A 57,126-nucleotide genomic window follows, 5' to 3' on the forward strand; every position below is an offset into this window, starting at 1 on the left:
ACGCCACGGTGAAAGCCGTCAACGCCAAGGCCGGCGATCCCGTCGCCGCCGACCAGGTGCTGGTGGAGTTCGGATGAGCTTTCTCCGGTGAGGCCTTGGCGGCTTCCGAGGCTTTCGCCTGAGGGTGTGACGCCTGTGCGACTTCCGCATCGGGCCGGCTGCGCCTAGGTTCCGCTCGAAGAGAGTCGCGGAGCCTTGGCGAGCATGAACGGTCGGATCGATTGGGCGGAGCTGTTCCTGTCCTCCACGGGCAGGTTGGCGCGCACGCCGTTCCTGATCGTCTCGGCCGTGCTGATCGGCGTGGCGGTGCTGTACGAGGCCATCGCCGGCGACGTGCTGCGGCTGCTGACCGGCTGGCTGGTCTATTCGGCCCTGCTGTATTCGGGCGCCTGCGTGCTTTCCAAGCGACTGCACGATCGCGGCCGGTCGGGCTGGTGGGCGGCCCTGGTGCTGGCGGCCATGGTCGCCGTCTGGCCGACCCCGCAGCACTTCCTCGACTTCGCCTTCGCCATTGTCCTGGTCTGGGCGATCATCGAGCTGGGCGTCATGGGCGGCGAGCAGGGCGCCAACCGCTACGGCCAGCCGCCCCTGAAAGCGCCCGCGATCTAGATCGGCGCTTCGGCGTCCTCCACCGCGCCGAACACCTTGCGGAAGCTGGCCTTGAGGGCCTCGTCGGCCTCGTCGAGGGTGACGGGCAGGCCAAGGTCCACCAGGCTGGTGACGCCATGCTCTGTCTGGCCGCAGGGCACGATGCCCGAGAAGTGCGACAGGTCGGGCTCCACGTTCAGGCTGATCCCGTGGAAGCTGACCCAGCGGCGCAGCTTGACGCCGATGGCGGCGATCTTGTCCTCGCGCGACCAGCCGGGACCCTTGCGCTCGACCCAGACGCCCACGCGGCCCTCGCGCATCTCGCCGACGACGTTGAAAGCGCCCAGGGCGTCGATGATCCAGGCTTCCAGCGCCGCGACGAAGGCCCGCACGTCGCGCCCGCGCTGGGTGAGGTCGAGCATGACGTAGGCCACGCGCTGGCCGGGGCCGTGATAGGTGAACTGGCCGCCGCGCGCGCTCTCGAAGACGGGGAAGCGCTCGGGCTCCAGCAGGTCGGAGGTCTTGGCCGAAACGCCGGCGGTGTAGAGCGGCGGATGCTCCAGAAGCCAGATCAGTTCGCCCGCCGAGCCGTCGGCGATGGCGGCCGCGCGGGCCTCCATGGCGGCGACAGCTGCCGGGTAGGGCACGTAACCGGTCGAAACTGCCCACCCCGCCGCCAGGCCGTCGGGGCGCGACAAATCGGGAAGGTCTTTATCTTCAAGGTTTAACGGGCGATCAAGCATGCGGCCTTAGTCTTGCATGAGCCGAGGCGCGGGCTTTTCCGCCATCGGCAATTTCAGGTCCAGGGGCCTTAGTTCGTGAGCCAGGTCAACGCCGTCAATGTCGAGATCTCGGTTCTGCTCGGCCGGTCGATCCTGCCGATGCAGCAACTGCTGCGCATGGGCCGCGGCGCGGTGATCCCGCTGGACGCCAAGACCAACGACGAGGTCTGGATCCTGGCCAACAATCACCCGATCGCCCGCGGTGAAATCCAGATCAACGACGATCGCATCGCCATCCAGGTGACCGGCCCGGCCGACGTCTACGATTACATGGCGGGCGGCGCCTAAGGGACGTTGCCGGGGCGCGGCGTCGAAGCCAAGCTGCGCGCCATGGTCACGCTTCGATCCGTACTCGCCTGCGCCGTCGTCTTCGCCGCCGCCTCGGCCCATGCCGCGCCGGACCATGCGGGCCGGTACGACAATCTTCGCTATATCGACGAAGCCGACGACTATGTCGGCGCCCGGCTCACGGTGAAGACCGGGCCGCGGCCGACCGTGGACTTCGAGCTCTGCGAAGGCTGGTGCAACGGATCCCAGGTCTTCCCGGCGAAGATCGAGGGCGATCGGCTCTCGTTCACCTATGTCATCCAGAGCGTCGACCAGAATGGCCGGCCCTCGCCCCACAGCCTGCCGGTCACCGGGCGGTTCGTGAAGGGCGGCCTGATCCTCAAGATCGGCGACGGCGAGCCCGAAAAACTGCGCAAGCTCGCGGCTATCCCCAGATAAACCCGGCGTCGGCGTGGCAATGGCGCGCAAGTCGTAACTCTCCTCTTCCCAAAGCCGATTCAGTTTGCTACCTGCCGCGCCTCACCACGAGCGGTCGTGGCGGAATTGGTAGACGCGCAGCGTTGAGGTCGCTGTGGGGCAACCCGTGGAAGTTCGAGTCTTCTCGACCGCACCAGGTGAACTTGCGTAGAGCGCGGCAGGCATCGGTTTCCGAATCGCCTTCCGCGCTCTAACCATTTTTCGGCCAAGGTTTCCGGGCAACCGCCCGACGAGCTTAGGCTTTCAATCATTCGGATCACGCACGCGCACTTCAGGAGGTCCCCATGACCCGGGAAACAGCCGACCTGAGCGAAGACGCGCGCCACGCCCTCTCCATTCCCGAGCCCGAAGTCGTCGAGGATCTCGAGGACCTGGCGCTCGGCGACGATTACGCCCTCAATCCCGACTATGTGGAGATGGTGGTCGACGCGGCCGATCGCGGCGACACCGCGCGCCTGTCCGAGCTGGTCGGGGCGCTGGACCCCGCCGACGTCGCCGACCTGATGGGCTTCCTGTCGGCCGCCTATCGCGAGGAGGTCATCCCGGTCCTCGATCCCCAGGCCCTGGGCGAGATCATCGCCGAGCTGGAGGACAATATCCGCGAGGAGGTGCTGGAGGCGACCCCGTCGGTCACCCTGGCCCGCGCGCTGGAGGAGCTGGACACCGACGACGCCGCCGACGTCATCGACGATCTGGATGACACCAAGCGCTTCCAGGTGTTGGCGGCCATGGGCGAGACCGACCGGGCGGCCATCGAGACGACGCTGTCCTACGAGGACGAGACCGCCGGCCGCTTGATGCAGCGCGAGTTCCTGGCCGCGCCGCAGTTCTGGACCGTGGGCCACACGATCGAGCACGTGCGCCAGTCGGGCGAGAGCCTGCCGGAGCTGTTCTTCGACGTCTATGTGGTCGATCCGTCGTTCACGCCGGTCGGCGCCCTGCCGATCAGCCTGCTGCTGACCAGCAAGCTGGAGACCCCCCTGGCCGAGATCATGGAGCCGGTGACCGAGATCACCGTCGACATGGACCAGGAGGAGGTGGCCTACATCTTCGACAAGTATCACCTGATCAGCGCCCCGGTCGTGGAGGCCGGCGGGCGGCTGGTGGGCCAGATCACCGTCGACGACATCGTCGGCGTCATCCGCGAAGAGGCGCAGGAGGACATCCTCGCCCTGGCCAACGTGTCGGACGTCGGCCGCGACGCCAGCGTGGTGGAGATCGTGCGCTCGCGCCTGCCTTGGCTGCTGCTGAACCTGCTGACGGCGACGATCTCGGTTTCCGGCATCGCGCTCTTCCAGGAAGAGATCTCCAAGCTGGTGGCCCTGGCCGTGCTGATGCCGATCGTCTCGTCGCTGGGCGGCAACGCCGGCACCCAGACGCTGGCGGTCGCCGTGCGGGCGCTGTCGAGCAAGGAGCTGACGGCGGCCAACGCCTCGCGGATCATCACCCGCGAGCTCCTGGTGGGCGTCATGAACGGCCTGACCCTGGCGATCGTCATGGGGGCGGCGGTCTATGTCTTCTATGACAATCCGAAGCTGTCGCTGACCGTGGCCCTGGCCCTGGTCGCCAACATCTTCACCGCCGCCGTCGGCGGCATCCTCGCGCCGCTGGCGCTGGAGAAGATGGGCCGGGATCCGGCGGTGTCGTCGTCGATCTTCGTGACGTTCCTGACCGACTTCGCGGGCTTCTTCTCGGTGCTGCTGATCGCGGCGCTGCTGTTCAACTGATCCCCGGCCAAATTTCCTTACCTGAACCTTAAGAAACGGCGCCGGTCTTGCGCGGGACCGGGCGAGGGCATCCGCCTGCGTTTCAAATTGGGTCAACTCGCGATGAAGCCGCGTCATCAGGTCTCCCGCGCCGCCGTCGATCTCATCAAGAGGTTCGAAGGCTATCGGCAGAAAGCCGCCCAGCTGCCCGACGGGCGCTGGACGATCGGCTACGGGCATACCCTGACCGCCCGGGGGGGCGCGACCGTCTCGGAACAGGACGCCGAGGCCCTGCTGCTCTACGACCTGATCACCGTGGCCCATGCGGTGAACGAAAACAGCTATGCGCCGCTGAACCAGAACCAGTTCGACGCCCTGACCTGCTTCGCGTTCAACATCGGCACCGAGAACTTCGTCCGTTCGGGCGTGCTGCGCCGGATCAACGAGGGCTCGCTGCTGCAGGCCGCCTGCGCCATGGAGATGTGGCGCAAGGCCGACTTCGAGGGCGAACGGATCGTCATCGACGCCCTGGTGCGCCGCCGCGCCGCCGAGAAGACCCTGTTCCTGACCCCGCCGGACGGCCACTGGGTGCCCGCGCCCAGTCCCGTGCTGCGGCCCAAGGTCGATTACGACGCGACCTGCGCCATTCCCAAGCAGACCCCGGCCGCCGTCTCGACGCGCCTGGAGGGCGACAAGGCCGTGGCCGAGCGCGCCGCGGGCTCGATCGTCACGCCGCTGACTCCGGTCGTCCCGGAAGAGGACGGTCCCAGCGCCACCGAACTGGCCGCCGCCGGCGTCAGCGCCCGCCTGGAGAAGATCCTGGCCGACGAGCCCGCCCGTCCGGTGGTCAAGCCGGTCGAGGACCTGGTCGTGCCCGAGCCGCCGCCGGCGCCCGTCGCGGCCGCCGAGCCGGCCCCGGTGCTGCACGCGCCCGTCGAGGCCGCGCCGACCCTGGAGCCGTTCCGCCTGACGCCGGAAGAGCCGGTCCCGGCCCAGGCGCCGCTGTTCGTGCCCGATCCGCCCGCGCCGCCGCCCGCCGCGCCGGAGCCGACCCTGTTCGAGCAGTCCGCGCCCTCGCGCTCGCCGTTCAATCTGGGCGGCTTCTCGACCAGCGGCGCCGAGGTCGACATCCAGACCCTGGACGTGCCGCTGAACCCGCCCGAGCAGCCGGTGTTCGGCGGCGCCAGCCTGCTGGTCAGCCTGGGCCTGCTGGGCCTGGCCCTGTTCGGCGGCGGGGTGCTGTGGAACCTGTCGGTCGCCTCGGATCCGGGCCTGACCCCGATCCGCATGTTCGGCTGGGGCGCCAGCGTGATCGGCGTGATCTGCTTCGCGGTCTCGGCCTATCTGCTGCTGCGCAAGCTGGGCGGGCCGGACATCGAGGACGACGGCGAGTAGGGCTGCGAGCGAACGCCGTTTCGAAAAGACCGGGTTGAACCCCGGATCAATCTGAAAAAGAGCATGAACGCCCGCCGGTCTCGTTGATCGGCGGGCGTTTGTGCTATGCGTTGCCGTATGACGCTGCAAACCGCACCCTCGATGGACTTCGCCCTGGGCGAGACGGCCGACGCGATTCGCGAGACCACGGCCCGCTTCGCCGCCGACAAGATCGCGCCGCTGGCGGCCCGGATCGACGAGACCAACGCCTTCCCCCGCGAGCTGTGGGTCCCGATGGGCGACCTTGGCCTGCACGGGATCACGGTCGAGGAAGAGTTCGGCGGCCTGGGCCTGGGCTATCTCGATCACGTGGTGGCGATGGAGGAGATCTCCCGCGCCTCGGCCTCGGTGGGCCTGTCGTACGGCGCGCACTCGAACCTCTGCGTCAACCAGATCCGCCGCTGGGCGAGCCCGGAGCAGAAGCAGCGCTATCTGCCGAAACTGATCAGCGGCGAGCATGTGGGCTCCCTGGCGATGAGCGAGGCCGGCGCGGGCTCCGACGTCGTCTCGATGAAGCTGCGCGCCGAACAGGTCGGCGACCGCTACGTGCTGAACGGGACCAAGTTCTGGATCACCAACGCGCCGCACGCCGATACGCTGGTGGTCTACGCCAAGACCGGCGAGGGCAGCCGGGGGATCACCGCCTTCATCGTCGAGAAGGGCATGAAGGGCTTTTCCGTCTCCAAGAAGCTGGACAAGATGGGCATGCGCGGCAGCGACACCGCGGAACTCGTCTTCGAGGACTGCGAGATCCCCGAGGAGAACGTCATGGGCCCGGTGGGCGGCGGCGTCGGAGTGCTGATGAGCGGCCTCGACTACGAGCGCGCCGTGCTCAGCGCCGGCCCCCTGGGCATCATGCAGGCCTGCCTCGACTACGTTCTGCCGTACGTCCGCGAGCGCAAGCAGTTCGGCCAGGCGATCGGCTCGTTCCAGCTGATGCAGGGCAAGGTCGCCGACATGTACGTGGCCCTGAACTCGGCCCGGGCCTACGTCTATGCGGTCGCTCGGGCGTGCGACGCTGGCAAGACCACCCGCTTCGACGCGGCCGGCGCGATCCTGATGGCGTCCGAGAACGCCGTGAAGGTGTCGCTGGAGGCCATCCAGGCGCTGGGCGGGGCCGGCTACACCAAGGAGTGGCCGGTTGAGCGCCTGCTGCGCGACGCCAAGCTCTACGATATCGGCGCGGGCACGAACGAGATCCGCCGGTTCCTGATCGGCCGGGAGCTGGTGGGGGCCTAATTTTACCCCTCTCTCTTTGAGAGAGGGAGGGGCCCGCGCCAAAGGCGTGGGAGGGTGAGAGGTTACAAACCGTCCGGACGAAGCGCGGTCGGATGGTCCCTGTTCGTCTGGGCGCGGGTAGCTCGGTCTTCTCCTTTACAGCCCCTACGCAAGGGTTCGAGGTTCGCCTGCCAGCGGTGAAACCTCTCACCCTCCCACCGCTTCGCGGCGGGCCCCTCCCTCTCTCTATGAGAGAGGGATTATTTAGGCCGGCTCGTAGGTCAGCCGGATCACGTCGTCGTCGATGCGGTCTGTCGCCACGAGGCGCAGGCGGGGGCGGGCGGCGGCGAAGTAGGGCGTGCCGGCGCCCAGCACGACGGGGTGCAGGTAGATCCGGTAGGCGTCGATCAGGCCAAGGTCGGTGAGGCTGCGCGCCAGGTTCGGGCCGCCAACCTCGATCTCGCCGTCGACCCGGGCCTTGAGGTCGGCGATCGCGGTCGCCAGGTCGCCCTGGATCAGCGTTGCGTTGGGGCCGACCGAGGTCAGGGTGCGGGAGGCGACCCATTTGTGCTGGGCGCGCCAGGCCTGGGCGAACTCGCGTTCGGGCGCGCCCCAGTCGGGCTGCTCCTCGTCCCAGTAGGCCATGATCTCGTAGAGGCGGCGGCCGTAGACGCTGCCCGCCTGCTCGCGGGCCTGGTCGATGAAGTGGCGGAAGAGCACGGGGCCGGGCGCGAACCCCGTGTGGTCGACATAGCCGTCGAGCGACTGGTTCATGCCGAAGACGAGCCTGGCCATGCCGCGGATCTCCCTGCCGAGGGCTGCTGACGCACCCAGTCTAGCGCGGCCGCGCAGGCGGGCACCAGTTGGGGCGAGGCGGTGATTTCTCGCGCGGCCAGAACGGCGCGAGCAGGCCTTCGCGACGCGGATCGCCGCCGGTGTTCCAGATCATTTTCTCGATGAACCACGGCAGGATCGAGTGGATCTTGTCCAGCACGCTGTCCGGCATCTGCCTGAGGGTGATCTTGCTCTCTTCGGGTATGCCGTGCTCGACGCGCCAGGCGGCGACCTCCATCCGGATAGCGTGGAGGACGTCATCAATCTCGCGCCGCCGCTCCGCGGGCAGCTGGAAGAACGGGGTGTGGACGAAACTGCTCCGCTCGCGGCGGGGCTGGGCTCTCGACCTGGGCCTGGCCATGGATCTGCTCCTGACATGCGTCGACGGCCGCGGACCGGAACGGCGCGCGGGGCGGGGAGGGGGCGGAGCGCCCGGGCGACGCCCGGAGGTGCTGTTGTGTGTACCGTTTCGACGAAGCCTAGACGCTCCGCGCGGTCGTTTGGCTGCCGGCTTCCCGGGCGGCGGCGCTCTTAACGCCTTACCAGGACCGCCTTCGAGGTTTCCCTGTCGGACGGCGACGAGGAGAGGGGTGCTCTGTAATCCTCGCCCAAGCCGACGGCGGGCGGGCCTGGCCAGCGCCAGGTCCCCGGACGCGACGGATCTTCCCAATCCGCCCCAGTCCCGCTCGATCGCATCCCGAAGCCGCGAAGGTCGCTGGCCGCGCGCCCTCCCCATCGCCTCGAGACCTGGTGATTATGCGCCGGCCTGAGCGGCGTCGGATGGAGGGACGTCGGGCGTAGGGATTTCAAGGGGTTGTGAGCGGGAGAGGCGGGGGTACCGCTCTCTCCATCCGTAAAATCCCCGCGAAAGCGGGGACCCAGGCTTTTTCTGAAACCCCCGGCGCTCGACGATAAAACACCTGGGTCCCCGCTTTCGCGGGGATTTTACGGGGGAGAGAACCTCAAGCCGCCGCGGCGGCCTTGGGCAGGGCGTCCTCTCCCGCCCGCCAGCCGGCGTAGGCGACGACGCAGCCGGCGATGGCGGCGGCCAGGGCGAAGGGCAGGGGCGGCAGGTCGGCGGCGCGGACGAAGAGGGCGCGCCAGGCCGGCAGCGGGCCGGCGAACTGGAAGAGCACGGCGCCGAGCGCGGTCAGCAGGGCGGCGAGCACGAAGGGGCGGCCGTCACGTCCGGCGCGGACGGCGACGACCAGGGCGATGGCGGCGGTGACCGCGTTGGCCAGCTGGAAGCCGACGCCCAGCTTCCAGAAGTCCTGCGGGCCGGCGATGGCCAGGGGCGGCAGGATCGGCGCCAGGCGGCCCAGGATCGGCGGCAGCAGGAAGATGCTGGTGGCCAGCATGTAGCCGGCGTGGGGGCCGATCGTGCGCCTGCGGGCGAGGGCCTGGTGGTAGAACCAGGCGAAGCCGGCGACGGCGACGATGTCGAGCCAGGCCAGGCGCGCGGCGTAGAGGTCGTAGAACGGCGAGACGTTGGCGACCAGGCGGCGGGCCATGCCCAGGAAGATCCCCGAGCCGCCAGCCAGGAACAACGGGAAGAGGGCCAGGCTGCAGAAGCCGAGGGTGCGGTGCGTGGCGCGGTTTCCGCCATGGATCAGGGCGCTCTGGGCGACCAGCAGGGCGAGCCACAGCGTAGCGGTGATCCCGTGGGCGTGAAGGTCGATCGAGGCCGTGGAGACCTGCGACAGGTAGGTCGGCCAGAAGGCCAGCACCGCCAGCGGGAAGATCGCCAGGACGTAGAAGTGCGCGCGCCGATACGGCATCGAAAGCCCCCTTCCGAACCTGCAGGCGAGGCTATTCGGAAACCAGCGTTCTGCCAATCGGGCGTTTATTCCCGAGCGTATGTGGTCGCGGCTTGGCGGTTGTTGGCCGCTAATGCGGACGCTTGAGGCGCAGGTCCATGCCCAGCGTCGGGCCGATGCCGCCGGGATGCTCGCCGAACGGATGGGACGCGTGGCGGCGATGGGCCGCCGCTTCGAGCCGCGAGCGCAGGTCGTCGTCCAGGGGGAGGATGTCTTCGGCATCCTCGTCGTCCTCTGGAATGGACGCCGTCAGGACATGGTCCAGCGCGGCCAGGAAGGCGGTGTCCTCCAGCGTTCCCTCGATCGGAGGATGGTCGAGATAGCCGAGGACGACTTCAAGCGACTCTTCGAAGGCCGGCATGGCGCATCCTTTCGCGTGAGGTTCGCATCGGGTTGGGCGCGTATAGGGCGCCTATTGAAGAGCGTGCGAACACGGCGATGGTTCAGCCGTTTTTCCATAAAATAGATAAAGACAATGGCGGCGTTTCAGAAAATTCTCGTTCGTGTTTTGTAGGTGAATATTTTCAAATGTCTTATATCTAAGGTGAAGCTATATAATATTTGCAGAATAATTTCTGCGCAGCATTGAATATTGTGTGGCGCATAACCATATGGGGCTGTCGGGAAGAGCGTGTCTCATCCCAAGGAACCCCACACAATGCGTATTCAAACTCTGGTCGCCGGCGCCTGCGCCGCGGCCTTGATCCCCACCGTCGCGCTCGCTCAACAGACCTGCGAGCAGCGGCAGAGCAGTCGCGTGGCCGGAACGGTCGCCGGCGCCGGTCTCGGCGCGGTGGCGGGCGCGGCCGTGGCGGGCCGCGACGATCGCGGCAAGGGCGCGGTGATCGGCGGCGTCGCCGGCGCGCTGATCGGCAACCAGATGGCCAAGGGCGGAGCGGACTGCGCCCGGGCCTACGGCTATTACGACAATCAAGGCGCGTGGCACGCCAACGCCGTCGCTCGCGGCCAGGCCGCCGGCTATTTCGACCGCAGCGGCGAATGGGTCGCGGGCGCCCCGCGCGGCTATTACGCCGAGAACGGGCGATGGGTGCAGGCGAGCGCCGACGCCGAGGCCGCGGGCTACTACGCCGACGGCCTGTGGGCGCCCGCCTCGGCCCAAGGCTATTACGGCCGGGGCGGCCAGTGGGTCGATGCGACGGCCTCGGGCTATTACGACCGCTCCGGGCGTTGGATTTCAGGCCCCGCGACGGGCCGCTACGACGCCGATGGGCGCTGGATGGCCGGTCAGGCGAGCGGACGGCGTGACGCCAGCGGCGCCTGGATCGCCGATCCTCAACCCGGCTACTACGACAGGGGGCGCTGGGTGCGCGGCGAGACGGTCGGCTACTACGACGCTCGCGGCGCCTGGATCTCGACGGACGGGCGCGCCCGGCGCGTCGACTATCCCGCCGGCCAATATCCCAGCGGCCGGTATTCCATGGATGGACGCCCGCTGAGCATCGATGACCGCCAGGCCCAACTGGCCGAACGCATCAACCGCGGCGCCTATAGCGGCCGTCTGAGCCGGGGCGAGGCGCGCCAGGCGACGCGGACCCTGGCCGCGATCGAGCGACAGGAACAGTCGCTGCGCACCCGCCAGGGCGCGTTGGGTCCCAAGGGCCGGGCGATCATCACCGCGCGGCTGGATCGGCTTAGCGACAGCATCAGCGGCGACGTTCGCGACGACCGCTAGGCCTTCGGGTCGTCAGGCCGGGCGTCCCGCCAAGACGGCGCGGGCGCCCGGCCGCATCAAGAAAGGCCCTTCATGACCTTCCTGTTCATCACCGCCGCCGCCTGCGTGGCGACGGCGTTCGCCTTGCTGCTGGCCTTCCGTCTGTTCGCCGGGCCGCGCCCCGTCGCCGTTCGCATCCGGACCAAAAAATAGGGCCGCCCCGGTTTCCCGGAGCGGCCCGTCACGCCGAAACGTGAGTTCGCCTATTTTAATGTTGGCGCGTGGCAGGCGCCGAAACCGCTTACACTTTCGGCTGCCACGCTTCTCAGTACTTGTACGAGGCGCCGACGAAGAAGCGGCGGCCCGAGTAGTTGCTGTTGATCAGGCGGGTGTCGCCGGCCCAGCTGGATTCGTCTTCCTTGGTCAGGTTCTTGCCCTCGACGAAGAGCGACAGGCCCTGCGGGCCCGGACGCCAGGTGAACTTGCCGTCGAGATAGCCCGTGGCGTCCTTGAACACCGGCTGGCCGAGGGTGTCGGAGGCGGTGAGCAGGTAGCCCGAGCGGTAGTTGTAGGCGAGGCGGGCGCTGATCGGGCCCTTCTCGTACCACAGGGTGGCGTTGTAGCTGCTCTTCGACAGGCCAGGATAGGGCAGGGCCGAGCCGTCGACGCCGCTGAAGACGCCCACGTCGGAGGCCTTCTGGTAGGTGTAGTTGACGTCGGCGCCGAGGCCCGACAGCAGGCCCGGCAGCCAGGTGAAGGCGGTCTTGGCCGTCAGTTCGACGCCCGAGATCTTGGCGCCGTCGCCGTTCACGTAGGTGTTGTAGAAGTACAGGGTGCCGTCGCCGAACACGTCCTGCTGGCCCAGGTTCGAGCGCGAGGACAGGTAGAACGAACGGATGTCCTTGTAGAAGAAGCCGGCCGACAGCTGGGTGTCGCTGTCGGGGTACCATTCGAACGACAGGTCGTACTGGTTGGCGCGATAGGGCTTCAGCGCCGGGTTGCCGGCGTCGCAGCTGTCGGGACCGTCGTCGGAGGTGCCGTCGTTGGTGTAGTTGATGGTGCAGGTCATGCTGGGCATCAGGTAGTTGACCAGCGGGCGGGCCATCAGTTGGGCGAAGCCGAAGCGCGCGCTCAGACGGTTGTCGATCAGCCAGCCCTGGATGTTGAAGCTGGGCAGATAGACCGTGTAGTCCTTGGTCATCGACGTCAGGGTGTTGGCCACCACGGCGGTCGAGGCCACGCCGTTGACCAGGCGGGTCTCGCGACGGGTGTACTGGCCGGCGGCCGTCGTCTGGGTGTGGACGCGGCGGACGCCGAAGTTGCCGATGATGTCGCGGCCCAGCAGCGGGAAGCCGTAGTCCAGACGGATGTACTGGGCGTCGCTCTTCTCGGTGACGGCGTACGGGATCTGGTTGTACGTCTTACCGTCGTTGCCGGTGGTCGTGTACAGGTTGTCCAGGTTGAAGTGCGACGTATCCAGGTACTGGGAGATCGCCTTGAACGACGGATACTTCCAGCTGTTCGGCAGGCCCGAGCCCCCGTAGTAGAAGTTGTCCGGCAGGTCGACCATGGCCTGGGCGAACAGGGCGTTCGAGAAGGCGCGCGACCAGGTCTCGGTCGAGTTCCAGTAGGTGGTCTGGTAGGCGTTGCCCAGGATCGCGGCGGTCTGGTCTGCGGCCTGGCCGTTGACCACGGTGGCGGTCGAGTTGACCGAGTTGGCGTAGATCACCGTGTCGTCGAGCGCGCTGGCCAGGTTGGCGCCGCCGCTGACGATGAAGCCGCCGTAGCCGTAGCCGCCCGTCTCGGCGTTCGAATAGCGGCCGCCGAACTTGACGCTCTTCAGGAACGGCAGGTCGGCGCGGTATTCGAAGTCGATCTTGTACTGGTCCTCGGAATTCTTGGAGTCCGACGGACGGTACTGGATCTGCCACTGGTTGACGGCGGCGGCGTCGGCCGGGCTGAAGCCCTGGGCGAAGGTGAACACCGGAACCGAGTCGTTGTTCGGATCGACGGTGACCTTCAGGCCCGGGGTGTTGAACGACACCGAGGCGTTGTTGGTCAGGTTGAGGGTCTTGGTCTTGCCGCGGGCGCCGACGAAATCGATCTTCCAGCGGTCGTTCTGGAAGTTGGCGCCGAAGGTGATGTAGTCGGAATCGTTGGTCTGCTTGAAGTCGCGCGACGAGATGCTGAAGGCGTTGTTGCCGCCGCGGTTGGCCGTCGTGAGGCAGTCGCCGACGATGTATTCGGTGACGTTGTGGTTGGCGTCGACCTTCACGCCCGGGACGTTCTGGGCCGTGGCCGCGGTGACGCGGGCGCAGCTGTTGGCCGAACGGTTCAGCGGGTCGAGGTTGGTCAGGCCCGTGCCGTAGTTGATGTCGTTGAGAACCTGTTCGCGCTTGTTCTTCTGGTAGGTGACGAAGGCGCTCAGGTTGTCGGTGAACTTGTACTGGGCCGTGAACTCGGCCGAGGTGCGGGTGTCGTCGCGGGTCCAGACGCGGTAGCGCGGCACGCGCGGGCTGTAGTCGTACCACTGGCTTTCGCAGGCGGTGCGGGTCTGGGCGGTGGTCAGCAGCGAGGCGTCGGGCGTGACGGCGGTGGCGCAGCCGGCCTCGGTCTGGATGCCGGCGATGTAGTCGCTGACGGCCCGGCCATAGGTCTGGCTGTAGTAGTCGAGGGTCTTTTCGGCCGAGTTGTCGAAGTCGCCGAGCAGGGCCCAGGCGTTGTTGTCGACGAAGTCGCCGCGGGTCAGGACGCGGTCGTAGTTGACGTTGCCCATCAGGCCCAGGCGGCCGTCGAACAGCTGGGTGGCGCCGAACACGCTGGTGCGCGGCTTCCAGCCGGGCAGGGTGTCGAGGTTCTGCGCCGAGGCGGTGAACGACAGGGTCGGCTTCTTGAAGTCCAGCGGCTTGCGGGTGGTCACCGAGACCGTGCCGCCGACGCCGCCTTCGGTCATGTCGGCGGTGAAGCCTTTGAAGACGTCGATCGACTTGACCATTTCCGACGGCAGTTCGCGGAAGTCGTTCGAGCGGCCGCCGCCGCCGTAGACCGACAGGTTGCTGGCGGTCGACAGGGCGCTGACGCCGTTGATCTCGACGCGGTTGAGGTCGGGCTCGACGCCGCGGATGGAGACGGCGTTGCCTTCACCGAAGTCGCGGGCCAGCTGCACGCCGGTGACGCGGCCGAGGGCCTCGCCGACGTTCTTGTCGGGGAAGGCGCCGATGTCTTCGGCGACGATCGAGTCGGAGACGGTGCCCGCGCGCTTCTTGCGGCTCATGGCCGACTGCAGGCTGGCGCGGGTGCCGACGACGACGATCTCCTCGACGGCGTTCTCGACGTTGGAGTCGGCTGCGGCCTGGGCGGGCGCCGGCGCGGGGGCCGTCTGGGCGAAGGCGGCGCCGCCGCCGATCATCAGCAGGATGGCGGTCATCCCCGTGGTGCGCATCAGCCCGGCTTCGCGCCGGATCTTGCTGTCGACCTTCATAGTATTCCTCCAAGTGCGAGGGCGTTTCCGCCCTGTCTTTCGGGCCGTGCGGCGCCATGCGGCGCGGCCGGCCGATTTGCTGAGATGGAGGCCAGGGCGATGGGCGCGTCCGACGATGACCGGCAGTCGAATCGGAGGCGTCCGGGCCTTGGCCGCGGCGATGGGAGGGGAACGAGAGGCGGCGCCCGGCGGCATGCGCGGGCGGACGTCCTGGCGGCGAGCACGGGGTGGGGCCTGCCTGGCGACGACGGACGCCGATGGCGGTCCCGTGTCGCTTGTCTTTCTCGATCCGGTGCGAGCCTGGCGTGAGCGTACACGCGGCGTCGCTTCTATGAGGCGGTCTGTCGCTCGTCGCGGACCTTTGGTCTCTGCTACGGGCGCGATCCATCCATTTCCAAGCTGACGCAAAGAGTCAACGTCGCGGAGATAATTTCCCACCGAGTCGGGGGCTGGCCGTAATTATGTGACAATTAAAGCACTGTGTTCCCACATGGTGGAATGCTCTCGCAACAATCGGGATTAGTGCTTGATTTTGGCGCTAATCCTGCTCATCGTGTCGACATTCGGCGCGTCCGCGCGCCCGGCCGACGACAAGATCGGATCGAGAGGAGACGACAGAAGATGGCAATCCGCCCGCTTGGTCCCTTCGCTCGTTCCGCCCTCGCCGCCGGCTGTACGGGGTAGGCAGCAGGGAGGGACAAGTTTTCCACCGGTCCGTTTCGACGGCGTCTTCCAGGGTCAGTTCACGGCCCGACGCCACCCGCGACGACACCGGTGTCTTTGAGCGGTCTTTTGTTACCAGCGATAAATGACGGCGTTCTCGGCTTTGTGTTTTTGTGCCGTAACCGACGCTGTCGCGTGGGCGGGTTTCGCAAGGGGTTGCGAGCGCGCCCGACTTCCTCGTCCGCGTCCCGCAGGGAGGCGGACGATCCATTCAATGGGGGGGCTCGCCTGGGCGTCAAAGCGCCTGGCGAGTCTCGACTTTCGCCCGCGATGCGGGCCGTGACGCCCGTGTCGGGCTGTCAGATTTCCTTCAAAGCCTGAAGCCTGAAACGAAAGAAGCCCCGGACGTGGGTCCGAGGCTTCCGATCCGCTCGTCGGCCTGTGCTGATGCACGACCGAAAGACGGCATTTGTCCGCTAAAGCGCTGGGGTCAGTTCAGACCTTCGATCTTCACGGAGCTTTCCAGCGCATTCGCTTTCGACAAATGAGACACTGGGTCACCTCCTTTCGGCTGCGCGTCACACCCTGACGCAAGACTAAGTTTGGGTGCGCGCGGGCGGTTGGCAAGAGGCGCGGTGTCGCAGGCGCGTGCTATGCGGGGGCATGAGCGAAAACCGACCCGCCCCGCGAAAACCCGTCCTGCACGGCTGCCTGGGGGTCTTCCTCGGCCTGGTCCTGGCCGTCACGGCCGCCGGCGCCTGGATGACGGGCTATCTGCCGGTGCGGCTGTTCAGCCAGGCGCGCTGGAAGGATCCGGCGCGGATGGATCAGCGCGTCACCATGGTCAGCGCGCTGCTGCTGACCCACAGGCTGGAGGGGCGGACGCGGGGAGAGGTCGTGGACCTGCTGGGCGAGCCGACCAAGACCGACTACTTCGCCGACCAGGACCTGGTCTACTGGCTGGGCGACGAGCGGGGGCTGTTCGGCATCGATTCCGAATGGCTGGTGCTGAGGCTCGGCCCGGACGGCCGGGTCGTCGAGCGCAGGGTCGTCACCGACTAGGCTTCTTCGTCGACAAGGGGGGGAGCAACCCCGGACCGCGCAAAGGGGGGACAATGCACGATCCGGGGCCGCACCTCCTGGGGCTGGCTAGAGGGCGCGCCAGGCCAGGAGGATCAGGGACCAGAGACCCAGATTGAGCGCCAGCGCCGCCACCCGGGGGCCGTTCACGCGCGCGGCCAGGGCCACGGCGCGGGGGCGCTGGGCTTGGGCGGAGGCGGCGGAAGCGGCGATGCGGGTCACGGCGGTGGTTCCTTGTCCAAAACGGCGCCGGCAGCGGCGCCTGTTGTTGGTAAAGATAGGAACGCCGGAGATAGTTTCATATGCGACAAAACAGTCGCGGGCCGTCATGGTCGCGCGCGAATTGTCGCAGCGAGTCGCGCCATGCCCGCCTGGGATCCAGACGTCTATTCCCGCTATCGCGCCTATCGCGACCGCCCCGCCCTCGACCTGATGCTGAAGATCCCCCGCGATCTGGCCCCGCGCGAGATCTGGGACCTGGGCTGCGGCCCCGGCGAGCACGCCGCCCTGCTGGCCGCGCGGCATCCCGAGGCGGTGGTCCATGGCCTGGATTCGAGCCCGGAGATGCTGGCCCGCGCCAAGGGGCAGGGGGCGGACGTCGACTGGATCCTGGGCGACATCGATGCATGGGCGCCGGAGATCCCACCCGACCTGATCTTCACCAACGCGGCCCTGCAGTGGCTGGACGGCCACGAGACGCTGTTTCCGCGGCTGCTGGAAAGCCTGGCGCCGGGCGGGGTGCTGGCCTGCCAGATCCCGCAGGTCGAGGACGCCGGCTGGCGACGCAGCCTGCGCGAAGTCGCCGCCGACGGTCCGTGGGCCGGCAAGCTTGCCGACCTGGATGGCGTGCGGGCCGGTCACGACCCCCGCGCCTATCACGACTGGCTCTCGCCCCTGGCGTCCGACCTCGACGTCTGGGCGACGACCTATGTCCACGCCCTGGAGGGCGAGGACCCGATCATCGACTGGACCTCGGGCACGAGCCTGCGGCCGTATCTGGAGCGGCTGGACGGCGCCGAGACGGCGGCGTTCCTGAGCGCGTGGCGGGCGCGGCTGGCGGTGGATTATCCGAAGCGGGCGGACGGGATCACGCTGCTGCCGTTCACGCGGCTGTTCGTGGTGGCGCGGCGGTAGGGATGGATTTTTGACCCCTCTCTCTGAGAGAGGGGGAGGGGCCCGCGCCGTAAGGCGGGGGAGGGTGAGAGGTTACACTCTTTCCGAACTGAGCGCGGCTAGTCGGGTATTCGGCAGTTGTCGCGGGATCTCGTTCGTTGAAGGGATCGAGGTTTGCCGGTTGACGGTGAAACCTCTCACCCTCCCACCGCTTCGCGGCGGGCCCCTCCCTCTCTCGAAGTAGAGAGGGATCAAAAAACTACTCCATCTCCGCCAGGCTCTTCCTGCGCCGAAGCTCCGCCACCGGGACCTCCAGGCTGTCCAGCGCCATCGCCGCTGCTTCGAAGCCGGCGGCGACGGCCGGTTCGAAGGCTTTCCAGTCGCGGATGTCGATCTTGTCGAGCTTGGGGGTGATCAGGACGTCGCTGGCTTCGCGGCTGGCGGCGAGGTCGCGGCCGGTGGAGACGGTGGCCGCGCGCATCAGCAGGGCGACGATCGGCGGGCCCTTGCGCCATTCGCCCGAGAACAGCCATTTCCATAGCGACGGCGGCCGGGCGATGTCGGCGGCGGTGATGCTGCGGCCGCGGGTGACGTCGACGCCGATGATGGGCCCCAGCTGGAAGGCGCGCATGACGTCGGCCGGGAAGTTCTTCATCACCGCCCCGTCGACCAGCACCGCGTCGCCGTCGGCGACCGGCGGCAGCACGCCCGGCAGCGAGATCGAGGCGCGCAGGGCGCTGTGCAGCGGCCCCGAGCGGTGCAGGTGGTAGGCGCCCGAGGTCAGGTTCGAGGAGACGCAGAAGAACGGCAGCCAGAGGTCGGCGATGTCGATGTCGCCGAAGTGCTCGTGCAGGCGGGCCTTCACCTTCTCGCCGCGGGTCATGGCGACCAGCGGGAAGGCGATGTCGTCGAGCGGGCTGGTGTCGACGAAGGCCTTGCGGATTCGGGCCTCCATCTCGCCGTCGTCCCAGCCCATGGCCAGGCCCGCCGCGACGATGCCGCCCATCGAGGCGCCGCCGACGAAGTCGATCGGCACGCCGCGCTCGCGCAGGGCCTGGATGGCGCCGATGTGGGCGTAGGCCCGCGCGCCGCCGCCGGACAAAACCAGGCCCACCGACTGGCCGGTGAGCACCCGGGCCAGGCGCTCAACATCGGCCAGGCGGTTTTCGCGCAGGTGGAAGAGGCGGGCCGCGTCGGTGGCCTCCAGCCAGGCCTGCGAGCCCTGCGGGCGTTCGGCGTTCGGGGGCTGGATCAGGATCAGGTCGATCAGCCGCTGGGCCTGCAGCGGGCGCGAGGCGTAGGCCGGCGGTTCGGGCGGCGGGGCCTGGTCGCCGCGGCCGACGCGGAACAGCCGGTCGACCTGGCGGCCGACCACGTGCTTCCAGGCGGTCTCGTGGGCCTCGGCGACGTAGAGCACGAAGTCATGGGAGCGCTCGACGCGGCTGAACCACTCGGTGGGGGCCAGCAGGCTTTCGCCGCCCTCGACGGTGACGGCGTAGCCCAGGGCGGCGATGCAGCGGCCAATGCGCTCGACGATCGGGCGGATGGCGTGGCAGTCGCCGGCGGCGATGAATCCGTAGACGGACGGATCTCCAATGGAGGCGTGGGCCCCGGCCTGGCGGGCGCGGCGGATCATCAGCCGCGACAGCTCGATCATCACGTCGGGGTCCTGCTCGACCGCCTCGAAGAAGGCGGCGCGGGGCAGGGCCAGGATCTCGGAATCGCGCAGGGCGACCATGTGGGCCGAGTGCGGGGCGCCGGCGATCATCGCCATCTCGCCGGCCGGCTCGCCCGGGCGGATCACGCCGAGGAACTGCGGCTCCTGGCCTTCGTCGCGGCGGAAGGCCCCCAGGCGCCCGGTGCGCAGGAAGTAGAGGTGGTCGGAGGCCTCGCCGGGCGCATAGAGTAGGGAGCCGCCGGGCAACGAGAACCAGGCGGCGTCGCCCTCGCGCCGCTCGCGCGAGAACAACCGGGCCAGGGCCGTGTCGGCCATGAAGTCGGGAAGGGTGACCACGGACGGGACGCTAAACCGATGCGGCGAGCTTTGCCAATGTGGGTGAAATATCGCCGCTTTCGGACGGAAACGGAAAAGGCTATGCCTCGCTTATGCCGAAGCTGAACACGCTTATTGACAAGAACAGCGCTTCGTTCGCGAAAAACGCTGCGCACAACACCGCCCTGGCGGAGGAACTGCGCGAAAGGGTCGCGACGGCGGCCCTGGGCGGCCCCGAGAGCGCGCGCCTGAAGCACACGGCGCGCGGCAAGCTGCTGCCCCGGGAACGCGTGGAGCGTCTGCTCGACCCCGGCTCGCCGTTCCTGGAGATCGGCCAGCTGACCGCCTTCGACCTCTACAAGGGCGAGGCGCCGGGCGCGGGAATCATCGCCGGAATCGGCCGCGTGTCGGGCCGCGAGGTGATGATCGTCGCCAACGACGCCACGGTGAAGGGCGGCGCCTATTTCCCGATGACCGTGAAGAAGCACCTGCGCGCCCAGGAGATCGCCGAGCAGAACCGCCTGCCGTGCGTCTATCTGGTCGACAGCGGCGGCGCGAACCTGCCCCACCAGGCCGAGGTGTTTCCCGACCGCGACCACTTCGGCCGCATCTTCTTCAACCAGGCCCGGATGAGCGCCCGGGGCATCGCCCAGATCGCCTGCGTCATGGGCTCGTGCACGGCCGGCGGGGCCTATGTGCCGGCGATGAGCGACGAGACCGTCATCGTGCGCGAGCAGGGCACCATCTTCCTGGCCGGCCCGCCGCTGGTGAAGGCCGCCACCGGCGAGGTGATCAGCGCCGAGGAACTGGGCGGGGCCGACACCCACGGGCGTCGTTCGGGCGTGGTCGATCACGTGGCCGACGACGACGAGCACGCGCTGGAGATCGTTCGTTCGATCGTCGCCAACCTCAACGCCGAGAAGCGGCATGAGGCGGTGGTCACCGACGCCGAGCCGCCGCTGTACGACCCGCAGGAGATCTACGGCGTCGTGCCGACCGACGTGCGCGCGCCCTACGAGGTGCGCGAGATCATCGCCCGCATCGTCGACGGCTCGGTGTTCGACGAGTTCAAGGCTCTCTACGGCACGACGCTGGTCTGCGGCTTCGCGCGGATCTGGGGTCAGCCGGTGGCGATCCTGGCCAACAACGGCGTGCTGTTTTCCGAAAGCGCGCTGAAGGGCGCGCACTTCATCGAGCTGGCCTGCAAGCGGAAGATCCCGCTGGTGTTCCTGCAGAACATCTCGGGCTTCATGGTCGGCGGCAAGTACGAGGCCGGCGGCATCGCCAAGGACGGGGCCAAGCTGGTGACGGCTGTGGCGAGCGCGGAGGTGCCGAAGTTCACGGTGCTGATCGGCGGCAGCTTCGGGGCCGGCAACTACGGCATGTGCGGCCGGGCCTATTCCCCGCGTTTCCTGTTTACCTGGCCCAATTCGCGGATCTCGGTCATGGGCGGCGAGCAGGCCGCCAGCGTGCTGGCCACGGTGCACCGCGACGCCGCGACCTGGACCGACGAAGAGGCCGAGGCCTTCAAGGCCCCGATCCGCCAGCGCTACGAGGACGAGGGCAACCCGTACCACGCCACCTCGCGGCTGTGGGACGACGGGATCATTGATCCGGCTCAAACCCGCGACGTGCTGGGTCTGGCCATATCGGCCAGTCTGAACGCGCCGATTCCCGAGACGACCTTCGGCGTCTTCAGGATGTGATGGTTCAAGCGGAACCTCGGCCTTAGGCGTATCATTAGACTTCCCCAAAGGAGCGTGCTCATGACCAACCCCATCGCCGACCCGATCGTCGAGGTGCCGGACACCGACGCCATGAGCCCGCTGGTCCATATCGACTCGACGCCCGAAGGGGCGGTGACGGTGTGGATCAATCGGCCGGAGAAGAAAAACGCCTTCGATTCGGCGACCATCGCCGCGCTCGCCCAGGCCTTCGAGACCCTGCACGGGGCCGAGGGCGTGCGGGTGGTGTTCCTGCGCGGCGTGGGCGGGACCTTCTGCGCCGGCGCCGACCTGGAATGGATGGCCTCCGCCGCCGACTGGAGCGAGGACGACAACCGCTCCGACGCGCTGGAACTGGCGCACATGCTGAAAGCGCTGCACGACATTCCGGCGCTGACCGTGGCCCTGGTCGAGGGCGCGGCCTTCGGTGGCGGCGCCGGTCTGGTGGCGGCCTGCGACCACGCGCTGGCCACGGCCGACGCCAAGTTCGCCTTTTCGGAGGTGAAGCTTGGCCTCACCCCGGCGACCATCAGCCCCTATGTCATCGCGGCGCTGGGTCCGCGCACGGCCAAGCTGCTGTTCGCCACCGGCCGGGTGTTCGACGCCGATGCGGCCTGGAGCTACGGCTTGGTCGACGAGGTGTTCGACGACGTCGAGGGGCTGGTCGCGGCCCAGGACGCGCTGATCGAGGAAGTCATCCCCTGCGCTCCCGGGGCGATCGGCGACGCCAAGGCCCTGGTCAACGACTTCGCCTTCGAGAAGATCGACCGCGGCCTGATCGACGACAGCGCCCGCCGCATCGCCCGCCGCCGGGTCTCGGACGAGGGGCAGGAGGGCGTGCGGGCGTTCCTGGCCAAGAGGAAGCCGAACTGGGCGGCCGAGTCCTAGGGCGTCAGCGGGTCCTGTCGCGAACCTCGATGGCGAGCGACAGGATCAGGCCGATGGCCATGCCGATCAGCATCCAGATCGCGCTGGTGACCAGCCAGGAGCCGACGAGGGCGTTGAAGCCCTTGCTGATCCAGAACAGCGCGAACATGCCGTAGTAGCGCATCTTCGCGATATCCTCGCCCAGGACGGCGACGGGCGCGCGATGGCCGATGGCCAGGGCCAGGACCGCGGCGACGCAGAGCGGCGCCCAGGCCGGAGGCGTCTCGCCGACCATACGCCACGCTACGGCGCCGATGGCGATCGCCGCGGCCAGCAGGGCCAGCGTGCCGACGACGCGTGCGATCTTGCCGATCTCCAGATGCCAGACCTGGCTCGACAGCGCGCCGCCGCGGAAGTCGACGGCCGCCGCCGCCGCCAGGGCGACGATCATCGGCTGGGTGACGGCGTTGTCGACGTCGAACATCGGCAGGCTCAGCACCCAGGCGAACGGCACCACCTGGGCTAGCAGCCGCTGGTGCAGGGGATGGGTCAGGGGCGAGGGCGGGCCGGTGGTGACGAAGGTCCAGACCAGGACGGGCGTGGCCAGGCCCGCGACGATCGCCGCGCTCCACAGGGTGTCGGGCAGCAGGGCCGAAGCCGGCAGCAGCGCCAGGCTGAGCGGGGCCCAGCCGACCCGCTCCAGGGCGCCGGCGCGCCAGGAACGGTGGACATCCCAGGCGGTCTTCAGGCGCAGATAGCCTTGGAGATAGAAGAGCTGGACGGCCAGGACGGCGGCGACCGCGCCGCCATAGGCGCCCAGCACCGCCGGGATCGGCAGGCCGTAGCCGCCGGCGATCAGCGGAGCCAGCAGCGGCGCGAGGGCGGTGAACCAGAGCATGCCCGAGGTCAGCCGCGGCCGTGCGTAGCGCTGGCGCCAGAGGGCGACGGTCGCGGCGTCGAAGTCGGCCATCAGGGCGCCATCGCCATCGCCGATGCGGCCCAGCATGTCCCTCATGGCGATCTCGAAGCCGGGATTGAGGCGGCGCATCAGAGGAACCTTGGCCGTCGGCGGCCCCTGCAGGACCTCCATGACCGCCCGGGCATGGGTATCGAGCGCGAGCATGCGGTCGCGGCCTTCGACGAAGTCGCAGCGCTCGATGACGGCTTCAACGGTCGGTCCGGGCTCGAAGCGCAGTTCCGTGCGTCGCCAGCGGAAGGCCTCGATCGCCGGGGCGAGCAGCGGGTCAGAACGCGGAGCGGTGCGCAGCAGCAGGTCGGCGATCCGCGCCTCGACGGCGTCGGCGACCGCGATCTCGTCCAGGGCCTCGGCGTTCAGCACCGCCTGGAAGGCGGCGGTCAGTTCGGCGGGGGCGGAGCGGTCCTGGCCGCCCAGCAGGGCCTCCAGGCGATCGAACCTCGCCCGCAGTTCCTCGGCCTCGTGCGTGGCGGCGTCCGGCAGTGGCGGCGGCGGCGCGGCCGGGGCGGCGGGGCGGCCTTCGAGCAGCGTGGTCAGGGCTCCGGCCTCGATGACCAGCTTGACGAACTCGGGAGAGGCGACCGTTGCGTCGGCGGCCTCGTCGCCGTCGTCCTCGCTTTCGTCGTCCCACATCCAGTCCCACTGGGCGCGCTGGATCGCCTCATCGTGCGCCTCCCGCAGGCGCATGAAGGCCTCGGCGTCGTCCTCGGGATTGGTGACGCGCAGCTTGCGGGCGTAGGCGCGGCGGATGACGTCGCGGTCGCGGGTCGGCTCGACGCCGAGCACCGCCCAGATGTCGTCCTCGTCGTGGATGAGGCCGCTCACAGGAAGCTCTCGCCTTCGATCTCGTCCAGGGCGGCCTGGAGCTGCTGGCGAGCGATCTCGATCTGGCGCGGGTCCTGGCCGTCGAGCACGCCCTCGAACCGCGACAGCAGCGCGCCGACATGCTCGCGCATGTCGCCGAGGAACAGCTCGTAGCAGCGTTGGGCGCGAGCCACGGCGGCGCGGTTGGCGTCGGCGTCGCGCGGGTGGACCTTGAGGGCGGCCAGCGCCGCGCGGCGCTGTTCGAGGTCGGGGGCGTTCTTGTCGTCCTCGTCGACGATGACCAGCTGGCGGCGCTCGTTGGTCTGGGGCACCAGCACGTCGATCTCGATCAGGCCGTTGACGTCGTAGCTGAAGCGGCACTCGATCTGGACCTCGCCGGCGCGGCCGGGCGGCACGGCGATCTCGACCTCGCCCAGGCGGACGTTGTCGGCCACCATCCGGGCCTCGCCCTGGTAGATGCCGAAGGCGACCTTGCGCTGGCCGGCCTGCATGGTGCTGAACAGCTTCATGCGGCTGGCCGGCACGACGGTGTTGCGCTCGATCACCGGCGAGAAGATGCCGGTGCGCATCGAGCCCATCGGGCCGTGCTCGGCGACGTCGACGCCCAGGGAGTAGGGGCAGACGTCGGTCATGACCACGTCCTTCAGCGCCGCGTCGCGGCTCTTGAGGCCGGCCTGGATGGCCGCGCCCCGCACCACGGCCTCGTCCGGATGGACGGCGGTCGAGGGAAAGCGGCCGAACATCCGGGTCACCGTGCGGCGCACCACCGGCATGCGGGTGGCGCCGCCGACCAGGACGATCTCCTTCAGCTCGTCGGGACGCAGGCCGCCGTCGCGCAGGGCGCGGGTCACCGGCTCCTTCAGCTTGGCCAGCAGCGGCGCGGCGGCCGCCTCGAAGTCCTCGGCGGAGATTTCCAGCGTGTAGGGCTGGTCCTTCCAGACGATCGCCATCTCGGCGCGGTCGGCGGTGGTGAGCGCGCGGCGGGCCTTTTCGGCGGCGGCGTCCAGGCGGGTGGACAGGGCCTCGCTGGCGAGGTCCGCGGCCAGGGCCTCGCGATGGGCGGCGCGCATGCGATCGACCAGCGCCTTGTTGAAGTCCTCGCCGCCCAGCCGGTTGTCGCCGGTCGAGGCGCGCACCTCGATGACGCCCTCGAAGATCTCCAGCACCGAGACGTCGAAGGTGCCGCCGCCCAGGTCGAACACCAGGAAGCGGGTCTCGTCGGCCAGTTCGTGGATGCCGTAGGCGAGGGCCGCGGCGGTGGGCTCGTTGAGCAGACGCTCGACCTTCAGCCCGGCCAGCTCGCCGGCGCGGCGGGTGGCCTTGCGCTGCTTGTCGTTGAAATAGGCCGGCACGGTGATGACGGCCTCGGTCACCGGCTCGCCCAGCCAGGCCTCGGCGTCGGCCTTCAGCCGGGCCAGGACCAGGGCCGACAGCTCCTCGGGCAGGTAGGACTGCTTGCCCAGGCGCGTGGCGCGGGTCGTGCCCATGTAGCGCTTGAAGGCGGTGGCGGTCAGGTGCGGGTGGGTCGAGCGGCGCTCGCGGGCGGCCAGTCCGACCAGCAGGGCGCCGTCGTCGTCGAGGCCCACGGCCGACGGCGTCAGCACCGAGCCCAGGCTGTTGGGCACGAGTTCGACCCCGCCCTCCCGCCAGACGCCCACGGCGCTGTTGGTGGTTCCCAGATCGATGCCGATGATCACGCCACGTCCCCCGTCACGCATAGCTCTTACAAACTCAAGCTTGGGTTTAGCCTCGCGCGCGGCGAGAACCAAGGCCGGGAGGCCGGGCTGATGGCGGATGGGGGATTTCTCCCTTGCCCCGGCCGTAAAAACGCGCATCTAGGCGCCATGCGCAGGTTCGACTTCTCCAGCCCCGACTTCGCCCAGGCCTTCAAGGCCTTCCTCGACGAGCGCCGCGGTTCGCCGGCCGATGTCGACGCCGCGACCGCGGACGTGCTGGAGGCGGTCAAGCATGGCGGCCTGGACGCCGTGCTCGACTACACCCGCCGCTTCGACAAGGTGGAGCTGACGGAAGAGACCGTCCGCGTCACCGCCGCTGAGATCGAGGCCGGGGCCGCCGAGTGTTCGCAAGAGGTGCGCGAGGCCATCGCCTTCGCCGCCGAACGCATCCGCGTCTATCACGCTCGCCAGCGTCCTGCCGACCAGGCCTGGACCGATGAGGCCGGGGTCGAGCTGGGCTGGCGCTGGACGCCGCTGGAGGCCGTGGGCGTCTACGTGCCCGGCGGCCGGGCGGCCTATCCCTCGACCGTGCTGATGAACGCCGTGCCGGCCCAGGTGGCGGGCGTCGACCGCATCGCCATGGTCACCCCGCCCGGCAAGCTGCAGCCCGCGGTGCTGGCGGCGGCCAAGGAAGCCGGCGTCACCGAGATCTGGCGCATCGGCGGGGCCCAGGCCGTCGCCGCCCTCGCTTACGGGGCCGGTCCGATCCAGCCGGTCGACAAGATCGTCGGCCCCGGCAACGCCTATGTCACCGCCGCCAAGCGCCGCCTCTACGGCGTGGTGGGCATCGACGCCCTGGCCGGTCCGTCGGAGATCGTCGTGGTCGCCGACAAGGACAACAATCCCGACTGGATCGCCGCCGACCTGCTGAGCCAGGCCGAGCACGACCCGGCCGCCCAGTCGATCCTGATCACCGACGACGCAGCCTTCGCCGCCGCCGTCGAGGCCGCGGTGACCGAGCGCCTGAAGACCCTGTCGACCGGCGAGGACGCCGCCGCCTCGTGGCGCGACCACGGCGCGGTGATCATCGCCCCGCTGGACGAGAGCCCGGCCCTGGTGGACGCCATCGCCCCCGAGCACGTCGAGTTCGCCCTGGAGAACCCGGAAGCTCTGTCGGACCGCGTCCGTCACGCCGGGGCGATCTTCCTGGGCCGCCTGACGCCGGAAGCCATCGGCGACTACGTGGCCGGTTCGAACCACGTGCTGCCGACCAGCCGCGCGGCGCGCTTCCAGTCGGGCCTGTCGATCTACGACTTCATCAAGCGCACCTCGATCGTGAAGTGCGACGCGGCCTCGTTCGGCATTCTGGGTCCGCACACGGCGGCGCTGGCGGAGGCCGAGGGGCTGCCGGCCCACGCCCTGTCGGCGTCCATTCGGCTTCCGGGCCGGTTGCCTTCCAAAGACTGACGCGCCAACCTCGCCGCCAAGATGTCCGAAGACCGCAGCAAGCACTTCCTGAAGAGCATCGCCATCGACGAGGATTCGTTGGCGGCCGCCTCGCGCGACCAGGAGCAGGAGCGCCAGGTGGCGATCTTCGACCTGCTGGACGGCAACTACTTCCAGCCGGCCGAGGCCGAGAGCGGGCCCTATGACCTGAAGCTCTCGCTGATCGAGAACCGGCTGGCGCTCGACATCGTCGGCGGCGGCTACGAGAAGCGGCACCTGCTGTCGCTGTCACCGTTCCGCGGGGTGATCCGCGACTACTTCATGATCTGCGACAGCTACTACCAGGCGATCCGCAACTCGACGCCGCAGCAGATCGAGGCCTTGGACATGGGCCGGCGGGGCTTGCACAACGAGGGCTCGGACCTGCTGCGCGAGCGGCTGGAGGGGAAGGTCAAGACCGACCTCGACACGGCCCGGCGCCTCTTCACCCTGATCTGCGCGCTGCACTGGCGGGGCTGAGCGCGTGTCGGATCTGCCCGATACGGTGCTGTTCACCTGCAACTACAACCGCGTGCGCTCGCCGATGGCCGAGGCGCTGTTCAAGCGTTTCTATGGCACGCGGGCGTATGTGGACTCCTGCGGCCTGAAGCCGGACCCGGCCGGGGAGGGGATCGACCCCTTCGTGGTGGCGGTGATGGACGAGCTTGGCGTCGACGTGGCCACGCACAAGCCCAAGACCTTCGCCGAACTGGAGGACGACAGCTTCGACGTCGTCGTGTCGCTGACGCCGGAGGCCCAGCACCGGGCCGTGGAGCTGTCGCGCGATCGCTCGGTCGAGATCGAGTACTGGCCGACCCACGATCCGACCCTGGTAACCGAGGGCTCGCGCGAGGCGATGCTGACGGCCTATCGCGAGGTTCGCGACATGCTTTCGGCCGCGATTCGTCGGCGTTTCGGGACACCATCGACGTTCGGGGGGTGAATGCGCTATAAGCCCCGCCTCGCAGCCGCGGCTCGCGTCACGACTCGTTTTCGGGTCGCGCGGGCCGCGTTGCTATTGAACCCCTTTTGAGAGGCCTGATGGCTAAGGAAGAACTGCTCGAGTTTCCCGGCACGGTCAGCGAACTGCTGCCCAACGCCACGTTCCGCGTGAAGCTCGAGAACGATCACGAGATCATCGCCCACACCGCCGGCAAGATGCGCAAGAACCGCATCCGCGTGCTGGCCGGTGACAAGGTGCTCGTGGAAATGACGCCCTACGACCTGACCAAGGGCCGTATCACCTACCGCTTCAAGTAAGCCGGGCGCGCACATGACGGTCGCCCAGCCTTCGCTGGTCCTGGCCAGTGCGAGCCCCAGGCGCTTGGACCTTCTGGCCCAGGTCGGCGTAACGCCCGACCGGGTCGATCCCGCCGACATCGACGAGTCGCCGCTGCGCGACGAGACCCCGCGTCGCCACGCCCTGCGCCTGGCGCAGGAGAAGGCGCGCGCCGTCGCCGCGCGTTCGCCGGGCGACTTCGTGCTGGCCGCCGACACGGTGGTGGCCGTGGGCCGCCGCATCCTGCCCAAGGCCGAGAGCGAGGCGGACGTCCGCTATTGCCTGGGCCTGCTGACCGGCCGCGCCCACAAGGTGCTGACGGGCGTGGCCCTGATCGGTCCGGACGGCGGGATCAGCTCGCGGGTGATCGAGACCCGGGTGGTGTTCAAGCGGCTGTCGGACGCCGAGTTCGAATCCTACGTCGCCAGCGGGCAGTGGCGCGGCAAGGCCGGCGGCTACGGCGTGCAGGGCGTGGCGGGCGGCTTCATCGTCGATCTGCAGGGCTCCTATCCCAGCGTGGTCGGCCTGCCGCTGTACGAGACCCTCTGCATGCTCGAAGGACGGGGCTGGACCCGCCGCGCGGCCGCCGCATGAGCGAGCGTCGCGCATATCTCCACAAGGGCGTCGGCGAGACCGTCGGCGTCGTCACCCTGGACGGCCGGCCCGAGCGGCTGATCGTGCAGTGGCCGGGCGATGATCCGCTGGACGCCGAGGGCGTTCGCGGGGTGGCCCGGGTGAAATCCATCGAGAAGGCCTTCGGGGCCGCCTTCGTGGCCCTGCCGGGCGGCGCCGACGTGCTGCTGCCGATCAAGCCCGACATGCCCAAGCTGGTGCAGGGCGGCCTGGTCGAGATCGAGATCCGCACCGCCTCGCGCGCCGACAAGTCGGCCGTGGCCCGCTTCATCGCCGAGGGGGAGGGGGAGCCGCGCGTGCTGGCGCCCGCCCCGACGCTCGAGGAGCAGCTGCGCCACTTCGTGAAGTCCGGCTCGCCGACCCAGGGCGAACGCGCCCTGGAGGCCGTAGAGGCGGCCGAGGCCGATATACTGGAGACCGTCTTCTCGCTGCCAGGGGGCGGCGACGTGGCCGTCGAGGCCACGCGCGCCCTGGTGTCGATCGACGTCGACCTGGGCGGCCGCGAGGGGGACGCCAAGCGCGCCGCTCGCCAGGCCAATCTGGCGGCCCTGGCCGTCGCCGCCCGCGTGCTGCGCCTGAAGGGGCTGGGCGGGCTGGTGGTGTTCGACCTGGTGGGGCGCGGCCATGACGGCCAGGCCCTGACCTCGGCCGCCCGCGTGGCCTTCGCGCCGGACAATCCGGGCGTCGCCATCGGGGGGCTCAGCAAGTTCGGGGCGCTGGAGATGGCCGTGCCGCGCCGCGCCACGCCGGTCATGGAGCGCCTGGTCGGGCGCAACGGGGCCTGGACGCCGCAATACGCCGCCCGCCGCCTGGCGCGGGCCCTGGAGCGGGAAGGGCGGGCCGATCCCGGCGCGCGCCTCGCAGCCCGTTGCGCGCCGTCGGTCGCCGATTCCTTCGCCGCCCTCGACGCCGGCGTCGCCGACCGCCTGGGCCGGCGCTTCACGGTCACAGCCGAGTCCGGCTGGCCGAACGACCGCATCGAGGTCTCCGCGTCATGAGCAGCCCCTGTCCGATCTGCCGCAAGCCGGCGACGCCGGAGGCCCGGCCCTTCTGCTCCAAGCGCTGCGCGGACGTCGATCTTCAGCGCTGGCTGTCGGACCGCTACGTGGTTCCCGGCGCCCAGGACGACGAGGAAAACCCGCTGTCCACAGACTTCGACAATTAGTCGAAAAGGGCGCTGGACAAGCCGGGCGGGCTCTCCTATAGACCCGGCTCCTCGCCGCAGGGCGAGGCCGGGGCGGCCTAAACCGCTTCGAAGGTCCAAGGGCCTGGGTAGCTCAGTTGGTAGAGCAGCGGATTGAAAATCCGCGTGTCGCTGGTTCGATTCCGGCCCCAGGCACCACCTTCTTTTTCCTCACAGTTCAGCAGGTTGTGCAGGTCTCGGATCGTCGCTTGGAAAAGCGCGTCCTCTGCGTTTGCGGGCAAGCTTCATGGCCTTGTGCGCTCTTGGGGCCGATCGCGCGGTCGTGCGTAGGGCGTGGCTGCATGTATCCGTTTGGATACGAAATCCTTGACGAACCTGTATCCGTATGGATACTTATGACATGATCGAGGTTCGCCAGACCGTCGAGTTCAGCGCCTGGACCGAAGCCTTGCGCGACCCGATCGCCAGGCGGCAGGTCGCCGCCCGCGTTGCGCGTCTCGGATACGGCCATTTCGGCGACGCCAAGGCGGTCGGTGACGGCGTGATCGAACTGAGGATCCATACGGGTCCTGGCTACCGCCTCTACTTCGTCCGCCAGGGCGAGGTGGTGATCGTGATGCTGGGCGGCGGCGACAAGTCGACCCAGGACCGGGATATCGCCAAGGCCAAGGAACTCGCACGAGGGCTTCCCCCGCCCGGATGAGCAGGGGGGGGGCGGTCGCCGCCTTTCACGGAGATGATGACCATGACCCAGAAGACCAAGTCCACGGAGACCGTCTCGTTCGACGCCGCGCGGCTGCTGGATCGGCCGGAGGATGTCGCGTTCTTCGTGGCGGACGCGATGGAGACCGGCGATGCGGCCTACATCCAGCACGCCCTGGGCGTCGCCGCCCGGGCGCTCGGAATGGCCGAGGTGGCCGAGAAGGCCGGTCTAGGCCGCGAGAGCCTCTACAAGGCGCTGAAAGAGGACGCCAACCCGCGCTTCGAGACCGTGCTGAAGGTGACCCAGGCGCTGGGCCTGCAATTGACGGTGCGCATGGGAGAGCCTGCGGAAGCGGCTTAGCAAGCTCGGGTCCGACTTCTCGTGCGTTTCCCCGCTTTTCCTTAAGTCGCCCCGCCGACGGATTCTTGTCCGGTCAGGACATCTGGAAGCGCCGCCAGGGATTCTGTGGCGCCTCCTGAGGAGGTTGTCTGACCAGCTTCCGGGCAGTCGCCGGGAGATCGCTGTTTTGTCGGCATGCTGCGATGCGGCGCCAATATTCCCTTTGTTAGGGAAAAACCGCCTTGAATTCCTGATTTGCCTTTTGTGCAGTGCAGCAATAACCGCTTTCGAGCGCTGACTGTCGTAAATTTATGCCCTGGCCGCCCCCTTGACGGTGCGAAAAGGGGTTGCCAAAGGACCCATGCCGCAATTCTAACATTGCGGTAAGACCAGAGCCTCGAAAGGGGCCGCGGTCACTCGCGCTTCGAAACGATCCTTCTGGGCGGGCATGAGCCTTCCAAGCGGGGCGTAACGGGTCGAGCGCAGCGAAGCGGGTCTGCCCAACATCCGAGAGATCGGGTGGGAAAGCGGGCTTTTCAAGTTAGGGTGGAGACGCTCTCGCGCGACGACCCTCGGTCCAAACGTGCTAGACCAATCAGGAACTGGCGACAGATGCTCGACATTAAACGGAAGACCCCCCTCATCGCTCTCGTCGGCGCCATGGCGCTGATGGCGAGCGCCCCGGCCTTCGCTCAGGACGCCGCCGCGCCTGCGCCGGCCGCCGCCGAAGCCGCCGCTCCGGCCGCGACCCCGGCCGCAACCCCGGCTCCCGCCGCCGACGCCGCTCCGGCCGAGGAAAACGCCGGTGAAGCCGCGACCGAAAAGATGAAGTCGCACTCGCTGACCCCGGTTGGCATGTTCCTCGCGGCCGGCATCGTCGTTAAGGTCGTGATGATCGGCCTGCTGCTGGCCTCGGTCTTCTCGTGGGTTCTGCTGATCACCAAGCTGCTCGAGTTCGGCAGCCTGAACAAGCAAACCGACCAGTTCCTGGAAGCCTTCCGCGGCGCTCGCTCGATCGCGGACATCGCCCGCATCGGCTCGTCGGAAGAATTCGAAGGCAACCCGCTGGCCGACATGGCCGCCGCGGCCGCCCAAGAAGTCGAACTGTCGCGTCAAGCCGGTCTGCAAGTCGGCGGCGAACACCGCGACTCGACGATCGCTCGCGCCACCTACGCCATCAACGCGGTGCAGGCCTCGCTGGCCAAGCGCCTGTCGGGCGGCATGGTGTTCCTGGCCTCGGTCGGTTCGGGTGGTCCGTTCATCGGTCTGTTCGGCACCGTGTACGGGATCATGACCTCGTTCATCAGCATCGCGAACACCAACACGACCAACCTCGCCGTCGTCGCGCCGGGTATCGCTGAAGCCCTGCTCGCCACCGGTATCGGTCTGTTCGCCGCTATCCCGGCGGTTATCTTCTACAACTACTTCCAGACCCGCATCTCGGCCTACGGCACGCGTTCGGAAGGTTTCGTTGCTGAACTGATGAACGCTATCTCGCGTCAGCTCGACAAGGGGGCGTAAGACCGATGGCCGCCAAACTTTCGGGTGGCGGCGGCGACAGGTTCAACGTCGAACAGAACAGCGAGATCAACGTCACGCCCTTCGTGGACGTCATGCTGGTCCTTCTGATCATCTTCATGGTGGCGGCTCCGCTGGCCTCCGTGTCGATCGAAGTGAACCTGCCGCCGGCGGTGGCGAAAGCGACCCCCAACCCGCCGAAACCGGTCTACATCTCCATCAAGGCGAACGGTCAGCTGTACATCGGCGACGACCGGACCTCGATCGACACGATGGGTGAAGACCTGACGAAGAACATCGGCAGACGCGATCCCTCCAAGGAACGCATCTTCATCCGCGCGGACGAAAAGACTCGCTACGGCTCGTTTATGGAGGTCATGAACGCCCTCCAGGACAACGGGTTCTACAGCGTGGCCCTTATCGGCCGGGATGAGAACAGCTGAGGGGTGATGCATGGCTGAACAACAAACGCCCGAGCATCGCCACTACGATCCGCTGACCTCGGAAGGTCCGCGCCGTAAGAAGGGCCTCGGCACCTTCGGCGTGGCCCTGATCATCGTCCTCGGGCTGCACGGGCTCCTCTTCGCGTACCTCGCGAAGCAGAAGTTCGAAGCGGTGCTGAAGGAGTACAGCGACGAAGCTGTGGACGTGGAGCTGCCTCCGCCTCCGCCGCCGCCGCCGCCGCCTCCTCCGCCCCCGCCGCCGCCGCCGACCAACGCTCCGCCGCCGCCTCCCGCGGTGGTGCAGCCGAGGCCGCCGATCGCGCCGCCGCCGGACGTGACGCCGCCGCCGCCGCTCCCGATCCCGCCCGTCAAGGAGCGGGTCGAGCAGACGGCGCCGCCGATCGTCTCGTCGGCTCCGCCGGCGCCGGTGACGGCTCCGCCCGCCCGGGCTTCGGTCGTGACGCGTCCCGATTGGGCGCGTAAGCCGAACGCCGACGACATGGCCCGGTACTATCCGGACCGTGCACAGCGGACGGAAACCGGTGGTCGTGCGACGATCCGTTGCACGGTGAACGCCAAGGGTTCGCTCGAGAACTGCTCGGTCGTGTCGGAATCTCCGGCCGACTACGGTTTCGGCGACGCGGCCCTGAAGCTGTCGCGCCTCTTCCGCATGAAGCCGAAGACCCTCGATGGGGCTCCGGTGGACGGCGGCGAGATCACGGTGCCGATCACCTTCCAGGTCCCGCAATAGCGACGACCTGGGAACGATCCCAAGAAGACGCCCTGGAGCATCCGCTCCGGGGCGTTTTTCTTTGCCCTCTCTCCTGCGGTCGGAGCGGGGCGTTTTCGGGGCGCGATTTTCTCCGTTTCGGGGCTTTTCGCCGCTTGATCCCGACGGCGGGTCCGACTAAGAACACGCCTCTCGCGGAGCCGCCTTAGCTCAGTTGGTTAGAGCGCTAGATTGTGGATCTAGAGGTCCTCGGTTCGAGCCCGAGAGGTGGTACCACGCGAGAACGTTGAAAAGGCCCGGCGGCGACGCCGGGCCTTTTTCGTTTCCTGGCTCCGGTTGGAGAATTCCTCAGCCCGCGGCGCATCTTGTCGCTTGCGCCGAAATCAAACGCTTGTAAGGGTTCCCTATGGGTAAGGGGATTGAAGTCTTGAGTTCGACCACCGAGATCGCCGCCGGCCAAGAGGTCGAGGCCCAGGAAACCGAAGCCGTCACCAAGAACCTGGTGTTCACGGCCGCCGAGCGGCTGTTCGCGCTGCACGGCTTCCAGAACGTGTCGGTGCGCGACATCACCGCCGCCGCGGGCGTGAACCTGGCGTCGGTGAACTATCACTTCGGCTCCAAGGACGCCCTGCTGTTCGAAATCTTCAAGCGGCGCACGGCCGAGCTCAATCGCGAGCGGGCCAAGATGCTGCACGAGGCCAACGACCGAAACGCCGGGACCCCGCCGGTGCGCGAGATCCTGGCGGCCCTGCTGACCCCGCCGCTGCGCTGGCTGGCCCCCGACCACGAGCGCCGCATCTCGCTGCAGTTCCTGATCCGTGCCCGCAGCGAGGGCACCGACGAGATCCGCACCGTGCTGAAGACCGACGTCTCGCACCTGCGCCGCTTCTCCGACGCCCTGCTGAAGGCGCGGCCGGAGTTGTCGGCCGAGGAGGTCTACTGGCGGCTGCACTTCACCCTGGGGATGCTGCACAACAACCGCTTCGCCGAGTTCGACCGCTTGAACGTGCTGTCGGAAGGCCAGACCAGCGAGGCCGACGTGGTGTCGCTGCTGGACCGGATGCTGGGCTTCGCCGAGGCCGGGTTCGCGGCCTGAGGGGGCTTCAGATCCCTCTCTCTGAGAGAGAGGGAGGGGCCCGCGCCGAAGGCGTGGGAGGGTGAGAGGTAACAAACTCACCAGATAGGGCGCAGCGGTTCAGCCGGGTCTTGGAAGCCGTTCCTGCATATCCCGGACAGCCCGGCGTTACGCGTCGGATTTGCCTGCTAGCGGTGAAACCTCTCACCCTCCCACCGCTGCGCGGCGGGTCCCTCCCTCTCTCAAAGAGAGAGGGTTTAGCGCGTATGCACGAATCACCGGTATGTGAGGAACGTTCGTCAAAGCCGAGGGTTAAGGTGGCCCCATGGCTCGGCTCGGCATCACTCATGAGACCCGATACGCTTACGAGCGCCCGGTGGCGTTCGGGCCGCACCGGCTGCTGATCCGGCCGCGCGACAGCCACGCCATCCGCATCGTCGAGGCCTCGCTGGCGACCTCGCTGCCCGGCCAGACGCGGTGGAGCTACGACGCCAACGGCAACTGCGTCTGCACCTTCCAGCCGGAAGGCAAGGCCGACTTCCTGACCATCACCAGCCGGCTGGTCATCGACCGCTTTCCCGCGCCCCTGACCGACCAGGCCGTGGCCGACCCGCACACCGTCTCGCCCATCGTTTACGGCCGCGAGGACCGGGCGGTGCTGGACCCCTTCATCCGCCCCGCCACCGAGGACGCCGACCGGGTGATGCTGCGCTGGCTGCGCGAGCAGATGGAGCGGCCGGACGAGCCGGCGCTGGAGTTCCTGCTGCGGCTCAACTCCACCATCCACGACCATTTCGAGTATCAGGCCAGGGCGGCCGAAGGCACCCAGAGCCCGGCCTTGACCGTGGCGCGCGGGGCGGGCACCTGCCGCGACTTCGCCTGGCTGATGGTCGAGGCGCTGCGGCGACTGGGCTACGCGGCCGTGTTCGCCACCGGCTATCTCTACAGCCCCTCGCACGGCGGCATGAGAGGGGCGGGGGCCACCCACGCCTGGTGCGAGGTGTTCCTGCCCGACCTGGGCTGGACCGAGTTCGACCCCACCAATGGACTGGCCGAATCCGAGGACCTGATCCGCGTGGCGGCCACCCGCACCCCGGCCGAGGCCCTGCCGGTGTCGGGCACGGTGATCGGCGATCCGGGGCTTTCGGAACTCAGCGTGGTCGTCGACGTGCAGCAGCAGGACGGGCTGTGCGAGGCGGCATGACGAAGATCAACGACAAGCGCCGCCAAGGCGCGCAGGATGAGATTTGAGGCGGGAGGAGGCGAGGCCATGATGACGAAGCCGTTCCAACACCAGAACCCGATGACCAACTACTGCATCCCCAAGTCCGAGCCCAAGGCCCAGCACGGCCAGAAGCCGGCCAAGGAATGCGTGGACCTGAAGGACGAGAAGCGCTCGTTCGAGCCGCGTCCGGGGCACTAGGACACCGAAAAATCGTCATCCCGGGCGGAGGGCCGCGAAGCGGACCGCAGACCCGGGACCCAGGGGGCGACGCACAGTGGCGGCCTCTGCGTGAGGCGCTCGATCTGACTGCTGCGCCCAGTCCCCTGGGTCCCGGCTCTTCCGACCGCCTTCGCGGGCGTGCGGCCGGGATGACGAGCTTAGGGGAAGGGGAAGCAGGGGATCACCCCCGCCGCAGGATGAACTCCAGATCCTGCACCTGGCCCACCGGGAAGAAGTACTCGCCGACCTTGGCGAAGCCCAGGCGGCCGTAGAGGCGCTGGGCGCCGAAGTTCTCGGACCAGACGCCGATCCACAGGGGGCGCGGGCCGTCCTTTTCCAGCCAGTCCAGGACCGTGTTCAGCAGGCGTGAGCCGTTACCGCCGCCCTGGTGGTCCTTCAGCACGTAGATTCGCTTCAGCTCGCCGTGGTCGGCCTGGACGTCCGGGTGTGGCAGGTCGCAGGGGCCGGCCAGGGCGTAGCCGATCGCCGTCCCGTCCTTCTCCAGGATCCAGCTGGCCTTGTCGGGATCGGCGAGGTCGCGCCGCGTGCGCTCGAGGCCGTAGGCGTAGGCCAGGAAGGTCTCCAGGTCCTGCGGCGGATAGAGGTGCGCGAAGGTCTCGGTGAAGGTGCGCGCCCCCAGGGCGGACAGGGTTTGCGCGTCTTCGGCGACGGCGCGGCGCAGGGTCGTGCTCATGGGCAGGTGATGCCTCGAAAAAGGCTGGGCGGACAAGCGCCCTCGCGCGTTTTCGAAAAGCGATTGGTCTTATGGCGACCGGCCGACAAACCGCCTAGGTAGGGCGCGCGCCAGGGTCGCCCAAGGGGCCGGGACGACCGCGTGCTTGCCAAGCGCGCACGGGCGTGTCATGACAACGTTGTCATAGGGTGGACGAAAAGTGACCAAGAAAAAGACCGAAGACGGCGAAACGGGCCGCGAGGTTTTGGTGCTGCTGGGCGGCGCCGGCGACCTGGCCCTGCGCATGCTCCTGCCATCGCTGTATTTCCTGGAAGTCGACCGGCTGCTGCCGCATGACCTGCGCATCTTCGGCGTGGCGCGCGGCGACCTCACCGGCGCTGGCTACCGCGAGCTGGTGCGCGAGCACCTGGGCAAGCGCGCCAACGTGGAAGAGGCCGCCTGGGAGCGCCTGGCCGCCCGCCTCGACTACCTTCCGGTCGACATCACCAAGGAGGAGGGGGCCAAGGCCCTGGCCGACAAGATCGGCCCGCACGACTCGCTGGTGATCTTCTTCGCCGTTTCGCCCAGCCTCTATCCGTCCGCCTGCCAGGCGCTGCAGAGCGCGGGCCTGACCGGCCCCACGACGCGTCTGATCCTGGAAAAGCCGATCGGTCGCGATCTCGAAAGCTCGAAGATCACCAACGCCGCGGTCGGCGCCGTGGTCGATGAGAGCCAGATCTTCCGCATCGACCACTATCTGGGCAAGGAGACGGTCCAGAACCTGACGGCCCTGCGGTTCGCCAACGTGCTGTTCGAGCCGCTGTGGGACAACAAGTCGATCGACCACGTCCAGATCACGATCGCCGAGACCGAGAAGGTCGGCGACCGCTGGCCCTATTACGACGAGTACGGCGCCCTGCGCGACATGCTGCAGAACCACCTTCTACAGCTGCTGTGCCTGGTGGCCATGGAGGCCCCGTCGGGCTTCGACCCCGATGCCGTCCGCGACGAGAAGGTCAAGGTGCTGCGGTCCCTGCGGCCCTTCACCAAGGACAACGTGGCGCACGACACCGTCCGCGGCCAATACGTGGCCGGTGTGGTCGAGGGCACGGCCCGGGCCGGCTATCTCGAAGAGGTGGGCAAGGGCTCCAAGACCGAGACCTTCGTGGCCATGAAGGTCGGCATCGACAACTGGCGCTGGGCGGGCGTTCCGTTCTTCCTGCGCACCGGCAAGAACCTGCCCGACCGCCGCACCCAGATCGTCGTGCAGTTCAAGCCTGTGCCGCACAACATCTTCGGCGCCGTGACCCAGGGCGAGATGCAGGCCAACCGCCTGGTCATCGACTTGCAGCCGGAAGAAGACATCTCGCTGTCGGTGATGACCAAGCGTCCGGGTCTGTCGGAAGAGGGCATGCGCCTGCAGTCGCTGCCGCTGTCGCTGAACATGGCCGCACCTGGCAGCCGCCGCCGGATCGCCTATGAGAAGCTGCTGCTGGACGCCTTCCGCGGCGACCGCACCCTGTTCGTGCGCCGCGACGAGGTCGAGGCCGCGTGGCGCTTCGTCGACGGCGTGGCCAAGGCCTGGGCCGAAGCCAATATCGAGCCGGCGCCCTACGCCGCCGGCACCTGGGGTCCGGCCAGCGCCGCGTCGCTGATCGCGCCGCAGGGCCGCGCCTGGAAGTCGTGATGGGTACGCGCAACATGCCCAAGATCGAAGTCTTCCCGACCCGCGAGGCCTTGTACGACGCCGCGGCCTCGACGCTGGCCAACGCCCTGACCACCACGGTGGCGACCCACGGCAAGGCCGGGTTCGCCGCCACCGGCGGCTCCACGCCCGAGCCGGTCTATCAGCGCCTGGCCACCCTGACCCTGCCCTGGGACAAGGTGACCGTGACCCTGACCGACGAGCGCTTCGTGCCGCCGTCGGACCCGAGCAGCAACGAGGGCCTCGTGCGCCGCTCGCTGTTGCAGGGCGAGGCCGCCAAGGCGAGCTTCGCGCCGCTCTATGCCGACCCGGCCTCGCCGCAGGCCGCGGCCGACGCGGCGGAGGCTGGCGTGGCCGAAGCCCTGCCGTTCGGCGTGACCCTGCTGGGCGTGGGGGGCGATGGCCACTTCGCCTCGCTGTTCCCGGGCAACCCGGTGCTGGAAGAAGGCCTGGACCTCGATAACGAGCGCCTGGTGCTGGCCGTGCCGAAAGGTGAGCCGGCCCCCGACCTTCCGCGGATCAGCTTGACCTTCAAGGCGTTGATTCAGACGTCGCTGATCGTCCTGCTGGTCACCGGCCAGGCCAAGCGCGAACTGCTGGAAGGCTCGGTCGATCCGAGCCTGCCGGTGGCCAAGATTCTCGATCAGGACCGCGTGCCGGTCCGCATCCTCTGGGCGGAGTAGTCAGATGGCCCTCAATCCCGTCATCGCCGAGATCACCCAGCGGATCGTCGAGCGCAGCCGCCCGACCCGCGAGGCCTACATCGCCCAGATGGAGGCCGCCGCCCTGGCCCAGCCGGGCCGCGCCAAGCTGTCCTGCGCCAACTGGGCCCACGCCTTCGCCGCCTCGCCGGCCGCCGACAAGGTGCGGGCGCTGGATCCGAACGCGCCAAACCTGGGCATCGTCTCGGCCTATAACGACATGCTGTCGGCCCACCAGCCGCTGGAAGAGTATCCGGCGCTGATCAAGGAGGCCGCCCGCGAGGTCGGCGCCACGGCCCAGTTCGCCGGCGGCGTGCCGGCCATGTGCGACGGCGTCACCCAAGGCCGTCCGGGCATGGAGCTGTCGCTGTTCTCGCGCGACGTCATCGCCATGGCCACGGCCGTCGCCCTGACCCACGACGCCTTCGACGCGGCCATGTATCTGGGCGTCTGCGACAAGATCGTGCCGGGCCTGGTGATCGGCGCCCTGGCCTTCAGCCACCTGCCGGCGGTGTTCGTGCCGGCCGGCCCGATGACCTCGGGCCTGCCCAACTCGGAAAAGGCCCGCATCCGCGCCCTCTACGCCGAGGGCAAGGTCGGCCGCGACGAGCTGCTGGCCGCCGAGAGCGCCAGCTATCACGGCCCGGGCACCTGCACCTTCTACGGCACGGCCAACACCAACCAGATGCTCATGGAGCTGATGGGCCTGCACCTGCCGGGCTCGGCCTTCGTGCATCCCAACACCCCGCTGCGCAGCGCCCTGGTCAAGGAATCGGCCCGTCGCGTCGCCGCCGTCACCCACAAGGGCAACGACTGGATCCCGGTCGGCCGGGTGATCGACGAGAAGGCCGTGGTCAACGGCGTGGTCGGCCTCATGGCCACCGGCGGCTCGACGAACCTGGCCCTGCACATCGTGGCCATGGCCCGGGCGGCCGGGATCATCCTGACCCTGGAAGACCTGGACGACATCTCCAAGGCCGTGCCGCTGCTGGCCAAGGTCTATCCGAACGGCTCGGCCGACGTGAACCACTTCCAGGCCGCCGGCGGCATGGCCTTCGTGGTGCGCGAACTGCTGAAGGCCGGCATGGCCCACGAGGACGTGCTGACCATCGCCGGTCCCGGCCTGTCGAACTATCACCAGGAGCCCTACCTGGACGGCGACGAGCTGAAGTGGCGCGAAGGCCCGGAGACCTCGCTCGACGAGGCCATCCTGCGCCCGGTCGACAACCCCTTCAGCAAGGAAGGCGGCCTCAAGCTGCTGGCCGGGAACCTCGGTCGCGGCGTGATCAAGATCTCGGCCGTGAAGCCCGAGCACCACGTGATCACCGCGCCCGCCGCCGTGTTCCAGGAGCAGGAAGACTTCATCGCCGCCTTCAAGCGCGGCGAGCTGGAGCGCGACGTCGTCGTCGTGGTGCGCTTCCAGGGCCCGTCGGCCAACGGCATGCCCGAGCTGCACAACCTGTCGCCGTCGATCTCGGTGTTGCTGGACCGCGGCTTCAAGGTGGCCCTGGTCACCGACGGCCGCATGTCGGGAGCCTCGGGCAAGACGCCGGCCGCCATCCACGTGACGCCGGAAGCCGCCAAGGGCGGGCCTCTGGCCTATGTGCAGGACGGCGACGTGATCACCATGAACGCCGACACCGGCGAGCTCTTCATCCATGTGGACGAGGCCGAACTCCTCGCCCGCACGCCTGCACCAGTCCCGGCGTCCAAGCCGGGCTTCGGGCGCGAACTTTTCAGCTGGATGCGACACGGGGTCGGCGCCGCCGACGCCGGCGCGTCCGTGCTGTTTGCTTAAAGGGAACGGGAAACCCATGAACGGCGCCAACGCACACGGGCTCGGCCTGGTCGGGGACATCGGCGGCACCAACGCCCGCTTCGCCCTGGTCGACTTCGACGGCCCCGATCCCCGCCTGATCGAGCCCACCGCCTACAAGGGCGAGGACTACGAAACGGCCGAGGACGCCATCGAGGACTATCTGGCCAAGGTGGGGGTCAAGCATCCCGACCAGGCCGTGGTCGCGGTGGCGGGTCCGATCGAGCATGGCGCCGTTCACTTCACCAACATCGACTGGCGCCTGTCGGAGGACAGCCTGCGCCGCACGGGCGGCTTCCGTAACGCCCGGCTGATCAACGACTTCACGGCCCAGGCCCTGGCCGCGCCGCGCCTGTCGCCCAAGGACCTGCGCCAGATCGGCCCGCTGCCGACCTCGGGCGAAGGCGATCTGGCGATCATCGGCCCGGGCACCGGTTTCGGCGCCGCCGGCATGGTGCGCCGCCACGGCTGCGACACCCCGCTGACCACCGAGGGCGGCCACATCTCGTTCGCCCCGGTCGACGACATCGAGATCGAGATCCTGCGCGGCCTGCAGGCCAAGTACGGCCGCGTGTCGGTCGAGCGGATCCTGGCCGGCCAGGGCATGGAGGACCTGCACGTCCTGCTGGCCCAGATCGAGGGCCGCCCGGTCGAGGACCTGGCCGCCAAGGCCATCACCGAAGGCGCCGTGGCCGGCCGCGAATGCTGCAAGACCACGGTCGAGCGGTTCTGCGCCATCCTCGGCTCGACGGCCGGGGATCTCGCCCTGGCGCTCGGCGCGCGGGGCGGGGTGTTCATCGCCGGCGGCATCGCCCCCCGGATCGTCGACCTGCTGGAAGCCAGCGCCTTCCGCGAACGCTTCGAGGCCAAGGGCCGTCTGTCGGACTACGTGAAGGCCATCCCAACCCACGTGATCCTGCATCCCCATACCGCCCTGATCGGGGCGGCCGTGGCGATGACGCCGGACGGCCAGGCTTCGATTTCGTAGGGTTTCTTCTCTCCGAGCACCCCCGCGCAGGCGGGGGCCCAAGCTGGCTTTCAGGATGTGGCGGGGCCGCGGGGCGACCCGCGGACTCGGCTTGGATCCCCGCCTTCGCGGGGAACTTTCGGGGTAGGGGCGGTCTCTTGGCGAGCGCCCCGAACCGCCGTTTTCAGCAGCCCCGTCCAAAAAGGGGTCGCCTTGACAAGGTTGTCATGGCCTGTTGTCTCGCTTGAAGGCTGAATCACGCCGCGCGAGGCCCTTACTTGAACGCCAAGGTTACGATCCACGACGTCGCCCGCCTGTCGGGCGTATCGATCAAGACCGTGTCGCGGGTGCTCAACCGCGAGCCCAACGTCAAGGCCGACACCCGTGATCGGGTGCAGGAGGCCGTGGCCTCGCTGAACTATCGGCCCAACATCTCGGCCCGGAGCCTGGCGGGCTCCAAGGCCTATCTGATCGGCGTGTTCTTCGACAACCCCAGCCCCGCCTACGTCACCGACGTGCAGCTGGGGGCGATCGGGCGGTGTCGGACGGAAGGCTATCACCTGATCGTCGAGCCGCTCGATTCCACGGGCGACATCGAGGAGCAGGTGGAGCCGATGCTGGCCACCCTGCGCATGGACGGGGTGATCCTGACGCCGCCGGTCTGCGACAACGCCCGGGTGCTGGCGGTTCTGGACGCCGAGGGCGTGCCGTATGTCCGCCTGTCGCCCGACAAGGATCTCGATCGCTCGGCCTATGTGCGCATGGACGACGTGGCGGCCGCCTATGACATGACCGCCCACTTGATCAAGCTGGGCCACAAGGACATCGCCTTCATCAAGGGCCACCCCGACCACGGCGCGGCCCACCTGCGCTATGACGGCTACGCCAAGGCCATGGCCGACCATGGCCTGACGGTGCGCGAGGACCGCGTGGCCCAGGGCTACTTCTCGTTCCGCTCGGGCTTCGAGGCGGCCGAGACCCTGCTGGCGGGCGACGACCGGCCGACGGCGATCTTCGCCTCCAACGACGACATGGCCCTGGGGGTGATGGCCGTGGCCAACCGCCTGCGCCTGAACGTGCCCGAGACCCTGTCGGTGGCCGGCTTCGACGACACGCCCGGCGCCAAGGTCGTCTGGCCGCAGCTGACCACCGTGCGCCAGCCGATCCAGGCCATGGCGGCGGCCGCCGCTGACCTGCTGCTCAGCGGCGACTTGAAGGGCGAGGAGGGGGCTCCGCCGCCCTCGCGCCTGCTCGACTTCGAGCTGGTGGTCCGGGAGTCGACCGGCCCGGCGGCGGGCTGAGGCTCAACCGCCAGGCGCGCGCTCTACAGAGATTTCTCGTATCGCGCTCGAATCGCGCCTGGGTCGGATTCGACCTTCCAAGACCAATAGAGAGCATGGTGGTGGCCAGCGCAACATTGCGCAAAAATATCGGGGCGCTACTTTTCCGATTACCGTGTCTGATCTTTCCAGGATCACGCGTTTCCATCTCTCTAGCTGACTAGATTTCGGGCGCCAAAGGTGTGGCCGCGCGGACAATGTTCGCTGAAATCGATGTTCATCGTATACCGTTTATTGAATCCGATATTCCGCCGTTCCACCATTTCCCCAGGCGCCCCGGGAGCGGGCGTTACAGCAATGGGGAACTAAATGAAGCTGCGCTATCGACGAGGCGTTCTGGGCCTCGGAATCCTGGCCAGTGCAAGCGCCATAGCGCTGACGGCCGCCGCCCAAACCACCACCTCAGGCAGTCCCGACGAACCTGCCGAGGTCGAGCAGATCGTCGTCACCGGCTCGCGGATCCGCCAGCCGAACCTGACCTCGATCAGCCCCCTGACCAGCATCGGCAAGGACGAGATCGCCAAGCAGGGCGTCACCAACGTCGAGACGATGCTCAACAGCCTGCCGCAGGTGACCTCGGGCTACACCTCGGCGACGTCGAACGGCGCGACGGGCACGGCCTCGGTCGATCTGCGCGGCCTGGGGGCGGCACGCACCCTGGTGCTGATGGACGGCCGGCGCCTGGTGCCCGGCGACCCGACCTTCCCGGTCGCCGACCTCAACACGGTTCCCGCGGCGCTGGTCGAGCGCGTCGACGTGGTGACCGGCGGGGCCTCGGCGGTCTACGGCTCGGACGCCGTGGCCGGGGTCGTCAACTTCATCATGAAGCACGACCTGGAGGGCGTGAAGCTGAACGCCTCGGTCAGCTTCAACAACCACCACAACAACGATTCCGCCGAGCGCGCGCTGCTCGATTCCAGCGGCTACACCAAGCCCGACGAGTGGGTGAACGACGGCTTCGTCTACGACTACAACATCGCCGCCGGCTTCAACACGCCCGACGACAAGGGCAATCTGACGGTGTTCGGCGGCTATCGGCAGTCGTCGGCGGTGACCCAGGACAGCCGCGACTATTCGGCCTGCTCGATCTCGAACGCCGGCACGAGCCCGGCCTGCGTCGGCTCGTCCAACGCCGCCACCGGCTTCTTCAACATCGGCGGCACGCGCTACACGACCACCAGCAGCGGCACGTTCCGGGCCTACACCTCGGCCGACGCCTTCAACTTCGGCCCGTACAACTACCTGCAGCGCTCGGACAAGCGCTACACCCTGGGCGAGTTCGCGCATTACGAGGTCAATCCCAAGGCCGACGTCTATCTCGACACCACCTTCGTCGAGGACAAGACGACCGCCCAGATCGCGCCGGCCGGCCTGTGGCGCGGCACCGAGTACACGATCAACTGCGACAACCCGCTGATGTCGGCCCAGCAGAAGGGCATCCTCTGCGGGTCGACCACCTCGACCGACAGCGTCACCATGAGCGACCTGGGCTACCGCCTGACCGCCGGCGGGCCGCGTCAGTACACCCTGAAGCACCGCAGCTATCGCGGCACGCTGGGCGTTCGCGGCGATCTCAACGACGCCTGGTCGTACGACAACTACATCCAGTACAGCCGGGCCGAGTTCGCCCAGCGCACGGTCGGCGAATACTCGACGGCGCGGATCAACAACGCCCTGCAGGTGGTCAACGTCAACGGCGTGGCGACCTGCAAGTCGGTCGTCGACGGCACCGATCCGTCGTGCGTGCCGCTGGACATCTTCACGGTCGGCAACGTCAGCGACGCGGCCCTGGCCTATATCGGCGCGGTCAGCACCACCGGCGGCTCGACCACCGAGTCGATCGCCAGCGGCTCGCTGAGCGGCGACCTGACGGAGTACGGCGTGAAGAGCCCCTGGGCGAGCCAGGGCGTGGGCGTGGCGCTCGGCGCCGAGTATCGCCGCCAGACCCTGAACTACACCGCCGACGAGGTGGCCCAGGAAGCCGGCACCGTGCCGGTCAAGGGCGCCTTCAACGTCGGCGAAGTGTTCGGCGAACTGCGCGCGCCGCTGCTGTCGGACAAGCCCTTCGTCAAGGCGCTGGACTTCGAGACCGGCTACCGCTGGTCCAACTACAGCACCGCCGGCGAGACCCAGAGCTACAAGTTCGGTCTGACCTGGAGCCCCGACGACCAGGTGCGGGTGCGCGCCAGCTACAACCGCGCCGTCCGCGCGCCGAACATCCTCGAGCTCTACACCCCGCAGGGCATCGGCCTGTTCGGCGGTTCGGATCCTTGCGCCGGCACCAGCCCGACGGCGACCCTGACCCAGTGTCAGGCGACCGGCGTCACCGCCGCCCAGTACGGCACCGGCGTGATCAGCGAATGCCCGTCCAGCCAGTGCAACGAACTCTATGGCGGCAACGAGGAGCTGAAGCCCGAGAAGGCCGACACCAAGTCGATCGGCGTGGTGCTGACCCCAGCCTTCCTGCCGCGCTTCAGCCTGTCGCTCGACTGGTACGACATCAAGGTCACCGACGTGATCGGCGGCATCTCGCCGACCGTGATCCTCAGCCAGTGCCTGACCACCGGCGCGGACTACTTCTGCAAGTTGATCCACCGCTCCAGCAGCGGCTCGCTGATCGGCACCGACGGCTACATCGTCAGCACCAACCTCAACACCGGCTATCTGTGGACCAGCGGCGTCGACATCAACGCCAACTACTCGGTCGAGCTGCCGGCGATGGGCGGCCGCGAGTGGGGCGGGCTGAAGTTCGAGCTGACCGGCGGCTATCGCGACAAGTACCGCACCGAGCCGCTGCCGGGCCTGGGCAGCTATGACTGCAAGGGGCTGTACGGCCCGACCTGCGGCCTGCCGCAACCGGCCTGGCGCCACAACTTCCGCACCACTTGGGAAACCCCGTGGAAGGACGTCGAGCTGTCGCTGGCCTGGCGCTACATCGGCGGCTCCAAGCTCGACATGAACACGTCGGATCCGTTCCTGACGGGCGGCGACGGGTTCTATGACGCCCTCGACGCCAAGATCGAGGCCTACAACTACTTCGACCTCACCACGAGCTTCAAGGTGAAGGGCAACACCGTGCGGGTGGGGGTCAACAACCTGTTCGACAAGGACCCGCCCGTCCTCGACAGCTCCGGCTACGGCGTCTCGAGCGCGCCGTACGGCAACGCCAACACCTATCCGGGCATGTACGACTCGCTGGGTCGCCACGTGTTCATCGCCCTGTCGGCCGATTTCTAGCCCGGTCGCCAGCCCGTCGCGGACGCTTGTCTGTCCGTGACGGTGGACGCCCCGGCGCCTCGTGCGCCGGGGCGTTTCTTTTTTCAGGGCAGGGCGAGCGTCGCGCCACCTTGTGGTGCAAGGGCTGGGCCGTTTAGCGGATAAGTCGTACAATTACGGAAAGCGAATTTTGTTACGCGGTTGACAGCGTTGTCCATTGACAGCGCTGTCGCATTACTCATAGGTTGCAGTCGCCGGCTCCCCAGAAGGGCCGGAAATCAAGGGAGGATGCGCAAGGCATCCCGAAAACTTGGCGAACTCACTGCGTCGACGCTGTCGGCGGAGATCGGCTCTCTGCGGCCGCAATCTAGGGGAATGCTCATGATTTCGAAGACTTACGCGACCAGGGCCGCGCTGATGGCGGCGGCCTCCACGGTCGTTCTGCTGAGTGCGGGCCAGGCCTTGGCCCAAACCGCGGCCACCGACGCGGCGGCTCCGGCCGCGGCGCAAGAACCATCAGAAGTTGAGGCTGTGATCGTCACCGGCTTCCGCGCCTCGCTGCAGAGCGCGCTGAACGCCAAGAAGAACTCGAACCTGATCATCGAGTCGGTCACCGCCGAGGACATGGGCAAGTTCCCCGACCAGAACATCGCCGAGTCGCTGCAGCGCCTGCCCGGCGTGCAGATCGACCGCGAGAACGGCCAGGGCACCAAGGTCCGCATCCGCGGCCTCGACCAGAACGTCACGGTGCTCAACAACGACATCTTCGTCTCGGGCCTGGAGCTGTTCCGTCTCGGTGAAGGCAAGATCACCCAGACCAACTCGCTGGAAGGCATTCCGTCCGAGCTGATCGGCGGGGTCGATGTCTACAAGTCGCCCGACGCCTCGCTGCTGGAAGGCGGTCTCGGCGGCATCATCAACCTGAAGACCCGCAACGCCCGGTCCCTGCGCGACGACATCACCATCGCCGGCGACCTGCGCGGCAACAAGGCCGGCGAGACCGACTGGAACCCGACCGGCTCGCTGGTGCTGGGCTACAAGTTCAGCGACCGCTTCGCCGTGCTGGGCACGATCTCGTACGACAAGACCGAGACCCACACCGACGTGCTGGGTGGCGAGAACCGCGGCGGCTGGGCCTATAACGACCGGCCGGTGGCCGGCGGCGCGACCCTCGACGTGTGGTCGCCGGAATACCGCTACGCCACCTATCGCGACCTGGACCGCAAGCGCCTGGGCGCCTCGCTGAACCTCGACTTCGCGGTGACCGACGCCCTCCAACTGACCGGCGATTGGTTCCACTCGGACCTGAAGATCAAGACCAGCGAATCCTCGATCAAGTTCCCGTTCGCCAACGAGAACGCCACCTACGCGGCCGGCGCCAGCGTCGACGGCAACGGCGTGCTGCAGTCGGGCACGGTGACCGCCAACTCGGCCGAAGGCACCTCGTACTTCCAGAACGCCGAGGCCAAGACCGACAACTTCCAGGTCGCTCTGAATTGGGACAACGGCGGGCGGCTGACCGGCAGCGTGCGCGGGGCCTATTCGACCGCCGACTACCAGAGCTCCAGCGCCAACGCCGACGTGCGCTACACCCAGTACACCGTGCGCAACGGCACGGCGGCGGGCCTGGTGCCCAACGCCACCGCGCCGGCGACCTTCACCTACAGCTACGCCAACGGCGACAATCCGAAGTTCACCCCGGCCAATGCGGCGCAGTTCACCACGCCGTCGAGCGTGTTCGCCAAGTCGCACTGGGTGTTCGGCGAAGACACCCAGATCGACAACACCTCGATCCGCGGCGACCTGAAGTACCGCCCCGAATTCGGCGAGACCGGCAGCCTCGTGCTGAGCGCCGGCGTGCGCTACGCCGAGCGCAAGATCGACTCCGAGTTCTGGCAGCTGCTGGCCGACTATTCGGGCAAGGGCGAGCTGAACGCCCACGCCCTGGGCCTGGGCGACTGGACCCCGTACGGCTACTTCCAGGACGGGGCCATCGGCTTCAAGTCGTGCGGCCTGCCGGCCGGCACGGCGGGACGTCCGAACTGCGGCCAGACGGCCACCGACGACGGCCGCTTCGGCGCTTCGCCGGCCCTGATCACGCCCTACCAGACCGCGGCCACCACGCCCGGCCGGTTCGAGACCCTGACCGTGGGCGGCATCACCGCGCTGTTCCAGAACCGCAGCCAGATGAGCAACCCGACGGCCTGGCTGTCGGCCCTCTATCCCTCGACGCCGTTCAAGAAGTTCGCCGACCCGATCCAGTCTTTCCGGATCAAGGAGCGCACGACGACCGGCTACGGCATGGTCGATCTGGGCGGACGTGAAGACAGCTATCACGTCAACGCCGGCGTCCGCGTGGTCCGCACCGAGCTGACCATCGACTCCAGCGGCACCCCGACCTCGCCTTGGTACTGGGGCACCGACAGCTGGAACGGCGTCATCGCCAATCCGGACGCCATCAAGACGACGCGCGAATATACCGACGTCCTGCCCAGCGCGAGCGCGGTGTTCGACATCAACGACAGCGACAAGGTGCGCGTCTCGGCGGCCCGCGTCGTGTCCCGCCAGGACCTGTTCCAGCTGGGCCAGGGCTCGGCCTTCAACTTCACCCGCAGCTCGACCCCGGGTCCGAACCTCAACCGCTTCCTCTACACCAACGGCAGCGGCGGCAACCCGGACCTCGACCCGTACCGCGCCTCGCAGTTCGACATCGCCTATGAGCGCTACATCGGCGCCAGCGGCATCATCTCGGGGGCGTTCTTCTACAAGAGCGTCGACTCGTTCATCCAGACCGACACCGTGCCGCGCACCGTGGCCGACGGTTCGGTCGAAGGGGCGACCCTGGGCGTCTACACCGCCCCGGTGAACGGCGACGGCGGCAGCATCAAGGGCGTCGAACTGGCCGCCCAGTACGCCTTCGACAACGGGTTCGGCTTCAACGCCAACTACACCTACTCCGACTCCGAGACCTCGAAGTCGAACGACTACGACAGCAACCTGCCGATCCCGGGCGTCGCCAAGCACGCCTTCAACCTGCAGGGCTACTACGAAGGCCACGGCTTCGAGGCCCGGGTGTCCTACGCCTGGCGCGACAAGAGCTACCAGGGCGACTTCTCGTTCGGTTCGGGAACCGACCGCCACAGCCTGGGCACGTGGGAGCGGGCCTATGGCCAGCTCGACGCCCAGGTCGGCTATGCGGTGACCCCGGCGATCAAGATCGTGCTGGAGGGCATCAACCTGACCGAGGAGCCCACCGGCCGCTACCTGCAGTGGGAGAACCTGCCGTTCCGCTACGCCACCGGCGACCGCCGGATCGTGCTGGGCGCGCGGTTCAAGCTGGGTCTCTGACCACCCTGCGCCGGCGGCGGGCTGCAAGCCGCCGCCGGCGTTCTTTTATTCCTGAAAGCAAGCGGGGAGGGCGCAATGGATCGCGCGATCGGCTCCATCGCCATTCTGGGTGGCGGCACGGCGGGCTGGATGGCCGCGGCGGTGCTGGCCCAGGTGCTGCGCGGCACGGGAACCTCGATCACCCTGGTCGAGAGCGCCGACATTCCGACCGTCGGCGTGGGCGAAGCCACCATCCCGCCGATCGTTGATTTCCTGCGGCTGCTGGAGATCGACCAGGCCGAGTTCATGGTCGCCACCGAGGGCACCTTCAAGCTGGGCATTCGCTTCGACGACTGGACCACGCCCGGCGAGCGTTACTGGCATCCGTTCGGGACCTTCGGCCCCACGATCGACCGGCGGCCCTTCCACAACATGTGGCACAGGCTGAGGGCGGCGGGCGATGATCCCCGCGTCGAGGCCTACAACCTGTCGGCCGCCCTGGGCGACGCCGGCAGGATGGCCTTCGCCGATCCCCGGGCCGGGGGCGTGGGGCCGAGCGGCGGCCTGCGCTACGCCCTGCATTTCGACGCCGGCCTGGTGGCGCGCTTCCTGCGCACCTGGTCGGAGCGACGCGGCGTCACGCGGCTGGAGCGCAAGGTCGAGGGCGCGGTGCTGCGGGGCGACGGCTTCGTCGAGGCCCTGGCCCTGAAGGGCGGCGGCCATCTGGCGGCCGACCTCTTCATCGACTGCAGCGGCTTTCGCGGCGTGCTGATCGAGGAGGCGCTGAAGACCGGCTACGAGGACTGGAGCCGCTGGCTGCCCTGCGACCGGGCGGTGGCGGGCCTGACGGCGCGGGACCCGAACCCGCCGCCCTTCACCCAGGCCGCCGCGCGGCCGGCCGGCTGGCGCTGGCGGATCCCGCTGCGCCACCGCACCGGCAACGGCTATGTCTATTCCAGCGCCCATGTCGGCGACGACGAGGCCCTGGCCGATCTCACTCGCGAGGCGGGGCCGCTGCTGTCGGAGCCGCGCTTCCTGCGGTTCACGGGCGGGCGGCGCAAGGCGTTCTGGAACCGCAATGTCGTGGCCCTGGGCCTGGCCTCGGGCTTCCTGGAGCCGCTGGAGTCGACCAGCATCCACTTCGTGACCAGCGGCCTGATGAAGCTGCTCGACCACTTCCCTGACAAGGATTTCGACCCGGCCAACATCGCCGCCTACAACAATGGGCTGATCGCCGAGTACGAGGCCGCGCGCGACTTCATCGTGCTGCACTACCAGCCGACCCGGCGGGACGAGCCGTTCTGGCGCGAACGGACGGCGGCGATCCCCGACACGCTCGCCGAGCGACTGGAGCTTTATCGCGGCACGGGCCGCATCCCGTTCCGGCCAGGCGAGCTCTTCACCGACCTGTCGTGGTTCTACGTGCTGGAGGGAATGGGCGTGCGGCCGGCGGCTTACGACCCGCTGGTGAACTTCTCCAACCTTGCCGAAACGCGGGCCGGACTGGCCGGTTGGCGGGGCAGGGTGGCGCAGGGCGTGGCCGAGGCGGCGACCCATGACGCGGTGCTCGACGCCATCGCCGCGCGGGCCCGGCCGGCGGCTTGAACTGCGGAAAGGCGATCCTGGAGCGAGGCTTCCGCGGATGCCAAAAGAGGATGGACAGCGCTGTCAATTCATGGTGTCTGACGAATGTGACCGCTATCGCCGAGCGCCTCGACAGGCCCTCGGCGCTGCGGATCGAAAAGAAACAAGGGAAGGAAACCGTTGGGGCCGTGCGGCGCGAAACCGCGCCCGGCCCTCCTGAGTGCATCGTCTTCATCCCGCTCCAGCGCCGACGCCCTGCGTCGGTGGGGATGACGCCCGACGGCCGGCGGTCCCCCCCGGTCGTCGGGCGGACCTCTGGAGACCCCTCCTGCAAGGGGTTGCTCCCACTGCGGCGCGGCGGATCCGCCGCGCCGTTCTTTTCCGCTTTCCAGTCTCTCGATCCAGGGGCCCCGCCATGAACCTTCGTCGCCTGCTTCTTCGCGCCTCGCTGCCGGCTCTCGCCGCCGGTCTGGCCTTGCCCGTGCTGGCCCAGCCCCTGATCGCCCCCTCCCTGATTGAAGCGACTCCGCAGACGACCGCCCACCCCGAGGCCTGGCCGACGGCCAAGAGCCCGGCCAGCATCACCGACGCCAAGACCGAAGCCTTCATCACCGACCTGATGAAGAAGATGAGCGTCGAGGAGAAGGTCGGCCAGACGATCCAGGGCGACATCGCCTCGATGACCCCGGCGGACCTGGCGACCTATCCGCTGGGCTCGATCTTGGCCGGCGGCAACTCGGCGCCGGACGGCAACGACCGCGCCACGCCCAAGGCCTGGACCGACCTGATCGACGCCTACCGCAAGGAGGCCCTGGCCAAGCGTCCGGGCCGCACGCCGATCCCGCTGCTGTTCGGCATCGACGCCGTGCACGGCCACAACAACATCGTTGGCGCGACGATCTTCCCGCACAATGTGGGCCTGGGCGCGATGCGCGACCCGGCCCTGATCGAGCGCATCGGCCAGGCGACCGCCGAAGAGGTGGCCGTGGCCGGCGGCGACTGGACCTTCGGTCCTACGGTGGCCGTGCCGCGCGACGACCGCTGGGGCCGCTCCTACGAAGGCTATGGCGAGGATCCGGAGATCGTCGCCAGCTATTCGGGGCCGATGACGCTTGGCCTGCAAGGCAAGCTCGTCGCCGGCAAGCCGATCGCGGCGGGCCGCATCGCCGGCAGCGCCAAGCACTTCCTGGCCGACGGCGGCACCCATGACGGCCGCGACCAGGGCGACGCCCTGATCTCCGAGCAGGAACTGGTGGCCGTCCACGCCCAGGGCTATCCGCCCAGCATCGACGCCGGCATCCTGACCGTGATGGCCTCGTTCTCCAGCTGGAACGGCCAGAAGATCACCGGCAACAAGACCCTGATCACCGACGTGCTGAAGGGCCGGCTGGGCTTCGAGGGCTTCGTGGTCAGCGACTGGAACGCCCACGGCCAGCTTCAGGGCTGCTCGAACGTCTCGTGCCCGCAGGCGATGAACGCGGGTCTGGACATGTACATGGCCCCCGACAGCTGGAAGGGCCTCTACGAGAACACGCTGAAGCAGGTGAAGTCGGGCGAGATTCCGATGGCGCGGCTGGACGACGCCGTGCGCCGCATCCTGCGGGTCAAGGTCAAGGCCGGCCTGTTCGACCGCGTCGCGCCGCAGGTGCAGGGCAAGTTCGACCGCCTGGGCTCGGCCGATCACCGTGCGGTCGCCCGAGAGGCTGTGGCCAAGTCGCTGGTGCTGCTGAAGAACGACGGCGTGCTGCCGATCAAATCAGGAGCGAACGTGCTGGTCGCCGGCGCGGCCGACGACATCGGCAAGGCCTCGGGCGGCTGGACCCTGACCTGGCAGGGCACGGGCAACACCAACGCCGACTTCCCGCACGGCCAGTCGATCTGGGGCGGGCTGAAGGAAGCGGTCGAGGCGGCCGGCGGCAAGGCGACCCTGGCCAAGGACGGCAAGTTCTCGGGCCAGAAGCCCGACGTGGCCATCGTGGTGTTCGGCGAAGACCCGTATGCCGAGTTCCAGGGCGACGTGGCCAACCTGGCCTATCAGCCCAACGGCAAGACCGATTTGGAGCTGCTCAAGAAGCTGAAGGCGCAAGGGATCCCGGTGGTGGCGGTGTTCCTGTCGGGCCGTCCGCTGTGGACCAACCCGGAGATCAACGCTTCGGACGCCTTCGTGGCGGCCTGGCTGCCCGGCTCGGAAGGCGGCGGCGTCGCCGACGTGCTGGTGGCGGGCAAGGACGGCAAGTCCAAGCGCGACTTCACCGGCAAGCTGTCGTTCAGCTGGCCCAAGCGCGCCGACCAGGGCCCGCTGAACCGCGGTCAGCCGGGTTACGACCCGCAGTTCGCCTATGGCTATGGCCTGAGCTACGCCAAGCCGGCCAAGGTGGGTGAGTTGTCGGAGAACGCCGGCGAGCTGGGAACCGCCGCCAGCGTTGACCGCTATTTCGTGGCCGGCCGCGTTCCGGCGCCGTGGATGCTGAGCTTTTCGGGCGCGGGGGCGGTCAAGACGATCGACGCCGACGCCCAGGAGAACGGCCGCCAGGCGACCTGGACCGGGGAGGGCGAAGGCCTGCTGGCCGTGCAGGGGCCGCCCGTGGACCTGTCGCGCCAGACGACCGGCGACATGGCGGTGATGGTGCGCTGGCGGGTCGACAAGGCGCCGACGGCGCCGGTTTATCTGACTGTCGGTTGTGGCGAATCCTGCGGTGGACGGCTAGACGTAACGTCAACGTTGTCAGGTTTGAAAAACAGCGAATGGCGCACAGCCAAGATCAAACTTTCCTGTTTCCAGGCGGCGGGCGCCCAAATGGCGCACGTTTCCTCTCCGTTCGGCCTGAGCACCTCGGGGCCGCTGACGATTTCGCTCACCGAAATCCAGTTGGCGTCCAACGAGGGCGACGCTTTCTGTCCCAAATAACCCCCAAAAATAACAAAGGAGCGGCCGCATGATCCGCGCGCGTCGTTCCCGCATCGTCGCCACCATCGGTCCGGCCTCGGCCTCACCGGAAATGATCGTCAAGCTGGCCAAGGCCGGCGCCGACGTGTTCCGGCTGAACTTCAGCCACGGCGCCCACGAGACCCACGCCGCCGTCTACGCCGCCATCCGCGCGGCGGAGGCGGAGGTCGGTCGTCCGCTGGGCATCCTGGCCGACCTGCAAGGGCCCAAGCTGCGCGTCGGCAAGTTCGCCGACGGTCCGGTTCAGCTGAAGCCCGGCCAGGCCTTCCGGTTCGATTCCGACCCGACCCCGGGCGACGAGACGCGGGTTCATCTTCCCCACCCCGAGATCCTGACGGCGATGAAGCCGGGCGCGACCCTGCTGCTCGACGACGGCAAGCTGCGGATGACCGTGAACGAGGCCGGCCCCGGCTACGCCAACACCACGGTCGTCAACGGCGGCAAGCTGTCGGAGCGCAAGGGCGTGGCCGTGCCGGACGTCATCATCCCGATGTCGCCCCTGACGCCGAAGGACCGCGAGGACCTGGCCTTCGCTCTGCGCCTCGGCGTCGACTGGATCGCCCTGTCGTTCGTGCAGGCCCCGGAAGACATGGCCGAGCTGCGCCGCATCGTCGAAGGCCGCGCCGCGGTGCTGGCCAAGATCGAAAAGCCCCAGGCGCTGCAGACCCTGGGTCCGATCCTCGACCTCTGCGACGGCGTGATGGTGGCCCGTGGCGACCTCGGCGTCGAAATGGCGCCGGAAGAGGTGCCGGTGGCGCAGAAGGAGATCCTGCGGGCGGCGCGTGAGCGCGGCATCCCGGTGATCGTCGCCACCCAGATGCTGGAGTCGATGACCAGCTCGCCGACCCCGACCCGGGCCGAGGCCTCGGACGTCGCCAACGCCGTCTACGAGGGCGCGGACGCGGTGATGCTGTCGGCCGAAAGCGCGGCCGGCGACTATCCCGAAGAGTCGGTGGCGATGATGAACCGCATCATCGAACGCGTCGAACGCGACCCGCGCTGGCCCGAGCTGATGCAGGCCGAGCAGCCGCATGTCGACGAGGACGCCGACGTGCTGGTGGTCGCCGCCGCCGGCGCGGCCAAGTCGGGCTCGACCAAGTGCCTAGTGGCCTTCACCACCACGGGCGCGACGGCCCGACGCCTGGCCCGTGAGCGGCCGTTGCAGCCGGTGCTGGCCCTGTCGCCGAAGATCGAGGCCGTGCGCCGCATGGCCCTGGTCTGGGGTGTCGAGCCGCGCGTCAGCGCCCAGCCCGACAGCCTGGAGGTCGTCACCACCGACGCCGCCGCCCGGGCCCTGGAGCTGGGGCTGGCCAAGCCCGGCGAGCGCATCCTGATCGTCGCCGGCACGCCCTTCGGGGCTCCGGGGGCGGCCAATTTGCTGCGCCTGACCCACGCGCCGTTCCCGGTGCGCAAACGGTAGCAATTTCCAACCTCTCCCATGGGGAGAGGGAGGGGCCCGCGCCGAAGGCGTGGGAGGGTGAGGGGGTAAGCCGCAGGCCGGCTTGCCCCTTTTCTTTTGACTGGAGTTCCAGGGGATGGGACCGCCGACGGTGTAACCCCTCACCCTCCCATGCTGCGCATGGGCCCCTCCCTCTCCCTATGGGAGAGGTGGTCTATGGTCGCGCCTGCGCCTAGCTGCCGAACGGTTCCGGCAGCAGGCGCTCGTAGCCTTTCCGCACCGCGCCGTAGCATTCGCAGGCGATGGCCTCGAGGCCCGGGCGGTCGAGGATGTCGACGACGCCGCGGCGGTAGCGGATCAGGCCCTTGGCCTGCAGGGCGCCGGCCACGGCGGTGACCGTGGTGCGCTGGACGCCCAGCATGTCGGCCAGGAACTCCTGGGTCAGGCTTATGGTGTCGACGTCTATGCGGTCGCGGAAGCCCAGCAGCCAGCGGCAGAAGCGAGCCTCCACCGCGTGCAGGGCGTTGCAGGCCACCGACTGGATGGCGTGGCCGAACAGCGCCTCGTTGTGGCGCTCGATCAGGTCGCGCAGCAGCGGGCTGCGCTCGACGCCCTCGCGCAGGGCTGCGGCGCTGATCCGCGACACGCCGCCCGGCGCCTGGACGATGGCGCGCGACAGCGACTGGCGCGGCGAGATGGCGGCCATCAGCCCGAGGCCGCCCTCGCGGCCGACCGTGGCGGATTCGATGGCCGCGCCATTCTCCATCAGCGTCATCAGCGAGATGACGCAGTCGTGCGGGAAGTAGACCGTGTCGATCTGATCGCCGGGATCGTACAGCAGCTTCCCCTTCTCCAGGTCCTGATGGGACAGCTGGGCGGCGATGTAGCCGAAGTCCTCGGGGGACAAGGAAGCGAGCAGACGGTTCTTCAAGGGGTGTAGAGGCCCTGTCATGGCGAATCGAACGCCGGCTTGCGGCAAGGGTTGCAAGCTATAGGCAGGACTGGGGTGCGGCGCTGTCAGGTAGCCGACGCAATGCAGGCGCTGTCGGAACTAAATCGAGATGGGGCTATATTGTGGCCGTATGGCCTTCAATAGCTCCGACTATATGGCTTATGTCGGGTTCCCGACGGAGTGTGTTGGTCCAGGCCGAAACTACAAAGAAATCAAAGGGGCGCGCCAAGGGTGACGCAACGAAAAGGCCGCGCCGTAAGCCGGCGCGGCCCGTGATCGCGGATCGTCCGTCGTCGGACGTCAGGCGATGCCGATATGGGCCCGATCGCCGAGGTCAGGCGTGCGGTCGGTGAGGTTGGCCTTGGCGATCTCCCAGGCGAAGCGCACGGCGCCGCCCTTGGAGATCCACAGCTCGGCGTCGCGGGCGTCGAGGCGCAGCAGGGTCAGGTGCGGGTCGTCCTTGCCGTCGGGATACCAGGCGGCGACCACGGG

Annotated in this window: 49 protein-coding genes and 3 tRNA genes (1 of these 52 only partly in view); 39 read left to right on the plus strand and 13 right to left on the minus strand. The window is 68.4% G+C overall.

Going from position 1 to position 57,126, the window contains the following annotated elements; genetic code table 11:
• Positions 1-204: 204 nt before the first annotated feature.
• Positions 205-609 carry a DUF805 domain-containing protein gene (locus AC1RRS_RS21275; protein WP_110121014.1) on the plus strand — a complete coding sequence of 135 codons (405 nt, stop codon included), beginning with the start codon at positions 205-207 and terminating at the stop codon, positions 607-609.
• Here AC1RRS_RS21275 and lipB read toward each other — a convergent pair.
• The gene (gene lipB / locus AC1RRS_RS21280) at positions 606-1,331 is read right to left on the minus strand and encodes a lipoyl(octanoyl) transferase LipB (RefSeq protein WP_492856906.1); all 726 of its coding nucleotides are present in this window, start codon (positions 1,329-1,331) and stop codon (positions 606-608) included. The two genes, AC1RRS_RS21275 and lipB, sit on opposite strands and share 4 nt — an antisense overlap.
• Before the next feature lie 75 nt (positions 1,332-1,406).
• On the opposite strand from lipB, the gene AC1RRS_RS21285 reads away from it, so the two are divergent.
• The 6 genes from AC1RRS_RS21285 (at position 1,407) to AC1RRS_RS21310 (ending at position 6,514) form a co-directional block, all read left to right on the plus strand.
• Positions 1,407-1,658 (plus strand): FliM/FliN family flagellar motor switch protein, encoded by a 252-nt coding sequence (locus tag AC1RRS_RS21285; RefSeq protein WP_058349571.1) that lies wholly within the window; start codon positions 1,407-1,409, stop codon positions 1,656-1,658.
• A 6-nt stretch (positions 1,659-1,664) separates the two neighbouring features.
• Positions 1,665-2,096 (plus strand): hypothetical protein, encoded by a 432-nt coding sequence (locus tag AC1RRS_RS21290; RefSeq protein ID WP_492856907.1) that lies wholly within the window; start codon positions 1,665-1,667, stop codon positions 2,094-2,096.
• A gap of 90 nt (positions 2,097-2,186) precedes the next feature.
• Positions 2,187-2,271, plus strand: a tRNA-Leu gene (locus tag AC1RRS_RS21295).
• 148 nt (positions 2,272-2,419) lie between these two features.
• Positions 2,420-3,862, plus strand: a complete 1,443-nt coding sequence (gene mgtE / locus AC1RRS_RS21300) for a magnesium transporter (protein ID WP_110121017.1) — start codon at positions 2,420-2,422, stop codon at positions 3,860-3,862.
• A gap of 102 nt (positions 3,863-3,964) precedes the next feature.
• Positions 3,965-5,236 carry a lysozyme-family localization factor SpmX gene (gene spmX, locus AC1RRS_RS21305; protein WP_492856908.1) on the plus strand — a complete coding sequence of 424 codons (1,272 nt, stop codon included), beginning with the start codon at positions 3,965-3,967 and terminating at the stop codon, positions 5,234-5,236.
• Positions 5,237-5,353: 117 nt separating this feature from the next.
• Positions 5,354-6,514 (plus strand): isovaleryl-CoA dehydrogenase, encoded by a 1,161-nt coding sequence (locus AC1RRS_RS21310; protein ID WP_492856909.1) that lies wholly within the window; start codon positions 5,354-5,356, stop codon positions 6,512-6,514.
• Between the two features lie 243 nt (positions 6,515-6,757).
• Here the strand turns inward: AC1RRS_RS21310 and AC1RRS_RS21315 are convergent, their stop codons facing one another.
• From AC1RRS_RS21315 to AC1RRS_RS21330, 4 genes are all read right to left on the minus strand, one after another.
• Positions 6,758-7,288, minus strand: a complete 531-nt coding sequence (locus tag AC1RRS_RS21315) for a dihydrofolate reductase family protein (RefSeq protein ID WP_492856910.1) — start codon at positions 7,286-7,288, stop codon at positions 6,758-6,760.
• 40 nt (positions 7,289-7,328) lie between these two features.
• On the minus strand, positions 7,329-7,688 hold the full coding sequence (locus tag AC1RRS_RS21320; protein ID WP_492856911.1) for a hypothetical protein: 360 nt from the start codon (positions 7,686-7,688) through the stop codon (positions 7,329-7,331).
• Positions 7,689-8,289: 601 nt separating this feature from the next.
• A complete protein-coding gene (locus AC1RRS_RS21325; RefSeq protein WP_492856912.1) occupies positions 8,290-9,105 on the minus strand; it encodes a hypothetical protein in 816 nt (271 codons plus the stop codon).
• A 109-nt stretch (positions 9,106-9,214) separates the two neighbouring features.
• Positions 9,215-9,505 carry a hypothetical protein gene (locus AC1RRS_RS21330; RefSeq protein WP_492856913.1) on the minus strand — a complete coding sequence of 97 codons (291 nt, stop codon included), beginning with the start codon at positions 9,503-9,505 and terminating at the stop codon, positions 9,215-9,217.
• Between the two features lie 297 nt (positions 9,506-9,802).
• Between AC1RRS_RS21330 and AC1RRS_RS21335 the strand changes: the two genes are divergently transcribed.
• Complete coding sequence (locus AC1RRS_RS21335; RefSeq protein WP_492856914.1) at positions 9,803-10,837, plus strand: glycine zipper 2TM domain-containing protein; 1,035 nt, start codon at positions 9,803-9,805, stop codon at positions 10,835-10,837.
• Between the two features lie 304 nt (positions 10,838-11,141).
• Here AC1RRS_RS21335 and AC1RRS_RS21340 read toward each other — a convergent pair whose 3' ends face one another.
• Positions 11,142-14,297 carry a TonB-dependent receptor gene (locus AC1RRS_RS21340; protein ID WP_492856915.1) on the minus strand — a complete coding sequence of 1,052 codons (3,156 nt, stop codon included), beginning with the start codon at positions 14,295-14,297 and terminating at the stop codon, positions 11,142-11,144.
• Between the two features lie 1,326 nt (positions 14,298-15,623).
• Here AC1RRS_RS21340 and AC1RRS_RS21345 point away from each other — a divergent pair.
• The gene (locus AC1RRS_RS21345) at positions 15,624-16,022 is read left to right on the plus strand and encodes a hypothetical protein (protein WP_492856916.1); all 399 of its coding nucleotides are present in this window, start codon (positions 15,624-15,626) and stop codon (positions 16,020-16,022) included.
• A gap of 87 nt (positions 16,023-16,109) precedes the next feature.
• Here the strand turns inward: AC1RRS_RS21345 and AC1RRS_RS21350 are convergent, their stop codons facing one another.
• On the minus strand, positions 16,110-16,262 hold the full coding sequence (locus AC1RRS_RS21350) for a hypothetical protein (protein WP_487292438.1): 153 nt from the start codon (positions 16,260-16,262) through the stop codon (positions 16,110-16,112).
• A gap of 141 nt (positions 16,263-16,403) precedes the next feature.
• Here AC1RRS_RS21350 and AC1RRS_RS21355 point away from each other — a divergent pair, with 141 nt between their 5' ends.
• Positions 16,404-17,174: a methyltransferase domain-containing protein gene (locus tag AC1RRS_RS21355; protein ID WP_492856917.1), complete on the plus strand. Its 771-nt coding sequence runs from the start codon at positions 16,404-16,406 to the stop codon at positions 17,172-17,174.
• A gap of 238 nt (positions 17,175-17,412) precedes the next feature.
• On the opposite strand, the gene AC1RRS_RS21360 is transcribed toward AC1RRS_RS21355, so the two are convergent.
• Positions 17,413-19,146: a patatin-like phospholipase family protein gene (locus tag AC1RRS_RS21360; RefSeq protein ID WP_492857012.1), complete on the minus strand. Its 1,734-nt coding sequence runs from the start codon at positions 19,144-19,146 to the stop codon at positions 17,413-17,415.
• Between the two features lie 113 nt (positions 19,147-19,259).
• On the opposite strand from AC1RRS_RS21360, the gene AC1RRS_RS21365 reads away from it, so the two are divergent.
• Together AC1RRS_RS21365 and AC1RRS_RS21370 are read left to right on the plus strand one after the other, a co-directional pair.
• Positions 19,260-20,852: a carboxyl transferase domain-containing protein gene (locus AC1RRS_RS21365; protein WP_492856918.1), complete on the plus strand. Its 1,593-nt coding sequence runs from the start codon at positions 19,260-19,262 to the stop codon at positions 20,850-20,852.
• A 60-nt stretch (positions 20,853-20,912) separates the two neighbouring features.
• Positions 20,913-21,758, plus strand: a complete 846-nt coding sequence (locus AC1RRS_RS21370; RefSeq protein WP_492856919.1) for an enoyl-CoA hydratase-related protein — start codon at positions 20,913-20,915, stop codon at positions 21,756-21,758.
• 4 nt (positions 21,759-21,762) lie between these two features.
• Here AC1RRS_RS21370 and AC1RRS_RS21375 read toward each other — a convergent pair whose 3' ends face one another.
• Both AC1RRS_RS21375 and AC1RRS_RS21380 read right to left on the minus strand, forming a co-directional pair.
• The gene (locus tag AC1RRS_RS21375; protein ID WP_492856920.1) at positions 21,763-23,538 is read right to left on the minus strand and encodes a hypothetical protein; all 1,776 of its coding nucleotides are present in this window, start codon (positions 23,536-23,538) and stop codon (positions 21,763-21,765) included.
• Positions 23,535-25,235, minus strand: coding sequence for an Hsp70 family protein (locus AC1RRS_RS21380; protein WP_492856921.1), 1,701 nt, complete (start codon positions 25,233-25,235; stop codon positions 23,535-23,537). Before AC1RRS_RS21380 ends, AC1RRS_RS21375 begins: the two co-directional genes overlap by 4 nt.
• Positions 25,236-25,382: 147 nt before the next feature.
• On the opposite strand from AC1RRS_RS21380, the gene hisD reads away from it, so the two are divergent.
• The 17 genes from hisD (at position 25,383) to AC1RRS_RS21465 (ending at position 35,986) form a co-directional block, all read left to right on the plus strand.
• Complete coding sequence (gene hisD, locus AC1RRS_RS21385) at positions 25,383-26,681, plus strand: histidinol dehydrogenase (RefSeq protein ID WP_492856922.1); 1,299 nt, start codon at positions 25,383-25,385, stop codon at positions 26,679-26,681.
• A gap of 21 nt (positions 26,682-26,702) precedes the next feature.
• Positions 26,703-27,179: a UPF0262 family protein gene (locus tag AC1RRS_RS21390; protein WP_492856923.1), complete on the plus strand. Its 477-nt coding sequence runs from the start codon at positions 26,703-26,705 to the stop codon at positions 27,177-27,179.
• A gap of 4 nt (positions 27,180-27,183) precedes the next feature.
• Positions 27,184-27,642 (plus strand): arsenate-mycothiol transferase ArsC, encoded by a 459-nt coding sequence (locus AC1RRS_RS21395; RefSeq protein WP_492856924.1) that lies wholly within the window; start codon positions 27,184-27,186, stop codon positions 27,640-27,642.
• Between the two features lie 98 nt (positions 27,643-27,740).
• A complete protein-coding gene (gene infA / locus AC1RRS_RS21400; protein WP_004617696.1) occupies positions 27,741-27,959 on the plus strand; it encodes a translation initiation factor IF-1 in 219 nt (72 codons plus the stop codon).
• 13 nt (positions 27,960-27,972) lie between these two features.
• Positions 27,973-28,572 (plus strand): Maf family nucleotide pyrophosphatase, encoded by a 600-nt coding sequence (locus tag AC1RRS_RS21405; RefSeq protein WP_487290946.1) that lies wholly within the window; start codon positions 27,973-27,975, stop codon positions 28,570-28,572.
• Complete coding sequence (locus AC1RRS_RS21410; protein WP_492856925.1) at positions 28,569-29,609, plus strand: ribonuclease E/G; 1,041 nt, start codon at positions 28,569-28,571, stop codon at positions 29,607-29,609. The genes AC1RRS_RS21405 and AC1RRS_RS21410 overlap by 4 nt, the downstream gene beginning before the upstream one ends.
• Entirely contained in the window at positions 29,606-29,776 is a 171-nt protein-coding gene (yacG, locus tag AC1RRS_RS21415; RefSeq protein WP_110133139.1) for a DNA gyrase inhibitor YacG, read from the plus strand. Before AC1RRS_RS21410 ends, yacG begins: the two co-directional genes overlap by 4 nt.
• A gap of 101 nt (positions 29,777-29,877) precedes the next feature.
• Positions 29,878-29,953 (plus strand) — tRNA-Phe (locus AC1RRS_RS21420).
• A 202-nt stretch (positions 29,954-30,155) separates the two neighbouring features.
• The gene (locus AC1RRS_RS21425) at positions 30,156-30,458 is read left to right on the plus strand and encodes a type II toxin-antitoxin system RelE/ParE family toxin (RefSeq protein WP_492856926.1); all 303 of its coding nucleotides are present in this window, start codon (positions 30,156-30,158) and stop codon (positions 30,456-30,458) included.
• 42 nt (positions 30,459-30,500) lie between these two features.
• On the plus strand, positions 30,501-30,818 hold the full coding sequence (locus AC1RRS_RS21430) for an addiction module antidote protein (protein WP_492856927.1): 318 nt from the start codon (positions 30,501-30,503) through the stop codon (positions 30,816-30,818).
• Between the two features lie 591 nt (positions 30,819-31,409).
• Positions 31,410-32,318: a MotA/TolQ/ExbB proton channel family protein gene (locus AC1RRS_RS21435; protein WP_487290950.1), complete on the plus strand. Its 909-nt coding sequence runs from the start codon at positions 31,410-31,412 to the stop codon at positions 32,316-32,318.
• A 5-nt stretch (positions 32,319-32,323) separates the two neighbouring features.
• Positions 32,324-32,758: a biopolymer transporter ExbD gene (locus tag AC1RRS_RS21440; protein WP_110133137.1), complete on the plus strand. Its 435-nt coding sequence runs from the start codon at positions 32,324-32,326 to the stop codon at positions 32,756-32,758.
• A gap of 10 nt (positions 32,759-32,768) precedes the next feature.
• Positions 32,769-33,509, plus strand: coding sequence for an energy transducer TonB (locus tag AC1RRS_RS21445; protein ID WP_492856928.1), 741 nt, complete (start codon positions 32,769-32,771; stop codon positions 33,507-33,509).
• Between the two features lie 178 nt (positions 33,510-33,687).
• Positions 33,688-33,764, plus strand: a tRNA-His gene (locus AC1RRS_RS21450).
• 151 nt (positions 33,765-33,915) lie between these two features.
• Positions 33,916-34,584 (plus strand): TetR/AcrR family transcriptional regulator, encoded by a 669-nt coding sequence (locus AC1RRS_RS21455; RefSeq protein WP_492856929.1) that lies wholly within the window; start codon positions 33,916-33,918, stop codon positions 34,582-34,584.
• 304 nt (positions 34,585-34,888) lie between these two features.
• The gene (locus AC1RRS_RS21460; RefSeq protein WP_492856930.1) at positions 34,889-35,767 is read left to right on the plus strand and encodes a transglutaminase family protein; all 879 of its coding nucleotides are present in this window, start codon (positions 34,889-34,891) and stop codon (positions 35,765-35,767) included.
• Between the two features lie 66 nt (positions 35,768-35,833).
• Positions 35,834-35,986 (plus strand): hypothetical protein, encoded by a 153-nt coding sequence (locus AC1RRS_RS21465; RefSeq protein ID WP_158286210.1) that lies wholly within the window; start codon positions 35,834-35,836, stop codon positions 35,984-35,986.
• 202 nt (positions 35,987-36,188) lie between these two features.
• Here the strand turns inward: AC1RRS_RS21465 and AC1RRS_RS21470 are convergent, their stop codons facing one another.
• Positions 36,189-36,701, minus strand: a complete 513-nt coding sequence (locus tag AC1RRS_RS21470) for a GNAT family N-acetyltransferase (RefSeq protein WP_492856931.1) — start codon at positions 36,699-36,701, stop codon at positions 36,189-36,191.
• Between the two features lie 199 nt (positions 36,702-36,900).
• Here AC1RRS_RS21470 and zwf point away from each other — a divergent pair, with 199 nt between their 5' ends.
• The 10 genes from zwf (at position 36,901) to pyk (ending at position 55,703) form a co-directional block, all read left to right on the plus strand.
• Positions 36,901-38,367: a glucose-6-phosphate dehydrogenase gene (zwf, locus tag AC1RRS_RS21475; protein ID WP_487290955.1), complete on the plus strand. Its 1,467-nt coding sequence runs from the start codon at positions 36,901-36,903 to the stop codon at positions 38,365-38,367.
• Positions 38,367-39,068, plus strand: a complete 702-nt coding sequence (gene pgl, locus AC1RRS_RS21480; protein WP_492856932.1) for a 6-phosphogluconolactonase — start codon at positions 38,367-38,369, stop codon at positions 39,066-39,068. Before zwf ends, pgl begins: the two co-directional genes overlap by 1 nt.
• 4 nt (positions 39,069-39,072) lie before the next feature.
• A complete protein-coding gene (gene edd, locus AC1RRS_RS21485) occupies positions 39,073-40,884 on the plus strand; it encodes a phosphogluconate dehydratase (RefSeq protein ID WP_110119355.1) in 1,812 nt (603 codons plus the stop codon).
• Between the two features lie 16 nt (positions 40,885-40,900).
• Positions 40,901-41,890, plus strand: coding sequence for a glucokinase (gene glk, locus AC1RRS_RS21490; RefSeq protein ID WP_487290958.1), 990 nt, complete (start codon positions 40,901-40,903; stop codon positions 41,888-41,890).
• 257 nt (positions 41,891-42,147) lie between these two features.
• Positions 42,148-43,170 (plus strand): LacI family DNA-binding transcriptional regulator, encoded by a 1,023-nt coding sequence (locus tag AC1RRS_RS21495; RefSeq protein WP_492856933.1) that lies wholly within the window; start codon positions 42,148-42,150, stop codon positions 43,168-43,170.
• Positions 43,171-43,518: 348 nt separating this feature from the next.
• The gene (locus AC1RRS_RS21500; protein WP_492856934.1) at positions 43,519-46,446 is read left to right on the plus strand and encodes a TonB-dependent receptor plug domain-containing protein; all 2,928 of its coding nucleotides are present in this window, start codon (positions 43,519-43,521) and stop codon (positions 46,444-46,446) included.
• A gap of 360 nt (positions 46,447-46,806) precedes the next feature.
• Positions 46,807-49,773 (plus strand): TonB-dependent receptor, encoded by a 2,967-nt coding sequence (locus AC1RRS_RS21505; protein ID WP_492856935.1) that lies wholly within the window; start codon positions 46,807-46,809, stop codon positions 49,771-49,773.
• A gap of 75 nt (positions 49,774-49,848) precedes the next feature.
• The gene (locus AC1RRS_RS21510; protein ID WP_492856936.1) at positions 49,849-51,357 is read left to right on the plus strand and encodes a tryptophan halogenase family protein; all 1,509 of its coding nucleotides are present in this window, start codon (positions 49,849-49,851) and stop codon (positions 51,355-51,357) included.
• A gap of 394 nt (positions 51,358-51,751) precedes the next feature.
• On the plus strand, positions 51,752-54,244 hold the full coding sequence (locus AC1RRS_RS21515) for a glycoside hydrolase family 3 protein (protein ID WP_492856937.1): 2,493 nt from the start codon (positions 51,752-51,754) through the stop codon (positions 54,242-54,244).
• A gap of 28 nt (positions 54,245-54,272) precedes the next feature.
• Positions 54,273-55,703 carry a pyruvate kinase gene (gene pyk, locus AC1RRS_RS21520; protein WP_492856938.1) on the plus strand — a complete coding sequence of 477 codons (1,431 nt, stop codon included), beginning with the start codon at positions 54,273-54,275 and terminating at the stop codon, positions 55,701-55,703.
• A gap of 211 nt (positions 55,704-55,914) precedes the next feature.
• Here pyk and AC1RRS_RS21525 read toward each other — a convergent pair whose 3' ends face one another.
• A complete protein-coding gene (locus AC1RRS_RS21525; RefSeq protein ID WP_492856939.1) occupies positions 55,915-56,589 on the minus strand; it encodes a Crp/Fnr family transcriptional regulator in 675 nt (224 codons plus the stop codon).
• 345 nt (positions 56,590-56,934) lie between these two features.
• On the minus strand, positions 56,935-57,126 hold the final stretch of the coding sequence (locus AC1RRS_RS21530; RefSeq protein ID WP_492856940.1) for a pyridoxamine 5'-phosphate oxidase family protein. The gene runs 312 nt beyond the window's last position; the window shows 192 of its 504 coding nt (coding positions 313-504); the start codon falls outside the window, past its right edge — the gene reads right to left on this strand; the stop codon is at positions 56,935-56,937.

The organism is Caulobacter sp. GW821-FHT12A07 (assembly GCF_058807655.1).

Bases quoted from the DNA above. Each gene is read 5' to 3' on its own strand.
- AC1RRS_RS21275 (WP_110121014.1), top strand. From the start codon at position 205: ATGAACGGTCGGATCGATTGGGCGGAGCTGTTCCTGTCCTCCACGGGC.
- lipB (WP_492856906.1), bottom strand. From the start codon at position 1,331: ATGCTTGATCGCCCGTTAAACCTTGAAGATAAAGACCTTCCCGATTTG.
- mgtE (WP_110121017.1), top strand. From the start codon at position 2,420: ATGACCCGGGAAACAGCCGACCTGAGCGAAGACGCGCGCCACGCCCTC.
- spmX (WP_492856908.1), top strand. From the start codon at position 3,965: ATGAAGCCGCGTCATCAGGTCTCCCGCGCCGCCGTCGATCTCATCAAG.
- AC1RRS_RS21310 (WP_492856909.1), top strand. From the start codon at position 5,354: ATGACGCTGCAAACCGCACCCTCGATGGACTTCGCCCTGGGCGAGACG.
- AC1RRS_RS21315 (WP_492856910.1), bottom strand. From the start codon at position 7,288: ATGGCCAGGCTCGTCTTCGGCATGAACCAGTCGCTCGACGGCTATGTC.
- AC1RRS_RS21320 (WP_492856911.1), bottom strand. From the start codon at position 7,688: ATGGCCAGGCCCAGGTCGAGAGCCCAGCCCCGCCGCGAGCGGAGCAGT.
- AC1RRS_RS21325 (WP_492856912.1), bottom strand. From the start codon at position 9,105: ATGCCGTATCGGCGCGCGCACTTCTACGTCCTGGCGATCTTCCCGCTG.
- AC1RRS_RS21330 (WP_492856913.1), bottom strand. From the start codon at position 9,505: ATGCCGGCCTTCGAAGAGTCGCTTGAAGTCGTCCTCGGCTATCTCGAC.
- AC1RRS_RS21335 (WP_492856914.1), top strand. From the start codon at position 9,803: ATGCGTATTCAAACTCTGGTCGCCGGCGCCTGCGCCGCGGCCTTGATC.
- AC1RRS_RS21340 (WP_492856915.1), bottom strand. From the start codon at position 14,297: ATGAAGGTCGACAGCAAGATCCGGCGCGAAGCCGGGCTGATGCGCACC.
- AC1RRS_RS21345 (WP_492856916.1), top strand. From the start codon at position 15,624: ATGAGCGAAAACCGACCCGCCCCGCGAAAACCCGTCCTGCACGGCTGC.
- AC1RRS_RS21355 (WP_492856917.1), top strand. From the start codon at position 16,404: ATGCCCGCCTGGGATCCAGACGTCTATTCCCGCTATCGCGCCTATCGC.
- AC1RRS_RS21360 (WP_492857012.1), bottom strand. From the start codon at position 19,146: ATGGCCGACACGGCCCTGGCCCGGTTGTTCTCGCGCGAGCGGCGCGAG.
- AC1RRS_RS21365 (WP_492856918.1), top strand. From the start codon at position 19,260: ATGCCGAAGCTGAACACGCTTATTGACAAGAACAGCGCTTCGTTCGCG.
- AC1RRS_RS21370 (WP_492856919.1), top strand. From the start codon at position 20,913: ATGACCAACCCCATCGCCGACCCGATCGTCGAGGTGCCGGACACCGAC.
- hisD (WP_492856922.1), top strand. From the start codon at position 25,383: ATGCGCAGGTTCGACTTCTCCAGCCCCGACTTCGCCCAGGCCTTCAAG.
- AC1RRS_RS21390 (WP_492856923.1), top strand. From the start codon at position 26,703: ATGTCCGAAGACCGCAGCAAGCACTTCCTGAAGAGCATCGCCATCGAC.
- infA (WP_004617696.1), top strand. From the start codon at position 27,741: ATGGCTAAGGAAGAACTGCTCGAGTTTCCCGGCACGGTCAGCGAACTG.
- AC1RRS_RS21405 (WP_487290946.1), top strand. From the start codon at position 27,973: ATGACGGTCGCCCAGCCTTCGCTGGTCCTGGCCAGTGCGAGCCCCAGG.
- AC1RRS_RS21410 (WP_492856925.1), top strand. From the start codon at position 28,569: ATGAGCGAGCGTCGCGCATATCTCCACAAGGGCGTCGGCGAGACCGTC.
- yacG (WP_110133139.1), top strand. From the start codon at position 29,606: ATGAGCAGCCCCTGTCCGATCTGCCGCAAGCCGGCGACGCCGGAGGCC.
- AC1RRS_RS21425 (WP_492856926.1), top strand. From the start codon at position 30,156: ATGATCGAGGTTCGCCAGACCGTCGAGTTCAGCGCCTGGACCGAAGCC.
- AC1RRS_RS21430 (WP_492856927.1), top strand. From the start codon at position 30,501: ATGACCCAGAAGACCAAGTCCACGGAGACCGTCTCGTTCGACGCCGCG.
- AC1RRS_RS21435 (WP_487290950.1), top strand. From the start codon at position 31,410: ATGCTCGACATTAAACGGAAGACCCCCCTCATCGCTCTCGTCGGCGCC.
- AC1RRS_RS21440 (WP_110133137.1), top strand. From the start codon at position 32,324: ATGGCCGCCAAACTTTCGGGTGGCGGCGGCGACAGGTTCAACGTCGAA.
- AC1RRS_RS21445 (WP_492856928.1), top strand. From the start codon at position 32,769: ATGGCTGAACAACAAACGCCCGAGCATCGCCACTACGATCCGCTGACC.
- AC1RRS_RS21460 (WP_492856930.1), top strand. From the start codon at position 34,889: ATGGCTCGGCTCGGCATCACTCATGAGACCCGATACGCTTACGAGCGC.
- AC1RRS_RS21465 (WP_158286210.1), top strand. From the start codon at position 35,834: ATGATGACGAAGCCGTTCCAACACCAGAACCCGATGACCAACTACTGC.
- AC1RRS_RS21470 (WP_492856931.1), bottom strand. From the start codon at position 36,701: ATGAGCACGACCCTGCGCCGCGCCGTCGCCGAAGACGCGCAAACCCTG.
- pgl (WP_492856932.1), top strand. From the start codon at position 38,367: ATGGGTACGCGCAACATGCCCAAGATCGAAGTCTTCCCGACCCGCGAG.
- edd (WP_110119355.1), top strand. From the start codon at position 39,073: ATGGCCCTCAATCCCGTCATCGCCGAGATCACCCAGCGGATCGTCGAG.
- glk (WP_487290958.1), top strand. From the start codon at position 40,901: ATGAACGGCGCCAACGCACACGGGCTCGGCCTGGTCGGGGACATCGGC.
- AC1RRS_RS21500 (WP_492856934.1), top strand. From the start codon at position 43,519: ATGAAGCTGCGCTATCGACGAGGCGTTCTGGGCCTCGGAATCCTGGCC.
- AC1RRS_RS21505 (WP_492856935.1), top strand. From the start codon at position 46,807: ATGATTTCGAAGACTTACGCGACCAGGGCCGCGCTGATGGCGGCGGCC.
- AC1RRS_RS21510 (WP_492856936.1), top strand. From the start codon at position 49,849: ATGGATCGCGCGATCGGCTCCATCGCCATTCTGGGTGGCGGCACGGCG.
- AC1RRS_RS21515 (WP_492856937.1), top strand. From the start codon at position 51,752: ATGAACCTTCGTCGCCTGCTTCTTCGCGCCTCGCTGCCGGCTCTCGCC.
- pyk (WP_492856938.1), top strand. From the start codon at position 54,273: ATGATCCGCGCGCGTCGTTCCCGCATCGTCGCCACCATCGGTCCGGCC.